The organism is Ferdinandcohnia salidurans, from assembly GCF_042680725.1.
GTDB lineage: Bacteria > Bacillota > Bacilli > Bacillales > Bacillaceae_L > Ferdinandcohnia > Ferdinandcohnia salidurans.
The window spans coordinates 1-57,671 of the sequence record NZ_JBHUEK010000021.1 but is presented as its reverse complement, the minus strand read 5'-3'; the positions used below and the strand labels follow the sequence as shown (position 1 = coordinate 57,671).

The following is a 57,671-nucleotide window of genomic DNA, read 5'->3' as shown; positions in this document are numbered from 1 at the left end:
CAAGAATCTTCATGCTTTTCCTCTTCATCCAACTTATGAAGAGGATTTCGTCCAAGAATCTTCATGCTTTTCCTCTTCATCCGGCTTATGAAGAGGAATTCGCCCAAGAATCTGAATGCTATTCCCCTTCATCCAGCTTATGAAGAGATTTCCGACCAAGAACCTGAATGATTTTTCCTCTTCATCCGGCTTATGAAGAGGATTTCGACGATGAATCTAAATGCCAATCCCCTTCATCCATGCTAATTAAGCGTGTTTCAAACTTTGCCCCTTTTCTCACGTATGAAACCCCAAGACCCCACACTTCTAAACCCACCCCACAAAAAAAACGGTACCTAATACCCACAAAATCACCATACCCACATAGAGCGAGAAACCAATTTTAAAACCCGACTAAACACAAAGGCTTACTTACCAATATATAAATGCAAATAATTGCAATTGTGGGAGATAAAAGATATGATTTACACTGTACATATAAATTTAAGGAGGATTTTGGTAAAATGGCAAATATCACATTTAAAAACAATCCAGTCACTTTATTGGGGAATGAAGTAAAAGTTGGGGACAAGGCTCCTGATTTTACTGTATTAGCAAATGATTTATCACCAGTCTCACTTGCAGACTCAAAAGGATCTGTTCGTTTAATTAGTGTTGTACCATCACTTGATACAGGTGTATGTGATGCGCAAACTCGTCGTTTTAACGAAGAGGCAGCCGGTCTAGATAATGTTAAAATCTTAACAGTTAGTGTTGATTTGCCATTTGCACAAAAACGTTGGTGTGGTGCAAACGGTATTGAAAATGTTCAAACTCTATCCGACCACCGTGATCTTTCTTTCGGAGAAGCTTATGGTGTAGGCATTAAAGAACTACGCTTATTGGCTCGTGCCGTATTTGTTGTAGACAGCAACGATACTGTAACTTATGTAGAATACGTTAGTGAAGCAACAAACCATCCAAACTACGAAGCAGCCCTAGAAGCAGCAAAAGCAGCTAACTAATAGATTGAAAAAAAGAGAATCCCAATCATCATTGGGATTCTTTTAGCTTTGTTGAACTACAACACGATTTCTTTTAAAATAAAGGGATATGTCAAGAGTTCGAAAAGGAGAAAAACAATGGCACAAATATCTTCAGTTGAAAAACTATTTACAGTTATCGATAACACAGCAATGATCTTGATGGAAGAATTATCATGTACATACCTTGAGGCAGTTGCAGAAACAGGGGAAAACCTCTTCCAAAACACGATTCTCCAGGAGGAGCTTAGTGAAATATCAAAAAAGCGCATCGAGAAAGAATACAGCCAGATAAATCTAAAACAATATTCTGTTGAAGAAATTCGCAAAGCTTATCAGCTTGCCGCATTAAAAGGGATGAAAGAGGCGACCCAACCAAACCATGAAATGACTCCAGATGCCGTTTCTATTTTTGTGGGCTACCTTGTTTCAAAATTCACAGAAGGTTGGAAGGGATTCAGTATCTTTGATCCGGCAGTAGGTACAGGAAACCTACTTACAACCGTTCTCAATCAAAATCAATCAAAAGATATTGAAGCCTCAGCTATCGATGTTGATGATCTCTTGGTTAAAGTGGCATATATAAGTGCAAACCTGCAGCAGCACTCCATTCAATTTTACAATCAAGATAGTTTACAGCCATTATACATAGACCCAGTAGACGTGATTGTTTGTGATTTACCTGTCGGTTATTATCCGAATGATATTGGAGCTGCTAACTTTGAGCTTCATGCAAAAGAAGGTCATTCGTATGCCCATCATTTATTCATTGAGCAAAGTCTTAAATATACGAAGGAGGCTGGCTATTTATTTTTCTTAGTACCTAATCATTTGTTTACAAGTGAGTATGCTAAGGAATTAAATGCATTCCTCAAAGAGAAATCTGTCATCCTGGGAATGATTCAGTTACCTTTATCCTTATTTAAAAATGAAAAAGCAGCTAAAAGCATTTTTGTCATTCAGAAAAAGGGGCCAGAAGTAAAGGCACCAAAGCAGGCCCTCCTTGCCAATTTACCAAAGTTTTCAAATCAAACGGCAATGGCAGGTATCATTAAACAAATTGATGATTGGTTTAAACAAGAGAAGTACGAAATTAAATTATAAATGTTTAAGTATGGAGACCTCACTAATGGGGTCTCTTTTTTTGAATTGTAGCGTTTTCTATTATCTGAATTAAAGAACTTTATGACGAAAACGGTACCAATTCAGCACTCTTCTTGAAATGTTTTGGTACCGATGTTTAAATGAAAATGGCATCTATGAAACAGTGTCGTTTTGCATAGAATAATGTAGAGTGAAAAATTTACATACAAGTAAAGATTTTAATCAAAAGGAGCGGACATAATGTCGAAAATCATTGCCATAAATGCAGGAAGCTCGTCACTTAAATTTCAACTTTTTGAAATGCCGAGTGAAGAGGTAATTACAAAGGGGATCTTCGAACGGATCGGCCTTGAGAAGGGAATTTTCACAATCTCAGTTAACGATGAAAAACAAACAACTGAAACAGAAATTCCTGACCATGCTGTCGCTGTAAAAATACTCCTTGATAAACTGACAGAATTAGAGATTATTCAATCGTTGGATGAAATTGATGGAATCGGTCATCGGGTTGTACACGGAGGAGAAACCTTTGCAGATTCTGCTGTGATTACGAATGAAGTTATTGATGAAATAGACAAGCTATCAGAATTAGCTCCATTGCATAACCCAGCCAATCTAACCGGAATTAAAGCATTCCAAGAAGTATTACCTAATGTGCCAGCGGTAGCCGTGTTTGATACAGCATTCCATCAAACAATGCCTGAGAAATCATTTTTATATAGTCTTCCTTATGATTATTATAAAGACTACGGTATTCGAAAATATGGTTTCCACGGAACATCCCATAAATATGTTTCACAACGTGCAGCTGAAATTTTAGAAAGACCTGTAGAACAGCTTCGAATATTGTCATGCCACCTTGGTAATGGTGCAAGTATTGCTGCAATTGAAGGTGGAAAATCCATTGATACGTCTATGGGCTTTACACCGCTTGCTGGTGTAACTATGGGGACACGTTCTGGGAATATTGACCCGGCATTAATCCCATTTATCATGGAGAAAACAGGTAAAACTGCAGATGAAGTTTTAGATGTGTTAAATAAAGAAAGTGGAATGCTAGGCGTTTCTGGATTTTCAAGTGACCTACGTGATATTGAGCTAGAAGCAAATGAAGGAAATAACCGTGCCGAATTAGCACTTGAAGTATTTGCAAGCAGAATCCACAAATACATCGGTTCATATGCAGCACGTATGCATGGTGTTGATGCCATTATCTTTACAGCGGGTATTGGTGAAAACAGTGATACTATCCGTGCAAGGGTATTAACAGGACTAGAATTCATGGGTGTATATTGGGATCCAGTTTTAAATAAAGTAAGAGGTAAGGAGACTTTTATTAGCTACCCACACTCACCTGTAAAGGTTATCGTCATTCCTACGAATGAAGAAGTCATGATCGCACGTGATGTTATGCGTTTAACAAAATAACGGATTTGAAGGACAAACTCTTAGTGGGTTTGTCTTTTGTACTTTTTCTAAGGTTTGTTTTGTATCCTTGTGGTTTTCGGTTTTTTCTTTGTGGTGGTATAATACACATAGTGAATGCTGGAAACGGAGGATGATTATGGGTCTTACTGAACGAGAAATACAAATACTAACCGAAATTGAAAAATGGTCGGAACAAATGCAATATGAACAAACGGATTTTGAAATAACGTATGACAAATGGCTGGAAAACTCGTTAAGCCTTATCCCTGAGAATGTACGGACTGAGTTCTTTTCAAAGCTAGATAATTGGCTTTTCCATTTACATGCCATACTTCAAGGAACACAAATTCAAGTGGATGCAAGGGAACGTCTTATTCGTTCGGCACGTGTTTTTAATCAGGACATTGATGATATCTCTGATTTAAAAGAATTAACCATAGATCAGCTTATATATTTAACCGAAAACCAGATTGCGAAGCATCGGCTTTATTCTTTTGCACAAGGGGGATTATCTGGTACAGGAGGACTTCTCCTACTTGGAACGGATATACCTGGGATAACGGTCCTTAATCTTCGTATTGTCCAATTAATTGCCATGACATATGGGTATGAAGTAAATACACCATATGAAATGATGACATCTTTAAAAGTGTTTCATGCTGCTACACTGCCAAAGCGCATGCGTTTCCAGGGCTGGGAGGAACTGACTCAGGGTGCCGATGGGTATACCCAGAACCAATATTTTTATAATGGATCAGAGGATTTAACCGACGAAACTTGGCTTGAGCTCCCATTAAAACATATTGTAAAAGCGGTGGCCATTTCAGTTCTACGGAAGCGGATGATTCAAGGAATTCCACTTGTTAGCATGGCGATTGGGGCAGGAATGAATTATCAACTAACAAGACAGGTTAGTGATTATGCCCATAATTATTATCGTTTGCGTTTTTTGAAGGAAAAGGAGTATTAAGAAATGAGCGTTCAAGAGCATAAAAAAGCTTTACCCTCCACAGTCAGATGTAAAGTAATTACAATAAGTGATACAAGAACAAAAGAAACGGACAAAAGTGGAAAGCTTATGATTTCGCTACTAGAGGAAAATGATTTCAACGTTTTACAATATGAGGTTGTTAAGGATGAGGAATCTTTTATCGAAAAAGCGATACGTGAAGGCTGCGAACATGAAGAGATTGATGTTATATTAACAAATGGGGGCACTGGAATCGCTAAACGTGATGTCACAATCGAAACGGTCACAAAATTATTAGATAAAGAAATCGTCGGGTTTGGTGAACTGTTTCGGATGTTAAGTTATACGGAGGACATAGGCTCAGCGGCGATTCTTTCAAGAGCCATTGCAGGTGTTAGCAATGATACAGCAATTTTTTCAACACCAGGTTCTTCTGGAGCCGTAAAGCTTGCAATGAATAAATTGATCATACCAGAACTTGGCCATGTTGTCAGTGAAATAAAAAAGGATATCAAAAAGGTCTAATCATCAGGATTAGACCTTTTTTAATGGTGTATTTTGTTAGATATTCCTTGATTCATTCTATACCATATCCATAAATCATTAATGATGGACGCACATTCGGAGATTTCGTTGTTTAGTTCACATGAACGCACGAAATCAAGTTCATTGCCGAGTTGTTCTTGTTTATCGTTAATAATGGTTTCAATTTCTGCAATGCGATCAGGAATATGTCCTCTGATTTTTTCCCAATGGAACAAGATATGCTGCTGTGTTTCCACTGTATATTCTTCCCACTCTTTTTCTAAATACGGGAGAAGAATCCCAAGTCGGTCATTAAAATGAAAAAAATCCATTATTACCACCCCTCATAGATCTTGCTATCATTTTACAATACTACTAATTTATATTCTATCTTAAAAGAATTTTTTATTTTTCTCAGATTACTATTGAAAAAAGTAGAAAGAGTTGCTAAAGTAATACATTATAAATGTATAAATATAAAAACAGATGAATTAATATTCGAAGGGGAGATACAACATGAGCAAAAAGAAAGTTGTTTTAGCATATTCAGGTGGTCTAGATACAAGTGTTGCAGTTAAATGGTTACAGGAGCAAGGTTATGAAGTCGTTGCTTGCTGTTTAGATGTAGGAGAAGGAAAAGACCTTGCGTTTATTAAAGAGAAAGCTATTACAGTTGGAGCTGTATCTTCATACGTAATCGATGCGAAGGAAGAATTTGCAAATGAATTTGCACTTGCCGCATTACAAGCACATACCCTTTATGAAGGAAAATATCCATTAGTTTCTGCATTATCTCGTCCGCTAATCGCGAAAAAACTCGTTGAAGTAGCTGAACAAGAAAATGCTGTAGCCGTTGCACACGGTTGTACTGGAAAAGGTAATGACCAAGTTCGATTTGAAGTTTCAATTAAGGCATTAAATCCTGATCTTGAAGTATTAGCACCTGTTCGTGAGTGGAGCTGGTCTCGTGAAGAAGAAATCGAGTATGCGAAGAAGCATAATATTCCAATTCCAATTAATTTAGATAGCCCATTTTCTATTGACCAAAACCTATGGGGACGTAGTAATGAGTGTGGTATTTTAGAAGATCCATGGGCTGCTCCACCAGCGGATGCATATGAATTAACAGCAGCTCTTGAAGAAACACCAAATACACCTGACATCATCGAAATCGATTTTGAACAAGGTGTTCCAACGACGATTAATGGTCAGCAATACCCATTATCTGAATTAATTCTTGAATTAAACCAAATCGCTGGAAAACATGGTGTAGGTCGTATCGATCATGTGGAAAACCGTCTTGTAGGTATTAAATCTCGTGAAGTTTATGAGTGTCCGGGTGCGATGACTTTAATTACAGCACATAAGGAACTTGAAGACCTTACACTAGTAAAAGAAGTTGCACATTTCAAACCAGTTATCGAACAAAAGCTTACTGAATTAATTTACAATGGACTTTGGTTCTCACCACTGAAGGATGCATTACTTGGTTTCTTAAAAGAAACACAAAAGAATGTAAATGGAACTGTTCGTGTAAAACTATTCAAAGGTCATGCAATTGTTGAAGGACGTAAATCCGAAAATTCATTGTACGATGAGAAACTTGCAACTTATACTTCAGATGATGAGTTTGATCATAATGCAGCAGTTGGATTCATTTCATTATGGGGCCTACCAACAAAGGTTAATAGTATTGTAAATAACAGTAAGAAGGTTGAAGTATGAAAAAGCTCTGGGGAGGAAGATTCACCAAAAGCGCCGAAGCATGGGTAGATGAATTCGGTGCATCAATCTCCTTTGATCAGGAGCTGGTGAAGGAAGACATCGAAGGAAGTATTGCCCATGTGACAATGCTAGGTAAATGCGGAATCGTTTCTAGTGAAGAAGCAAATACCATTAAATCAGGGCTACTTACCTTATTAGAAAAAGCTAAAAATGATGAATTGGAATTCTCTGTTGCAAATGAAGATATTCATTTAAATATCGAAAAGATGCTAATTGATGAAATTGGACAGGTCGGTGGAAAGCTTCATACGGGACGAAGCAGAAATGACCAGGTTGCAACAGATATGCACTTATATTTGCGACAACAGGTAGATGAAATTATTAATCTTGTCGAGGAGCTTCAAGACGCAATCGTGGAACAAGCGGAGCAACATGTTGAAACAATTGCTCCTGGTTATACCCATTTACAAAGAGCACAGCCTATTTCATTTGCCCATCATCTATTGGCCTATTATTGGATGCTTGAGCGTGATAAGGAACGTTTAACCGACTCGCTAAAGCGAATCAATATATCGCCATTAGGGGCTGGTGCTCTAGCGGGTACCACGTTTCCCATTGACCGATACTACAGTGCAGAGCTTCTAGGATTTGAAAAAATCTATGAGAATAGTATTGATGCTGTAAGTGATCGTGATTTTATCATTGAATTTTTAAGCAATAGCTCAATGGTTATGATGCATCTATCACGTTTTTGTGAAGAGTTGATTTTATGGTCCTCACAGGAGTTTAACTTTATTGAGATGGATGATACTTTTGCTACGGGAAGTAGTATTATGCCACAGAAGAAAAATCCGGATATGGCTGAACTTATTCGTGGTAAAACAGGAAGAGTTTATGGAAATCTGTTTGGTTTATTAACGGTTCTTAAAGGAACACCACTTGCGTATAACAAAGATATGCAAGAGGACAAAGAGGGCATGTTTGATACTGTGAAGACGGTAAAAGGATCTTTGAAGATTTTTGCTGGAATGGTTTCCACAATGAAGGTGAAAAAGGAAGTAATGGCAACTGCTGTTAAAAAGGATTTCTCCAATGCGACAGAGTTAGCTGATTATTTAGCTTCAAAGGGACTACCATTTAGGGAAGCACATGAAGTGGTAGGAAAGCTTGTGTTAATTTGTATTGAACGTGGTGTTTTCTTAAGTGATTTACCGCTTGAAGTGCTGAAAGAGGCATCTTCATTATTTGAAGACGATATTTATGAAGTTTTGAAGCCTGAAACTGCTGTTGCTCGCCGCAAGAGTGCAGGCGGTACTGGCTTTGATGAAGTACGTAAGGTTTTAGCGAAAATTAAACAAACAAAAAAATCGTGATCAATTCACGGTTTTTTTGTTTTATATATTAAAGATCTTTCTCTGTTCGTACAACCATAACATCACATTTTGCATAACGTGTAATATTTTCAGACACACTGCCTAATAGGAAACGCTCGACAGCATTTAAACCAGTTGCACCACATATGATTAAATCAATATCATGTTTTGGTGCAATTTCTTTTGCGATTTTTATTTTAGGTGAACCGAATTCTAATATTGTTTCAATCTCATCAATACCAGCTTCACTTGCCACTTCCTTATATTGGTTAAGTAATTCTTTTCCGTATTGCTCTGATTGTTCTGTTAAATTGTACTGATAAGCTCCAATCGTTGCAAACTGCTTTAAGTCGATCACATGGGTAATACTAAGCGTTGCATGATATCGCTTACAAACATCGATTGCTTTCTTAAAAGCCCATTCCGCTTCCTTTGAACCATCAACAGCTACAAGAACTTTTTTATAGGTAACTAGCATTTTTTTAGCCCCCTAAAATATGAGATTGTCTTTCTACTATTATTATAGCACTGTCAAAACACTTGAATATGATACATAATTGTATAAAATTTGAACTTTTCCTTGATTATTAGGAAGAAAAATACTATTATGTAAGTGTTTTCATTGTTGTTAGAATCGTATTTTAAGTTCAAGTAAGTAATCTATTGAAAATGAGATGAGGAGTGTTTTTCATGCGAATTGGGGTACCTCGGGAGATAAAAAATAACGAAAACCGTGTTGCAATGACTCCGGCAGGTGTTGTGAATCTTGTAGGCTTCGGTCATGAAGTGTATATTGAGACCAATGCGGGGGACGGATCAGGTTTTACGGATGAACAATATGCTAGTGCAGGGGCTACCATTGTTAGTACTGCAAGTGAGGCATGGCAGGTGGACATGGTTATGAAAGTAAAAGAGCCACTTCCAGAGGAATATCAATATTTCCGTGAAGGCTTACTCTTATTTACATATTTACATTTAGCTGCAGAGCCTGAATTAACGAAAGCTTTAGTTGAGAACAAAGTGATTGGGCTGGCATATGAAACTGTACAGCTCCAAAACCGTTCACTACCATTGCTAACCCCAATGAGTGAAGTTGCAGGAAGAATGGCGACTCAGATTGGCGCGCAATTTTTAGAAAAGCCACATGGTGGAAAAGGGATTTTACTAGCTGGTGTGCCAGGCGTTCATCGTGGTAAAGTAACGGTTATTGGTGGAGGAGTTGCAGGGACGAATGCAGCTAAAATGGCAATTGGTCTAGGTGCTCAAGTAACAATGATTGATTTAAATCCGGAGCGACTTCGCCAGCTTGATGATATTTTCGGAGCGGATGTAACTACACTAATGTCAAATCCGCTTAATATAGCGGAAGCGGTGGAGGAATCAGATCTTGTAATCGGTGCAGTCCTCATTCCTGGGGCAAGAGCGCCAAAACTTGTAACGGAAGAAATGATTAGAACAATGGCACCAGGTTCTGTAGTCGTAGATATCGCGATTGACCAAGGAGGAATTTTTGAAACGACTGACCGAATTACAACCCATGATAATCCAACCTATGTCAAACATGGGGTCGTTCATTATGCTGTTGCGAACATGCCTGGAGCTGTACCACGTACATCAACTTTTGCACTGACAAATGTAACTGTTCCATATGCATTGTTAATTGCTAATAAGGGATTTAAACAAGCTTGCATCGAGAATGATGCGTTGTTTAAAGGGATTAATACTTTAGATGGATATGTTACCTACAAGGCAGTTGCAGAAGCACACGGAATTTCCTATTCAGATGCCAAAACACTCTTAGAAAACAGATGAATTTTTGGGGATACCTTTCCTTAGGTATCCCTTTTATGTCCTCGAATCATTGTCACCATTTTTTATGCATAAAAATAAGATAAAGAAAGTCTGAATGAAGACAAACGTCTAACTAACTCGTAAGGGAGTGCTGAAAAATGGGTTCATCAGTTTTTTATAATGAATCGTTAGGCCGATTTGTTCATCGACCAGCTACTTCTTCGCCAGATAATCCAAATCAACAAACTTATTATTCTAATTTTGTTTCTGAACATATTAAACAGCAGGAGAAATATAATGAGCTCGTTAAAGAGTACATCAAAAGCAATGAAGGGCTAATCAAGCAATTAGCAGAAGAACAAAAAGGACTGCAACGCCAGTTTTTTAAATCTGAACAAAATCAAATGGAGAAGAATGAAAAGTTCTCTAAAAAAATGACGGAACAGAAAAACTTATTGGAGGTATTTGTGAGCTTTATGAAGAAACAAGAAAAATATAATGAGACAGCGGCGAAGCAACAAGTAGAACATAAAGAACAGCTTGAAATTCTCCAAAAAATTGTTCAAAATCAAGAAATCTTTAACAATAAAGTTTCTGAAAATATGAACCTAGTGAAAAAGCAATTTGACCAAATTATAGCTTCTCTAAAAAATCATGAATTGAAAAATGAGACCATTGCGAAACACTTTGAGGATAATGACGAAAAAGACCAAGAAATTGCTGCCACCATCATGGAGCAAAAGGAATTATTTTTCAAGGTACTAAATGGTTTACAGGATAATAAAGAGCAATACGATATTTTATTTGATTATGTACGTAATCAGGATAATTTTAACCATAAGCTGTTTGAATACCTCTGCTCAAAATTTGAAGAGGAAAAAAATGCAGTGAATTAAGAAATGTGAAGGCTTCTAAAGTTCAAAAAGGACCGCTCAGGGTCCTTTTTGCATTTATTTTATGAGTAGTTCCTTAGGGAATTTTGTAAGTGTTTGGGCTCCATCAGCGGTGATAATCATATCATCTTCAATTCGAACTCCGCCAATTTCTGGAGCATAGATTCCTGGTTCAATTGTAAATACCATACCCTTTTGTAGGAGCATATCATTTGTTTCATTCATAGAAGGAAATTCATGAACATCAATTCCAAGTCCATGTCCAATTCGGTGGGTAAAATATTCACCATAGCCAGCATTGGATATAATGGTACGTGCTGCACGGTCGATATCGCCAATTCTTGTTCCTGGCTTACAAGTATCAACAGCTGCTAATTGGGCCTTTAACACAGTGTCATAAACCTCACGTTGTTGGTCTGAAACCTCTCCAAATGCGACTGTTCTAGTAATATCAGAGCAATAACCGTCAAGAACAACACCTAAATCGAAAAGTACAAAATCTCCTTTTTGAATGGTTTCAAGTCCTGGTTTTCCATGTGGAGCAGCAGTTTTTAAACCTGTTAATACCATTGTATCAAAGGACATTTGGCGAATTCCTTTTTTCTTTAATTCAAATTCAATTGTGGCAAGTACATCTAATTCTGACTTTCCTTGGGCAATTGCATGTACACCCACTTCTACTCCATAATCGGCAAGCTTTGCTGCGTCTTCAAGAATAGAAATCTCTTTCTCTTCTTTAATCATCCGTAAAGTATGTAATTTTTCCTCAGCTGAAACGAAAGATGTGGATGGGAATAATTTTTGAATTTGTTCAAAACGATCAACAGTTAAATGTTCTTTTTCAAGAGCTAATGATGAGATCGTAATGTTTCGTTTTGAGAGTGAATGTTGGATGAGTTCCCAAGGATTATCGGTATCACTATATCCAATGATTTCGTACTCCCAGCCAGCATTACGTGCCTGGGCAAGCTCCATGTTTGGACAAATCAAGATGGGCTCTTCCTGTTGAAAAACGAATAAACCAAGAAGTCTTTCGTGTGGTTCGGTATAAAAGTTTGTTAAATAAAATACGTTTGGAGTAGACGTAATAAAACTACATGTAATGTCCTTTTCTGTTAACCAACTAGAAAGTTGTTGTAATCGTTGATTCATTCATAACACTTCCTTTTTAATAATAAGGGACACTGTTTATTTTAGCACTTTGTGGTTTGAAGCGGAAGGTGTGAGCCTTTTTGTGATTATAGTATTCATTTATGGAGTAGGGTTTGATTTACGTAGGAAAAGGGTATAAAAAAGAAGGAAAGTAAGCATTTAAAAAGAAGTACTATATTAAGGTTTCTATATACAATTATTGAAGGGGAGATACATATGAAAGTATCCTATCATGGTCATTCTGTTGTAAAAATTGAAACAGGTGGAAAAACGATCATCATTGACCCATTTATCACTGGAAATCCTACTACAGATTTAAAAGCATCTGAAGAAAAAGTGGATGTCATTTTACTTACACATGGTCACGGAGATCATGTTGGAGACACTGTAGACCTTGCTAAGCGCAACTCAAGTCTTGTGGTAGCTCCAAATGAACTTGCGGTCTATTTAGGCTGGCAAGGCTTGAATGTACATCCGATGCATATTGGTGGTGCCCATCAGTTTGATTTTGGGAAGGTAAAGTTTACCCTAGCTTTCCATGGTTCAAGTGTCGAAATTCCTGAAAAACAGGAATTTGTTTACACAGGTATGCCAGGTGGCATCTTATTTAGTGCTGAAGGAAAAACAATCTACCATGCAGGAGATACCGCATTATTTTACGATATGAAATTGATTGGTGAACTTAATGAGATCGATGTTGCCTTTCTGCCAATTGGGGATAATTTCACGATGGGACCAGATGATGCACTCATTGCAGCAGAGTGGTTAAAAGCCAAAACTGTCGTGCCGATTCACTATAATACGTTCCCAGTGATTAAGCAGGATGCGGCCGATTTTGTCTCAAGACTTACATCGGCTGAGGGCAAGGTATTAACAGCAGGTGACGCAATTGAATTGTAAAACGAACAAAGGCGTGAGGAATCACGTCTTTTTTTTATGCTTGCTTCATAGAATGATACAAGCATAGGTAAGGAGGTAAAAGGATGCATAATAGATTGTTACTATGTTTATTGCTTTGTGGTGTCTTACTTTATTACGGTGTTCCAAGACTATCAATCGGAGCGGAAGGATTAGAAGGAGTATTCGCTCTTTCATGGCTAGTTTTTGCCTTGATTGTAGTGAGTGGAAACCTTATTGGGTTATTATATAACCCGAAGTCTGCTCAGAAAACGACAAGTCCACAAGCAACCACTGCAAAACGTCGACAAAGAATGCGGAATTACTAGTATAGTCATAACTAATAAAATTGAATAAACCTTACTTCACCCGTATAATAAGATATAACTTTATTCATCAGAAATTCTCTACTTTTATTAGTGGGAATGAATGCAGTAAAAGTAACTAAATTCAGTATGGGAACAAACTTTGGCTGAATAAAGTTACTGCCTCCGGTGGATGCCACAGATTTTCAGAGGAAACTTTTCGAGCAAGCTCGAAAAAATCTGGGCGCAAATACGCCAAGGCGCATTTGATAGAATTTAACGGAACTAGACAAAGAATGATTATTAGAGGGTGAAGAGCTTGGCGACAAAGCATGAGCAAATTTTACAGTATATTGACACACTTCCGATTGGTGAGAAAATTTCAGTTCGACAAATTGCAAAGGATATGAAAGTGAGCGAAGGAACGGCTTATCGTGCCATAAAAGATGCGGAAAATAAAGGATATGTGAGTACTATTGAACGTGTCGGAACCATTCGTATTGAACGAAAAAAGAAAGAAAACTTCGAAAAGCTAACCTTTGCTGAGGTTGTCAATATAGTTGATGGACAAGTGCTTGGGGGAAAAGCGGGGCTGCATAAAACACTCAATAAATTTGTTATCGGTGCTATGAAGCTTGAGGCAATGATGCGTTATACAGGTGCTGGAAACCTATTAATTGTTGGTAACCGGACAAAGGCCCATGAGTATGCATTAAATGCAGGAGCTGCCGTTTTAATTACCGGTGGTTTTGACACAGAAGATGAAGTGAAAAAGCTCGCAGATGAGCTGCAACTTCCAATTATTTCGAGTAGTTACGATACTTTTACGGTTGCAACTATGATCAACCGTGCTATCTATGACCAACTCATAAAAAAAGAAATTGTCTTAGTTGAGGATATCTTAACGCCAAAAACCGAGACCGTAAGCCTTCATACCTCAGATAAAGTAGAGAAATGGTACGAACATAATACCGAAACAGGTCATGGTCGCTATCCTGTCGTTGATCATCAATCAAAAGTTGTTGGGATGGTAACAGCAAAGGACATTATGGGACAGGACCCAAATACGCTCATTGAAAAGGTGATGACCAAACAACCTATGACCGTTAATGGAAAAACATCGGTTGCATCTGTGTCACATATGATGGTGTGGGAAGGTATTGAAATGCTGCCGGTTGTGGATCAATCGAATCGTTTGCAAGGGATTATTAGTCGTCAGGACGTACTAAAGGCTATGCAAATGATTGGTCGTCAACCTCAAGTAGGAGAAACGATTGATGATATCGTGACAAATCAATTCGTGGATATTTCTGCTGATGGTGAAGCGATTTACCAATGTGAAGTAACCCCGCAAATGACAAACCACTTGGGCACTATTTCCTACGGAGTATTTACAACGATTGTCACGGAGGCAGCGAGTAGGGTGCTAAAATCCTTTAAAAAAGGAGATTTGGTTATCGAGAATATGACGGTTTACTTTATGAGACCTGTTCAAATTGATAGTCTAATGGAAATTCATCCAAGGGTTCTAGAGGTTGGAAGAAGGTTCGGTAAGGTTGATGTTGAAGTTTTCCATGGCGGAGTCGTTGTGGGAAAAGCAATGATGATGGCACAGCTAATTGAAAGATAAGGATAAGCACGAACAAAAAAAGACGCTATAACGCGTCTTTTTCTAGGTCTAATTAACTTTGTTGTTCAGCTTCTTTTAGTACATATGGAAGATAATGTTTATAAGCACGGAAGCCTGCCCAAATACTTCCACCACCAACTAGTATTAGGACTGTCCCAATTACATATGAGATCGTAGATGGATGAACGAAATACGTATTTAAACCAAATAGCGCAACAAAAAGTCCTAAGGCAATACTAGATTTCGCTGAGAGCCATTGTTTTTCAATTGGACGTCTTGTGCGGAAGTATTTTGTTTTATAATAAAAATAAAATACAAGTGCAAATATGATTAGAAAAACGAGAATTTGCATGAGAAGTTTCCTCCAGTTCTAGATTACTATACCTATTGTAACCAGAACCAATTCAAATTGCTAGTGAATAGAATGTGGAAACTTGGTGACGAAATGAACCGAAAAAGGAGAACTCTTATGATTCAATCTATTCTTAAAACAATAACTGACTTTGAGACGATCATCATTCATCGCCACGTACGACCAGACCCTGATGCCTATGGCTCACAGTGTGGTCTAGCAGAAATTCTAAAAGCATCCTACCCTACTAAAAAAGTATTTGTTGTAGGTGAGGATGAGCCCTCCTTACTTTTTCTAAAGGAAATGGACCAAATTCCGGATGAGATGTATGAAGAAGCATTAGTGATTGTCTGTGATACTGCAAACCAAGGTAGAATTTCAGACGTGCGTTATAATCGCGGGAAAAAATTAATTAAAATTGATCATCATCCGAATGAAGATCCATATGGAGACCTTTTATGGGTCGATACAAGTGCAAGCTCTTGCAGTGAATTGATCTACGAGCTTTACCTCCAAGGGAAGAATCAGGGATTAACTCTTTCAAAGGAAGCAGCGAGACTTCTTTTTGCTGGAATTGTAGGAGACACAGGTAGATTCTTGTTTCCTAGTACAAATCCAAAGACATTTACATATGTGGGAGAATTAATTGAATGTGGTTTTCAATTTCCAGATGTTTACGAGAATTTATATAAAACGAAGGAAAATGTAGCACGCCTTAGTGGTTATGTCCTTCAAAATTACAAAGTCACCGAAGATGGTGTAGGGTCTATGGTGATTTCAAATGAGATTCTGAAAGAATACAATGTATCGCCTACAGAAGCATCTCAATTGGTAAGTAACTTAGGAAATATTGAAAATATCAAAGCATGGGTGTTTTTCGTGGAGGAAAAAGATCAAATCCGTGTTCGCTTGCGTTCTAAGGGACCTGTGATAAACGGGGTAGCAAAAAAATATAACGGCGGTGGGCACCCACTTGCATCAGGGGCCACCATTTACTCGTGGCAAGAGGTCGAAAACGTTATCTCTGATTTAAGGAAGGTTTGCAATCAGGTTACCTAAAAAAAATAAAGTCGCTCCTTTTGCGTGCGACTTTATTAGCTATCTACCTTAACTGGGATGAACCATGAACCTAGATCGGTTACTTCTTCAAGAACATTGAGATCTAAGGCTTGAATTTCTTTTTTTAACGCATTTACAACTTCTGGGGATTCTGCATAAGCGGAGTACCCATTTTTGATTCTCGCCATTTTTTCATTTAATACTTTTCTCCGGTTAATATACATAAATTCCCTCCTTATGTGTTTTCTTTTATTTTATTGCAATTTCGCCTAAAAATGCTACATTATTTTTAAATTTTCTAAAAATTAATACAAATTTGTAACAAAATCTTCATTTTTCCAAAAAAAAAGCCTCCGGAAGGAAGCTATGTTAGTTGACTAGTTCTATATTTAATGAAATTTCAAGTGTTGTATCGACAAAGACTGTGTGTATTTTTAGCTTATATGTTTTGTCTCCCAATTCGTAATTCCTATTTTCAATCGTTCTAAACAGAAGGTCTTTGTTTTTCGATAAAGTTTGGATATCCTGTCCAATTAAAGTGTTAAGGTCTTCGATGACAGCGGTTTTCATATGATGGAGATCGAGTGAACTGAGTTCTACTTTTTTTCTGTTTGCAAACTCCACATTGAAATCTTGAATTTTTAGCTTGTTTTTATTTTCACTATTTAATTTTTTAATGTCATCAATTAGTATGTCTTTATCATCTTCTAAATTTTTTATTTTGCTTTCCTGCTTTGTGATTAATTGAATCTGGTCTTCCTGCAGTACCCCAAACTGAAATAAAAAGACAAACCAACTAATCAAGGCACCGATAACAACACCTGCGAAAAATCGTTGCCAGCCTGGTTTTTGATGATAAGGGGGGACTCTCATTATGAGATATGCTCCTGGGTGAACCATTCAATAATTCTCCATCCGAACTGTGCTCCACCCATTGCAGAAACAATCAGCAGAAATTGTTTAAAAACATCTTTCGTTTGACCTAAAAATATTCCTCTTTCAAAACTATAAAAAGCATCAAATGTTCCACCAATTGCAGCAACAAGTGCCCAAATCTTTAACTTGCTGGCAACCGAATAGATTTCAGATAAAGGCGCTTGACCCGAAATGAAGGCACCGAGACCTCCGATAAGGGAACCACCCAAAAGTACCCCAAGCGCAATAAAAAAACTATGAATAAATGCAGGCATAAACGCCTCTTTTACTTCCATGTGGACACCTTCTTTTAAATAATTGTAAGTTGCGGAAGCTTTTATTACATGTATATGGACAAACAACCCATTCTATGAGTTTTGTTTTGCTTGTTTCATAAATAGGTCTATAATTGAAGTATCAGATAGGTAAGGACGAAATTAATTAAATGAAAAAGGTGTGATTTGATTGCCTTTTGTTCATCTTCAGGTTCAAAGTGCTTATAGCCTCTTATCAAGTGCTGCAAAAGTTGAAGCCTTGGTTGAAAAAGCGAGCAGCTTAGGGTTTAAAGCATTGGCATTAACCGATGAAAACATAATGTATGGGGCGATAGCCTTTTATAAGCAATGCAGGAAACATGGGATTAAGCCGATTATTGGCATGACGGCTTCGGTGTTATCAGATGAGGGACAAGGTCATGACGTGGCTTATCCTGTAGTATTACTTGCAAAAAACAATAAAGGTTATCAAAATCTATTAAAAATTAGTAGCGCTATTCAAACGAGATCGAAGGTTGGAATTCCAAGAAGATGGCTATCGCAATATCGTGAGGGAATAATTGGGATTTCTCCTGGTCGTGAAGGAGACATTGAACGAAGTATTAAGGATGGGCATTATGAGGAAGCTATTCGACGAGCAAATTCTTATAAACAAATCTTTGAACAGGATAGTTTTTACTTAGCGGTTCAAAATCATAACTTACGAGAAAATGTAGAAGTCAATCATAAACTATTCCAAATTGGAGCAGAACTAAACGTCCCATTGGTTGCTACAAACCAGGTTCAATACATCGAGCAAGGTGATTCATTTGCTCATGAATGCTTACTGTCGATTAAAAACAATACAAAACTATCAGATGAAAATCGAGTTGTTTTTCCAAGTAAGGAATATTATTTAAAGAGTCCATCACAAATGAGTGAGCTTTTTTCAGATACACCAGAGGTTCTTGAAAATACATTACGAATTGCTAAGCAATGTAATGTGGAAATTGAATTAGGGAAATTTGCATTACCTAAATATCCAGTTCCAAATGAAGAATCTGCAGAGGATTATTTATCACGAATATGTTTAAAAGGATTGCATGAAAGGTATCAAACTCCTATCGATGAACAGTTTGAACGACTTCAATATGAGCTTCAAGTAATCAAAAAAATGAATTTTAGTGATTACTTCTTAATTGTTTGGGATTTTATGAAGTATGCTCATGAAAATGGAATAGTGACTGGTCCAGGAAGGGGTTCTGCTGCCGGTTCTTTGGTGGCCTATGTTTTACATATTACAGATGTTGACCCACTCGAACATCAATTATTATTTGAACGATTTTTAAACCCAGAACGAATTTCTATGCCTGATATTGATATTGATTTCCCTGATAACCGACGTGACGAAATGATTGAGTATGTTTCAAAAAAATACGGCAGACTCCACGTTGCCCAAATTATCACGTTTGGAACATTAGCTGCAAGAGCTGCATTACGTGATGTTGGCAGAGTAATGGGGATTTCTCCCAAGGAGGCCGATTTTCTTGCCAAACAGGTTCCTAGCAAACTCGGAATTACACTTCAGCAAGCATACGAGGAATCGCAAGGGTTAAGGGACTATATTCAAAATATCGAAATTGGACGGAAAATCTTCGAAACAGCCAAAAAAATTGAAGGTCTTCCTAGACATACTTCTACACATGCGGCTGGTGTTGTGATAAGTGAACAGCCACTAACCGATTTAATTGCCATTCAAGAAGGCCATAATGAAATCTATTTAACGCAATTTCCGATGGAAGTGCTCGAAGAAATTGGTCTTTTAAAAATGGACTTCCTTGGACTACGAAATTTGACGCTGATTGATAATATCCACTCCTTGATTCAACGGGGCACTGGAAAGAAATTGGATCTTTCTAGAATATCAATGAATGATCAAAAAACATTTGCATTGCTAGGTAAAGGAGATACAACGGGGGTATTCCAACTGGAGTCAAGTGGAATGCGAAGTGTTCTCGTAAGGCTTCAGCCGAGTGATTTAGAGGATATTGTTGCTGTAAACGCGCTATATAGGCCAGGCCCAATGGAAAATATTCCACTCTATATTGCTAGGAAACATAAAAAAGAACCGGTTCAATATCCGCATCCAGACCTTGAACCCATACTTGAGAAGACATATGGTGTGATTGTGTATCAAGAGCAAATTATGCAGATTGCTTCTAAAATGGCTGGTTTTAGCCTAGGAGAGGCTGATTTATTGAGAAGAGCCGTAAGTAAAAAGAAAAAAGAAGTACTAGATAAAGAAAGACAACATTTTGTGCAAGGTAGCTTAAAAAAAGGCTACACCGAACAAACAGCAAATGAAATTTATGATTTAATCGTCCGGTTTGCCAATTATGGGTTTAACCGAAGCCATGCTGTTGCTTACAGTATGATCGCGTATCAGCTTGCCTATTTAAAAGCTAACTATCCACTCTATTTTATGGCTTCATTACTGACAAGTGTAGTTGGCAATGACGACAAACTAAGTCAATATATACGAGAATCCAAACAAATAGGAATTTCCATTTTGCCCCCATCAATTAATAATAGCTACTATCCTTTTATTGTAGAGAAAAAGGCAATCCGCTTTAGTTTGGCGGGAATTAAGAGTGTAGGGGTTGCAGCCTTAAAGGAAATTATTGAGACGAGAAAAGTTAAGCCTTATTCAGACCTCTTTGATTTTTGTGTCCGAACATCGATGAGGAGTATTAATCGTCGTACAATAGAGGCGTTAATTTGTTCAGGAGCCTTTGATGAATTTGGGGAACACCGAGCGACTCTATTAGCCACTTTAGATGTTGCGATTGAACATGCCGAACTCGTCCGACCAAAAAATGATGAAAATCAAGTCGAGATGTTTTTTGAGGATGATTTTGGACTTAAACCAAAATATGTAGAGGTTGAACCATTTAAGGAAATGGAAAAACTTCGCTTTGAAAAGGATGCACTAGGCTTTTACTTATCAAGTCATCCAATTACTAGTTATTCGGCTTATCTAAAAAAGCACGGAGCAATCTCGATTTCGGAGGCTTCACATTATCTACATCAAAATGTCGTTGTAGGTGGATTCATCACAAAAGAAAGAACGATTCGTACAAAAAAAGGTGAGGTAATGGCCTTTTTGACAATTAGTGATGAAAGCGGGGAATTAGAAGGCGTTGCATTTCCAAGAACCTATACACAGTCGGCAAAGCTTTTAAAAAATGATGCTTTAGTTTTACTAAAGGGTAAGCTTGAAAGTCGAAATAATCAACTACAGCTTATCATTAACCAAGCTGAGGCCTTACCCGATAAAGTGGAGATGCCGGAAGATGAGAAGAAACTTTTTGTCAGAATGGAAAGAAAGGATCAAGCAGCTCAAGTGCTTGTGAACTTAAAAGAATTATTAAAGCAATATCCTGGGGATACCCCGGTGGTCCTGTATTATGAGGAAACACAAAAAACAATGCAGCTCCAACAAGAACTGTGGGTTAGTCCTAATCAAGAATTTTTATCCGAAATAAGAGAATTGATAGGACCTCAAAATGTGGTGATTCACTAATAAACCACTTTACATGAACAGCAATTATGTTATATTGTAATAGAAAAGCGAAGTGGCCATACCACTTATTTTTGATTAATTAGAAAATTCTATTTTGCTAGCTTTATTCATAATATGTTGGACAAGTTTTTAACTACCTAATTAGAATGACAAACAACTGGTGGGAAAATTGCTGCTACCAAGTTGTCTTTATAACAAGGAGTGAAATAGGGAAATGACTCTAAGAGAAGAAGCTCTACATATTCATCAAATTCATAAGGGTAAGCTTGAATCAAAGTCAAAAGTTCCAGTTAGAAATGCAAAGGATTTAAGTTTAGCATACTCACCGGGAGTAGCTGAACCGTGTAAAGCTATTTACGACGATAAGTCTAAAGTGTATGAATACACAATGAAGGGGAATATGGTAGCAGTTGTATCTGATGGGACTGCCGTACTTGGATTAGGAAACATAGGTCCAGAAGCTTCTCTTCCTGTCATGGAAGGAAAGGCTGTGCTATTTAAGAGCTTTGCAGGAGTAGATGCATTTCCAATTTGCTTAAACACAACAGATGTTGACAAGATTGTGGAAACGGTCAAACTATTAGAGCCTACTTTTGGTGGAGTCAACCTAGAGGATATTGCAGCTCCGAATTGCTTTGTGATAGAAGAGCGTCTTAAGAAAGAAGCGAATATACCAGTTTTTCATGATGATCAACACGGTACCGCAATTGTTACAGTAGCAGGATTAGTGAATGCATTAAAGCTAGTAGGCAAAAAAATGTCAGAAATAAAAGTTGTTGCAAATGGAGCGGGTGCTGCAGGTATTGCAATTATTAAGCTTTTATATCGCTATGGAGTCCGCGATATCATCATGTGTGACTCTAGAGGTGCTATTTATGAAGGGCGCACCTTTGGAATGAATGATGTAAAAGCAGAAGTTGCAAAATATACAAATCGTAACCGTCTAGAAGGATCTCTTGCAGATGTCCTTCAGGATGCTGATGTCTTTATTGGAGTGTCTGTTGCAGGAGCTCTAACAGCTGACATGGTAAAAACGATGAATCAGGACCCAATAATATTTGCTATGGCAAATCCTAATCCTGAAATTATGCCGGACGAAGCATTAGAAGCGGGTGCTAAAGTTGTTGGTACTGGAAGATCAGATTTTCCAAACCAAGTAAACAATGTTCTGGCATTTCCAGGAATTTTTAGAGGAGCTTTAGATGCTAGAGCGACTCATATAAATGAACAAATGAAGGTTGCGGCAGTAGAAGCAATTGCATCATTGGTAAGCACTGAAGAACTACGTTCAGATTATGTAATCCCTGCACCATTTGACCCACGTGTTGCTCCTGCTGTTGCAGCAAGTGTGGCAAAGGCGGCTATGGAGACAGGTGTAGCTAGAATCACTGTAAATCCAGAGGAAGTTGCTGAGAAGACACGTCGTTTAGCAATCATTGAATAATGGATTGGAAGAGGTTAATGTGACATCTCCTAACTCTAAGGTTTACATTGAAATTGTTAAGCAAATTAGGTCCATCATTCAAGATGATGGACTTTCCGCTGGTGATAAAATTCCGTCTGAGCGGGAACTTTCCGAGCGTCTAAATGTAGGTCGTTCCTCTGTTCGGGAAGCACTAAGATCATTGGAATTATTAGGCCTCATTGAGACAAGAAGAGGGGAAGGTACGTTTTTAAAAGATTTCGGTGATCATCAACTGATTCATTTATTAGGTACCTTCATTATTCAAGGAGATAAAACAAAGGGTGATCTCCTTGAAACAAAACACACTCTCGAAAAATCATGTATCGAAATAGCTTGTCCTATGATGAACGAAGAGATGCTTACAGAGTTGGAAGAAAAGCTTTGGGATACTGAGGACCCTGAAGAATTCCTTTTTAAATCAATTGTGGAAGCGACGGATAATCGATTATTACTACGAATATGGGTCGTCATATATGAATATGTCAAATTTGTTTATGAGGAACAGACTCATGTAATAAACAAAGAAGGCTTTGAAGAGTTAGTAGCCGGACTACGTGAAAAAGATGTGGCAAGAGCCTTATCTGCCTATGAAAAAATAACATTGTAGAGGATGTTCAAAAAGTCCGGTGAAAATGACACGTCGAATTTCTGTGTTGGCTTGCTTTTCCGTTCCTCGCGTATTAAATGCATACGCTCCGGTACTCAAAGCTGCGCCGCCTTGAAATTCTTGGTCCTTTTCATCCTCCTTTTTGAACACTCATTTGTAGGAATTTGTCGTGTTTTTGTTGACATATTCCTACAAAAAATAAGGAAGACATTCAGTAAAGTATAAGTACATGCTTTTTTGGCAACGAAGGAAGATATAAGATTTTCCTTTTTTTCGTTACACAACTTTTTGTCTTAATACAAGCAGATAAACTAAGTCGAAAAAGCTATTCCATTGAAAGTGTGAGGAGGTTCCTTTTTGTTAAAAGACTTTTTTGTAAAAAAGAAAAAATATGCTTCAATCCCTTCGGAACAAGCTAGACAAGATGTTCCAGAGGGCATTATGAGCAAATGTCCAAATTGTAAAAAAATAATGTACACAAAAGAATTAATGAAAAACGATAAAATTTGTATGAACTGTGACTATCACTATCAAATGACTGCATATGAAAGAATCGATAGCTTACTTGATGAAGGCTCTTTTATCGAGCTTGATAAAGAAATGGTCTCTGAAAATCCACTAGGCTTTCCTGATTATCTTGGAAAACTGAAGAAGGACCAAGATAAAACAGGTATTAATGAAGCTGTGGTAACCGGTGAAGGTACAATTGAAGGAAATCGTATCGTCTTGGCGATTATGGATTCTAGCTTCCGTATGGGAAGTATGGGTTCTGTTGTCGGTGAGAAGATTACTAGGGCAATTGAAAAGGCGATGGAATTAAAGGTTCCATTTCTTATCTTTACAGCTTCTGGTGGAGCAAGAATGCAAGAAGGTGTTCTAAGCCTAATGCAAATGGCCAAAACAAGTTCTGCATTAAAACTATTTAGTGATCAAGGTGGCCTCATTATTTCGATAATGACACACCCAACAACGGGTGGAGTATCTGCAAGCTTTGCATCATTAGGTGATTTTAATTTCGCAGAACCAGGTGCATTAATTGGATTTGCAGGTAGAAGAATCATTGAACAAACGATTCGCGAAGATCTCCCAGAAGACTTCCAAACAGCCGAGTTTTTACTAAAACATGGTCAACTGGATGCTGTTATTCATCGTCAGGATTTAAAAGATACATTAGCAAATATAGTTGATATTCATACGAACGGGGGTGCGGTTAATTGGTAGGTGAACTAGAGTTTGAGAAACCAGTCGTAGAATTAAAGAAAAAAATTACCGAGTTAAAAGAGTTTACAAGTGATTCAAATATGGATTTATCAGATGAAATTTCAAAGCTTGAATCAAGACTTCAAAAACTGGAGAATGAAATTTATAGTCATTTAAAACCATGGGACCGTGTGCAAATTGCCCGTCATCCCGAAAGACCGACTACCCTTGATTATATTGAACGTATCTTTACTAATTTTTTCGAGTGTCATGGTGACCGTTACTATGGGGATGATGCTGCCATAGTTGGTGGTATTGCTAAGTACCACGATTTACCTGTAACTGTAATTGGACACCAACGAGGTAAAGATACAAAGGAAAATATCAGAAGAAATTTTGGAATGCCACATCCAGAAGGATACCGCAAGGCACTTCGTTTAATGAAGCAGGCTGAAAAATTTAGCCGTCCAATCATATGTTTCATTGATACGAAGGGCGCATATCCAGGTAAAGCAGCCGAGGAACGTGGTCAAAGTGAAGCTATTGCAAAAAACCTTTTTGAAATGGCAGGCTTGACTGTTCCTGTTATATGTATTGTAATTGGTGAAGGTGGAAGTGGGGGAGCACTTGCTTTAGGTGTAGGAAATCAAATTCATATGCTCGAAAACTCAACCTATTCTGTTATTTCTCCCGAAGGTGCTGCTGCATTACTTTGGAAAGATGCAGGACTTGCCAAAAAAGCTGCAGAGTCTATGAAAATAACAGCGCCAGACTTAAAAGAATTAGGGGTTGTAGATGAAATCATCCCAGAAGTAAGAGGTGGAGCTCATAAGGATGTTGCAGAACAAGCAGCTTCCATCGATACCGTTCTCTTGCAGTCATTAAAAGAATTACGTAAATTAAACAAAGATGAGTTAGTTCAACAACGCTATCAAAAATATAAAAAGATAGGCCAATTTACAATAGCTGAAGAAGAGTTTATCGGAGTTCAGTAACAAAAAGTGGACGTGCATCTAACAAAATGTTTAGGGCACGTTTTACTTTGTTTCCACATAATCAGAAGACTGTTGAATAAATCGAAATTCTCCGAAATTAGAATGTGATATTCAACGGATTATAAATATGTATGTAATATTCGAAATCCCCTCGCATAGTATTCTTTTTAATTCTCGATTTTTCTACACAATTTCACAATTTTTTCTGTTTTTATTACGCTATCTTAGTTGTTTTACTTATATATTAGTGTTATTTTATACATATTGCACAAAATAGTAAAAGCGAATAATCACAATTCGTGATTCATGATTATTTTTAGATTATTTTTACATAGAGGTGGAAAAATGAAAAGAATAGGTGTTTTAACTAGCGGTGGGGATTCACCAGGGATGAACGCTGCGATTCGTGCTGTTGTACGAAAAGCAATCTTTCACGATGTAGAAGTATATGGAGTTTATCAAGGATATGCTGGACTAATAAGTGGACAGATAAAACAATTAGAGATTGGATCTGTTGGTGATATAATTCATCGCGGTGGTACAATGCTTTATACTGCTCGATGTGAAGAATTCAAAACAGAAGAAGGTCGTAAAAAAGGTCTTGAGCAATTAAAAAAGCTTGGAATAGAAGGCTTAGTTGTTATCGGTGGTGACGGCTCTTACCGTGGTGCCCAAAAACTAACTGAACTTGGCTTCCCGTGCGTTGGTGTTCCAGGTACTATCGACAATGATATCCCGGGTACTGATTTTACGATTGGTTTTGATACTGCACTAAATACAGTTATTGATGCTATTGATAAAATAAGAGATACAGCAACTTCACATGAGCGTACATATGTAATTGAAGTTATGGGTAGACATGCTGGTGACCTTGCATTATGGGCTGGGCTAGCTGGTGGTGCTGAAACAATTATTATTCCGGAAGCAGAACACGACATGGATGAAGTTATTGGTAAGCTTAACCGTGGCCATGACCGCGGGAAGAAGCATAGTATTATTGTCGTAGCCGAGGGTGTAGGTAGTGGTGTTGAAATCGGTAATAAGATTCAAGAAGCTACAAATTTTGAAACAAGAGTGAGTGTCCTTGGACATATTCAACGTGGTGGTTCACCAACTGCATCAGACAGAGTATTGGCAAGTCGTCTAGGTGCAAAGGCTGTTGAATTGTTATTAGAAGGAAAAGGTGGACGTGCTGTTGGTATTCAACAAAACAATTTAGTTGACCATGATATTATGGAAATTCTAGATCGTAAACATACAGTTGATAAGAAGATGTATGACCTATCCCAAGAGCTATCCATTTAAAATACATGTGAGTAAAATTCTTTTAGAAGTGTTGCTAATCGCTGATTTAAAGCGATTATAGAGGAGGAAAATGTAATGAGAAAAACAAAAATAGTTTGTACGATAGGACCTGCTAGTGAGAGTATTGAAAAACTGGTTGCTTTAGCAAACGCAGGAATGAATGTAGCTAGACTTAATTTTTCGCATGGTGACTTTGAGGAGCATGGTGCACGTATTAAAAACATTCGTGAGGCTGCTAAAATCACTGGCAAAAACATTGCGATCCTACTAGATACTAAAGGACCAGAAATTCGCACAAATACAATGGAAAATGGTGCTATTGAATTAGTTGAAGGTTCTACAGTCACTCTTTCAATGGAAGAAGTTATTGGTACACCGGAAAAATTCTCAATTACATATCCGGGCTTAATTGAAGATGTTCATCCAGGTTCCAGAATTCTATTAGATGATGGATTAATCGGATTAGAAGTAGTAGAAATTAATCAACAAAAGCGTGAAATCCTGACAAAAGTATTAAATAGTGGAACATTAAAAAATAAAAAAGGTGTTAACGTACCTGGGGTTCGAGTGAATTTACCTGGTATCACTGAAAAAGATGCAAAAGATATCATATTCGGTATCCAGCAAGATGTCGATTATATCGCAGCTTCCTTCGTTCGTCGTGCTTCAGACGTACTAGAAATCAGAGAATTGCTCGAAGAAAATAATGGGGAAGCTATTCAAATTATCCCTAAAATTGAAAACCAAGAGGGTGTAGATAACATCGATGAGATACTTGAAGTATCTGATGGATTAATGGTTGCTCGTGGTGACTTAGGTGTTGAAATTCCTGCTGAAGAAGTACCACTCGTGCAAAAAGATTTAATTAAGAAATGTAATGCCCTTGGTAAACCAGTTATTACAGCGACACAAATGTTAGATTCTATGCAACGAAATCCAAGACCAACTCGTGCGGAAGCAAGTGACGTTGCGAACGCCATTTTTGATGGTACAGATGCGATTATGCTTTCAGGTGAAACTGCTGCTGGTACATACCCAGTTGAAGCAGTACAAACCATGCATAATATTGCGTCTCGTGCAGAAAGTGCTTTAGTACATCGTGAAATTTTATCTCAACGCAGTAAAATCTCAGGTATCACAATTACAGATGCAATCGGACAATCAGTTGCCCATACTGCGCTTAATTTAGATGTATCTGCAATCGTAACACCTACTGAAAGTGGTCATACTGCAAGAATGATTTCAAAATATCGTCCTAAGGCTCCAATCATTGCCGTTACTGCGAACGAATCAACAACAAGAAAGCTTTCTCTTGTTTGGGGTGTGTATCCGCAAACAGGTAATGTAGCCAAATCAACAGATGAAATGCTTGACAACTCAGTTGAAGTTGCACTAAATACTGGAATTATTAAACCAGGCGATTTAGTTGTGATTACTGCAGGTGTACCAGTTGGCGAGTGTGGAACTACAAACATTATGAAGATTCATGTTGTTGGTAATACCCTTGCAAATGGACAAGGTATTGGGAGAAAATCGGCTTTTGGTAAAGTAGTAGTAGCAAACACTACTGAGGAAGCAGAAGCAAAAATGTATGACGGTGCAATTCTAGTAACAACTGCTACTGATCGTGATATGGTAAAATACGTGGAGCAGGCATCTGCTTTAATCACGGAAGAAGGCGGTCTTACTAGCCATGCAGCTGTAGTAGGATTAAGTATCGGAATTCCTGTGATTGTTGGTGTAGAAAATGCAACAACAATTTTAAAAGATGGACAAGATATTACGGTTGATTCATCTCGTGGAGTGATATACGAAGGACATGCAAATGTTCTATAAAAAGGAGAAGGGAAACCTTCTCTTTTTTCTTTGAGTTTTACTACTCATATTTGTAAAGGAAACGTATAATATAAGAAAAGCCTTCATCTAAGGAGGACAATATGAGAATTTTACTAGCATTGATTATTATCGTACCGGCATTAGAAATTAGTGTCCTTATTTTCTCAGGTAAGACACTTGGAATTCCAATCACTTTGCTGTTGATTATTCTTACTGGTGTAATTGGGGCGTGGTTAGCGAAAAAACAAGGGCTTGATACGCTTCACCGCGCTCAACAACAAATGAATTATGGACAGGTCCCTGGTGAAGCCATTATGGATGGAATTTGCATCCTGATCGGTGGGGTATTGCTTTTAAGCCCTGGTTACATTACAGATCTAACTGGTTTTTTCTTACTCATTCCAGCAACTAGAAATCTGATTAAACCGATTATTGCCAACTGGATTAGACGAAGAATGGATAGAGGTAATTTCACAGTTATTCGTCGTTGGTAAAAAAAGAAAGCCATTGCGGTCGCAATGGCCTTCTTTATGTTTCTTTTCCACTAATAAATCCCCATATATCCCGAAATACACCTGTTGTATATAGAGTTCTAATAATTACTAACGTAACGGGGCCAATAATTAACCCAATGAATCCAAATAATTGAAACCCAACGAACAGTGATATCAATGTTGCCAATGGATCTAATCCAATACTAGAAGAGATAATCTTAGGCTCCATGACTTGGCGTTGTACAATGACAACAAGGTATAGTATACCAAGCCCTATTGCAAATGCTAGATTTCCACTAAAAGCCGAATAAATGATCCATGGTACGAACACAAGTCCAGTTCCCAAATACGGAAGTAGATCAACGATTCCAATTAATAACGCAATAGTGATTGCATAATCGACTCGTAAAATTAACAGGCCAACTAATACAATCCCCGCTGTAATTGAAATTAGAGTTGCTTGAGCTTTAACAAATCCAAATAACGCTTTTTTTAATTCCACAAATACGGACTTTCCACTTGTTCGAGCTTTTATTGGAATAAATTTTCGTCCCATAATCACAAACTTATTCCAATCTTTGCTAATAAAAAATGTGGCTAACAGTGAGAATACAATCACAGTCGCTGCATTTGGTAGCCAGCCCAGGAACTTTGGAATATTTTCTAAAAATGCTTTAATAAATTCTCCAACATTTGTAGCAATAGTTGTACCAACATTGCTGACATTATCCATAATTGTTTGCTGTTGGCCTTGATCCAAATTATCAAACATACTCGTTATTCTTTCGTAAAAAGGAATAATCTGGCCAACTATTAAATTTTCCAAATAAACTACTAGGGTTTCAAAATGCTGTGGTACTTCTTTTGCTAAATAGTTAGCACCTGAGATAATCTCAGCTATTAATAATGTAAGTAAACCTGTTACAATGCCAAATACAAGCAAAATACCTATAAATACCGATAAGCCACGTGGTATCCTGACTTTACGCTCCAAAAAATTGACAAGAGGATTAATAAGGAATGCAATTAATAAAGCAAAAATAAACGGATATGTAAGTCTAAAAAGAAAATAAAACAAGATGAAACCTATGACAATTAATGCAATAACCAATAAAAACCGAAGAAAACCATACACATAGTTAATGTTCAAACTTTTTCCTCCCTAGGAATTTCTTGCATATTTTTATTTTACAATCTCTTTGATTACTTTAAAAGTATTACGAAGAAATGAAATATAAAGTTTCCAATTATGGAGAAAAAGTTTTATTTATGATATCATACGTTATGAGCAAGTGAAAAAAATTTAAGAGCAAAATACAACATATGCCATATTTAATTGGTTTTAAGTCTAGTAAACGGTTCTGTTAACTAGAAAAATGAAAACCTATTCGTAAAAATGTTTTTGTGTAATAATAATTTATTAGGGGAAATTTGTCTCTTTTGATTCACAAAAGTCAGATTATTTATTATAATAGAGTCAGGGTTATTTATTTCCTACATATTTATTTATTCGCTTTCACTTGCATAAATAACTTTTATTGTCACAATATTATACTGATATTTGTGACCATGAGCGTTTTTTCAAAAATGAAAGCATTTACTTCACTAGATTACAATGTTTAAAGCATAAATAACGATGTGATAATGTGTTTTGTTTTTGAGCGTGCGCTCAATTTACCTCTATAAAATGAGGTAGGGGAATATGAAAAAAGGAGAGGGTCATATGACAGCAACAAAGGGGCTTGAAGGAATTGTAGCTACAACATCTTCTGTCAGTTCAATTATTGATGACACTTTAACGTATGCAGGATTCAATATTGACGATTTAGCGGAAAATGCTAGTTTTGAAGAAGTTATCTACCTATTATGGCATCGCAAACTTCCAAATAAAGAGGAGTTAGCTGAATTAAAACAGCAACTTGCTGATAATGCAAGTTTACCTCAAGAATTATTAAATCATTTCAAAACTTACCCAATTGACAAGGTTCATCCGATGGGGGCACTTCGCTCAGCTGTTTCACTATTAGGACTATATGATGATGAAGCAGATGTAATGGATCCAGAAGCTAATTATCAAAAGGCAATCCGCCTACAAGCAAAATTACCTACAATTGTTACCGCTTTTTCTCGTGTTCGTAAAGGTTTAGAGCCAGTTGCTCCTCGCACTGATCTTAGCTTCGCAGCAAACTTCTTATATATGCTTAGCGGGCAAGAACCTAGCGAAATTGCAGAAGAAGCATTCAATAAAGCGTTAGTACTTCATGCTGACCATGAACTTAATGCATCTACATTTACAGCACGTGTTTGTGTTGCAACTCTATCTGATGTTTATTCAGGTATTACTGCTGCAATTGGAGCTTTAAAGGGCCCGCTTCACGGTGGAGCTAATGAAGCTGTTATGAAGATGCTTACTGAAATTGGTGAAGTTGAAAACGTTGAGAATTATATAAATACAAAATTAGCTAATAAAGAAAAAATCATGGGGTTTGGTCATAGAGTTTACCGTAAAGGTGACCCACGTGCAAAACACTTAAAGGCAATGTCTCAAAAGTTAACAGCGATTACTGGCGAACCAAAATGGTATGAGATGTCAACCAAAATTGAAGAAATTGTTACGAGTTCAAAACCATTACCACCAAATGTTGACTTCTATTCAGCATCTGTATACCATAGCTTAGGTATTGATCATGATTTATTTACCCCAATCTTTGCAGTAAGCCGTGTTTCTGGATGGTTAGCTCATATTCTAGAGCAATATGATAACAACCGCTTAATCCGTCCACGTGCTGAATATACTGGTCCAGGAATGCAGACATACGTTCCGATGGAACAAAGAGGTTAATAAATCTAACAATATATATATTAATAGGTTGAAGTATTTCGGGAAAAAATTTTCTTGAAATACTTCTTAAGAACTTTAGGAGGTAATACTAGTGGCAGGAGAAAAAATTACAGTATCAAATGGTGTACTAAACGTACCAAACAATCCAATTATTCCTTTTATTGAAGGTGATGGAACTGGTCCAGATATTTGGGCAGCAGCGTCACGCGTATTAGAAGCAGCTGTTGAAAAAGCGTACAACGGCGAAAAATCAATTGTTTGGAAAGAAGTATTAGCAGGGGAAAAAGCTTTTAACCAAACTGGTGAATGGTTACCAGAAGAAACATTAGATGTTATTCGAGAGTACATAATTGCGATCAAAGGACCTCTTACTACACCAGTTGGTGGTGGTATTCGTTCATTAAACGTTGCATTACGTCAAGAACTAGACCTATTCACTTGTCTTCGCCCAGTACGTTATTTTACAGGTGTACCTTCACCAGTTAAGCGTCCAGAAGATACAGATATGGTTATCTTCCGTGAAAACACTGAAGACATTTACGCTGGTATCGAATATGCACAAGGTTCTGAAGGCGTTCAAAAGCTTATCAACTTCCTACAAAATGAACTAGGTGTAAATAAAATCCGCTTCCCAGAAACTTCTGGTATCGGAATCAAGCCAGTTTCTGAAGAAGGAACAAAGCGTCTAGTACGTGCTGCTATCAACTACGCTATTGAACAAGGCCGTAAATCTTTAACACTTGTTCATAAGGGTAATATCATGAAGTTTACAGAAGGAGCTTTCAAAAATTGGGGCTATGAGCTTGCTGAACAAGAGTTTGGCGATAAAGTATTCACTTGGGCTCAATATGACCGCATCGTTGAAGAAGAAGGTAAGGATGCTGCAAATAAAGCACAAGCTGATGCTGAAGCAGCAGGTAAGATCATTGTAAAAGATTCAATCGCTGATATCTTCTTACAACAAATCTTAACTCGTCCGCGTGAGTTCGACGTTGTTGCTACAATGAATTTAAATGGTGACTACATTTCTGATGCTCTAGCTGCACAAGTTGGTGGTATCGGAATCGCACCAGGAGCGAATATTAACTATGAAACTGGCCATGCAATTTTCGAAGCAACACACGGAACTGCACCTAAATATGCTGGTTTAGATAAAGTAAACCCTTCTTCTGTACTATTATCAGGTGTATTAATGCTTGAACACCTTGGTTGGAATGAAGCAGCAACTCTAATTATGAATTCAATGGAAAAAACGATTGAATCTAAGGTTGTAACATATGACTTCGCACGTCTAATGGAAGGCGCTACAGAAGTAAAATGTTCTGAGTTTGCTAATGAACTAATCAAAAACTTAGGCTAATCATAGAACAAGTAACTACCCTAATAGGGTAGTTACTTTCATATGTGAATAGGGAGGATATAAAATGAGTCAATTTAAACGAAAAAAAGTCTCTGTAATTGGTAGTGGTTTTACTGGTGCAACAACCGCTTTCTTACTTGCGCAAAAGGAATTAGGAGATGTCGTTTTAGTTGATATCCCACAAATGGAAAATCCAACAAAAGGGAAAGCTCTTGATATGTTGGAAGCTAGCCCTGTCCAAGGGTTTGATGCAAATATTACTGGGACTTCAAATTACGAGGATACAGCAGATTCAGATATCGTTGTGATTACAGCTGGAATTGCCCGGAAACCTGGTATGAGCCGTGATGACCTAGTTCAAACAAATCAAAAAATCATGAAAAGTGTCGCTCAGGAAATTGCAAAACATTCTCCAAATAGCTATATCATTGTCTTAACAAACCCAGTTGACGCTATGACTTATACTGTGTTTAAGGAATCAGGATTTCCGAAAAATCGTGTCATTGGGCAATCAGGCGTACTTGACACTGCACGATTCCGTACATTCATTGCCCAAGAACTAAATTTATCGGTGAAAGATATCACTGGTTTTGTCCTTGGTGGTCATGGTGACGACATGGTTCCACTTGTTCGTTACTCCTATGCTGGAGGAATCCCTCTAGAAACTTTAATTTCAAAAGATCGTTTAGATGCTATCGTTGAACGTACACGTAAAGGTGGCGGTGAAATTGTCAATCTCCTTGGAAACGGAAGTGCTTATTATGCACCAGCGGCATCCTTGGTGGAAATGGTTGAAGCCATCTTAAAAGATCAACGACGTGTCCTTCCAGCCATTGCATATCTAGAAGGTGAATATGGATTCAGCGGAATTTACCTAGGAGTCCCTACCATCTTAGGTGCAAATGGCATTGAGAAAATCATTGAGCTAGACCTTACAGAACAAGAAAAAGCAGAACTTGCTCAATCTGCTGATTCTGTTAAAAATGTAATGAATATCCTAGTCTAATCATAAGTTAACGAAAAAATTCGGGGTTATCCCCCGAATTTTTTGTACATAAACTGTTTTAATTCTATGGAGGTGCAACCTTTTTCATGCTATTAGGGAAAAAGCGAAAACTAGGTAGAAAGATTGAAGAAATGACGGTTGGTGAAAAGCTATCACTAACTGAAAAAATTGAAGATAAAGATCTGCTTTTATACTTAGGTTTGACGAATGATGCAAATCCACTTTATATTCAACATGATTATGCATCTCAAACTCCATTTAAGAAACCTATAGTTCCAACTGTAATGCTTACTGGAATTATCACAGCGGCGATTTCGAAGTATTTACCAGGTCCAGGAAGTCATATCCTCAAACAGGAAATTGAATTTTTTCAGCCACTTTATCACTATGCTACTATTCAATTTCTATTTGAAGTATCCAAAATTAATATTCACGACCATACTGTTGAAATAGCAGTAACGGCATTTGATGAAGATGAATCATTAGCGATCGAAGGAAGACTTTTAGTCTGCCCTCCACACCGAATCACGCCAATGGAAGGTAAAATATTGGAGAACTTTTAGAGAGCTTAGCCTCTCTTTTTTTTGTTTTCATGGTAAGTAACGAAATGTTAATCTATAATAATCTTATATAGAGATAGAAAAATGATGGGGTTTAACTTTTTTGATGGAGGAAGACAATGAAGAATAAAGTATTGGTTGTGGAAGATGAACAGTCAATCATTACATTACTTCAGTATAACCTACAACAGGCAGGCTACGAGGTTATTACTGCAATGGACGGAGAAGAAGGATTAGAAAAAGCTTTAGCAGAAAAACCGCAAATTATCGTCCTTGACTTAATGTTGCCTAAGTTAGATGGGATCGAAGTATGCAAGCAGCTTCGTTTAAATAAAGTAGATATCCCAATCTTAATGTTAACTGCAAAGGATGACGAATTTGATAAGGTATTAGGTTTAGAGCTTGGAGCAGATGACTATATGACAAAGCCATTTAGCCCAAGAGAAGTTGTGGCACGTGTCAAAGCAATACTAAGAAGAACAAGTAAAAATATTGTCAACACCGAAGATGATACATCAGCGCCGCAAATCACAATAGGACCACTACGAATTTTACCAGAAAATTTTGAGGCCTATTTTAACGAAGAAGCGCTCGATTTAACACCTAAGGAATTTGAACTTCTTGCCTATTTGGCAAAGAATAAGGGGAGAGTATTAACACGAGACCAACTCCTGAGTGCGGTTTGGAACTATGATTTTGCTGGTGACACCAGAATTGTGGATGTGCATATTAGTCATTTGCGTGAAAAAATTGAAAAAGAATCAAAAAAGCCAAATATTATTAAAACAGTTAGGGGATTAGGCTATAAGCTCGAGGAGCCTAAAATTTATGAATAAGTTTCACTCGAGACTACTATCTGCGATTATCTTTTTAATCATTATTGTTTTTCTTTGTATGGGTTTTATGTTGGGGCAATTTATTAGTAGTCTTATCACGAATAGTGCAATGCATGGAACCTCAATCGAAGAAACAGTCCAGCAGGTCTGGATTGCTCTGACGATATGCCTGGGTATCGCATTAATTATTATTCTCTCACTCATTGTAAGAATCACGACTACTTATACAAAACCGATTGATTCAGCAACAAAAGCGGTTAAAGAACTCGCTAAGGGAGATTATCGTGCAAGAACTTATGAAGACGATGTAAGTACAGCTGGGTTATTAGGCCAGTCCATCAATATCGTTGCTAGAAATATTGAAGAAATGACCAAATCTTATGAAATGCAGCATGACCGATTACATACCCTGATTGAAAATATGGGGAGCGGACTATTATTTATCGATAGTAAAGGATATATTAGCATTGTTAATCGTTCAACCAATGAGATCTTCAAAGTTGATCAAGCTGATTTATTAGGTCAACTTTATTATGAAGCTTTTACACAAAAGGAAATTGTAAAGCTAGTCGAAGAGATTTTTATGACCGAACAAAAACTACGAAGACAAATCAATTTGATGATTGGAAATGAACAGAAGGACTTTGAAGTGTACGCTGCACCTGTATTAGGGGCGAAGGTAGAATGGAAGGGAGTTGTTCTTGTCTTTCACGATATTTCAACCCTGAAAAGGCTTGAACAGATGCGGAAGGATTTTGTTGCAAATGTTTCCCATGAGCTTCGCACACCGATTACATCTATTAAAGGGTTTTCGGAAACTTTATTAGACGGCGCTATGAATGATAGGGACGTCTTAAAACAATTCTTAACCATTATCCTAGATGAAAGTCATCGTCTCCAATTGCTCATTCAAGATTTATTGGATTTATCGAAAATGGAGAACAAAGGTTTTTCACTTAATCCTTCACAGGTTAATGTGAAAGAGCTCTTAGAAAATAGTATACAGATGCTTAAATCCAAAGCAGTCGAACGAGAGATTCAATTAGAGCTTACTGTAGATGATGAAACAACTGTAATCGATGGAGATATGGATAGGTTGAAGCAGGTCTTTATCAATGTAATTAATAATGGTATATCCTACTCTCCAGATGGAGCTAAGGTTGAGGTAAAAGCATCAAACTATGATGATTATGTTCAAATTCAAATTATTGATACAGGGATTGGAATAGAAGAAAAAGAACTTCCCCGTATCTTTGAAAGGTTTTATCGCGTAGATAAAGCAAGGAGCCGCAATTCAGGCGGTACAGGTTTGGGTCTTGCCATTGTAAAGCATATCATTGAGGCACATGAAGGGGCTGTTGAAGTAAACAGCAGAGTGGGGGAAGGAACGACTTTTACGTTTCGTTTAAAAAAGAGAATATAATCCATAGGTAGTCCTAATTTACAAAATGTTTACATTGGAAAAATATTCTCTTAATATAGAAACCGTATGATGTATATGAGAACCCCTTCATTCAGAAGGCCAAACTTTTTTGACAAGGACGTAATATCCTTGTCATTTTTTTTATGAAACTGAAACCTTTTTACAAGATAATCGTATAAAACAATGTAGCAATAAATTGAGGGGGGAAAGCATGGTTAGTTTAAAACGAATATATACAATTGTTGGACTAAGTGTGCTCGTTTTGATTTTAGGTGTCGTTGGTTTTACATCATGGTACACTGTTGATGAATCAGAGCAAGCCATTATATTAACCTTTGGGAAAGCGGATGAAGGAATTACAGAGCCAGGCCTACATTTTAAAATGCCATGGCCAATCCAAGATGTAGAGAAACTGCCTAAAACAACATTTAGTTTACAGTTTGGCTATGATCAAAAGAATGGTGAAATTACCGACGTGCCAAAGGATACAAAAATGATTACCGGTGATGAAAATATTGTTTTAGCAGATATGGTTGTTCAATGGCAAATTACTGATCCATCAAAATTCTTATTTAATTCTGAGGATCCTGAGCAAATCCTATATAATTCTACTTCTGCTTCTTTAAGAAGTATTATCGGAAGTTCAAAAATTGATGATGCGTTAACATCGGGTAAGGCGGAAATCGAAGCTGAGGTAAGAGATTTATTAGCCGATCTTTTAGTGAAATATGATATTGGTATTTCAGTAACAGCTGTTAAATTACAAGATGTTGAATTACCAAATGATGAAGTGCGTAAGGCATTTACGAATGTAACAGATGCTCGTGAAACAATGAATACCAAAATAAATGAAGCGAATAAATATCGCAATCAAAAAATGAATGAGGCAAAAGGGGAAAAAGATGCACTAATTTCACGTGCCGAAGGGGATAAAGCTGCCCGAATCGAAATTTCCCGTGGGGATGTAGCGACATTTAATGCTTTATATAACGAATATGTGAAGAATCCAGAGATTACTAGAAAACGTTTAGTTCTAGAAACATTAGATCAAGTATTACCACATACAGAAATTTATATTATGAAGGATGATGGCAATACAATGAAGTACTTGCCAATACGTCCTCCTGGAAGCCAAGCGCAGGTTCCTCCTGTAGAAACAGAAGGGAGTGGTAACCAATGAGTGAAAATGTGGTGGATTTAAACGAAAAAAAGGGTTCCAATAATTTTAGCAAATATACTAAGGGTGGAATCGGCATCCTAATAGCTATCATCTTAATTGGGATTGTTATCGTAAATATATTTATTGTAAGAGAAGGAGAATACAAAGTGGTTCGCCAATTCGGTGAGGTTGTAAGAATTGTAGAAACACCAGGTCTTTCCTATAAAATTCCATTTATCCAGTCTGTTGAAACATTACCAAAATATCAAATGATTTATGATGTTGAAGAGGCTGAAATCAATACGAAAGATAAAAAGCGAATGATGATTGATAATTATGCGGTTTGGCGCATAGAAGATCCAAAACAAATGATTTCGACAACAAGAACGGTAGTAAATGCAGAAGCAAAACTCGATGAATTTGTTTATTCTGCCATCCGAACAGAGTTAGGTCAATTAAATTATGATGAAATTATTAATGATGAGAAATCTGAACGTGGTAGCCTCAATGACCGCATTACAGAAATTGTAAATAAAAACCTTGAGGAAGATAAATATGGTATTGTCGTAACAGATATTCGGATGAAGCGTACCGATCTACCTGCAGAAAACGAACAATCTGTTTTTACGAGAATGATTTCTGAACGTCAATCAACAGCTCAAGATTATCTTTCAAGAGGGGATGCTCAGAAAAATATAATCGAAGCACAAACGGATAAGGAAGTAAAAGAAATTATCGCAAAAGCACAAGCTGATGCGGAAGTTATTCGAAGCCAAGGGGAAGGAGAAGCGGCTCGTATATACAACGAGGCTTTCTCAAAGGACCCAGAATTCTATAACCTATTCCGTACACTAGAATCCTATAAGACTACTATTGATGGAGAAACAGTAATCATTTTACCAGCTGACTCTCCATATGCAAGATTGTTAATGGGGTATACCGAATAACAATCAATTAGGTAGCCGTTATTTTTCATTCTGTTCATGACATGATAAAATGAACAGTAGGAAATAACGGCTATTTTTTTTGATGATTTAAGGGATGTGTAGCATGGAAGGTCCGAATGCCGTAATAGAAGGGAAGGATTTTTCTTGGATAAAAAGATTGTCTTAGTGGATGGAAATAGTATCGCATACCGTGCATTTTTTGCCCTACCACTTCTTAATAATGATAAAGGTGTACATACCAATGCCATTTATGGCTTTACCATGATTTTAAACCGAATTCTTGAACAGGAAAAACCGACACATATATTAGTAGCCTTTGATGCAGGCAAAACAACTTTTAGACATAGTACTTTTAGTGAATATAAAGGCGGCAGACAAAAAACACCACCTGAGCTTTCGGAGCAGTTTCCATTTTTACGCGAATTGCTTGATGCATACAAGATTGCCAGATATGAGTTAGAAAACTATGAAGCCGATGACATCATCGGAACTTTATCTCTTCAAGCTGAAAAAGAAGGCTTTGAGGTTAAAGTTATCACAGGTGATAAAGACTTAACACAGCTAGCCTCAGAACAGATAACAGTAGATATAACGAAAAAAGGGATCACAGATGTAGATTCTTACACTCCTGAGTTTATTAAAGAGAAGTATGGGATTACACCTGAACGAATAATTGACATGAAAGGGCTAATGGGAGATAACTCTGATAACATTCCAGGTGTCCCTGGTGTCGGGGAAAAAACAGCACTGAAATTATTGCAGGAGTTCAATACATTAGAAGAACTATTAGACTCAATCGATAAGGTGAGTGGGAAAAAGCTAAAAGAAAAACTTGAGGAAAATAAAGACCAAGCGATCATGAGTAAGCAGCTTGCGACTATCCATCGTGAAGCCCCAATTGAAATTGGAATTTCTGAGCTGGAATATAACGGCTATGATGGTGATAAAGTCACAAAACTATTCAAAGAGCTCGGATTTAATTCCTTACTCGATAAGGTTGAAGGTAGCGACTCGAATGAGGACAAGCCTTTAGAAAAGATTTCCTATAAAATCGTGAATGATATTACTGAAGATGTCTTAACAACTGAATCGTCTTTAATTGTGGAGGTGCTTGATGAAAGTTATCATAAGGCAGACATCCAAGGGTTTTCAATTTCAAACGAGAATGGAAATTATTATATACCAACAAAGTTAGCTCTCGAATCGAAGGCTTTTCAACAGTGGGCAAACGACAAAGAGAAAAAGAAAATCGTTTTTGATGCAAAGAAATCGATTGTGGCTTTGAGATGGAAGGGTATCAATCTACAAGGAATTGACTTTGATTGTTTAATTGCATCATATATTTTAAATCCGTCTGACTCGACTGAAGATGTTGCCGCAGTGGCAAAATTAAAGGGAATAACAGATGTACATTCTGATGAAGCAGTGTACGGAAAAGGAGCCAAACAAAGCATTCCTAACGAAGAAATTCTTTCCGAACACTTAGTGAGAAAAGCAGTTAGCTTAGCAAAATTAAAAGATTTGTTCTTGCATGAACTTCAAGAAAATGAACAGTATGAGCTTTTTACTGATTTGGAAATGCCGTTATCCCTAATCCTTGCAGACATGGAATCGATAGGGGTAAAGGTCGATGTAGAACGTTTAAAAGGAATGGGAGAAGAGTTAAAGGAACACCTTCAGGAGCTTGAACAAAAAATTTATGAACTGGCTGGAGAGGAGTTTAATATTAATTCACCTAAGCAGCTAGGTGTCATTCTTTTTGAAAAGCTTCAACTAACTGTGTACAAGAAAACAAAAACAGGGTATTCCACTTCGGCTGATATCCTTGAGAAACTGGCTAAAGAACATGAAATTATTGAATATATCTTGCACTATCGTCAAATTGGTAAGCTTCAATCAACCTATATTGAAGGCTTATTAAAGGTTGTGCATGAAGATACTTGTAAAGTTCATACTCGATTCCAGCAAGCTTTGACGCAAACTGGAAGACTAAGTTCGACAGACCCGAACCTGCAAAACATTCCAATTCGCTTGGAAGAAGGAAGAAAGATTAGACAAGCTTTCGTCCCTTCACAAAAGGATTGGTTTATATTTGCGGCGGACTATTCCCAGATTGAACTAAGGGTGTTAGCCCATATTGCCAATGATGAAAATCTGATTAGTGCCTTTACGAATGATCTGGACATTCATACAAAGACTGCCATGGATGTGTTCCATGTAACTGAAGAGGAAGTAACCTCCAATATGCGTCGTCAGGCAAAGGCTGTAAACTTTGGGATTGTGTACGGAATTAGTGATTTCGGATTGTCTCAGAATCTTGGAATTACCCGGAAGGAAGCAGGCCACTTTATTGAACGTTATTTTGCAAGTTTTCCAGGTGTTAAGGAATATATGGAAGAAATTGTTGAGGACGTAAGACAGAAAGGATATGTATCTACGCTTCTTCATAGAAGAAGATACATTCCTGAAATTACTGCTCGTAACTTTAATGTTCGTAGCTTTGCTGAAAGAACAGCAATGAATACTCCAATTCAAGGAAGTGCAGCTGATATCATCAAGAAAGCAATGATTGATATGGCGGACAGATTAAAAGCAGAAAAGCTTCAAGCGAAGTTACTATTACAGGTACATGATGAATTGATCTTCGAAGCGCCAGAAGAAGAAATTGAAATCTTAAAGAAGATCGTGCCTGATGTAATGGAAAATGCCATTTCCTTGAAAGTACCTTTAAAGGTTGACTATGAATACGGTAAGACTTGGTATGATGCCAAGTAAGTCGAAAAAGGATGTGATCATATGCCAGAGTTACCAGAGGTCGAGACCGTTCGGCGCACGTTAAACCAGCTTGTAAATGGCAAAACAATAGAAAAGGTAACGGTTTTATGGTCAAAAATCATAAAAAAACCGGAAGAGCCAGAGCAGTTTTGTGATGCACTTCGTGGACAGACAATCCATGATGTGGACAGAAGAGGTAAATTTTTAAAGTTTATTTTAGATGATTATGTTATGGTTTCTCATTTACGTATGGAAGGCAGGTACGGCCTTTACGATAAAGAAGAACTTTATGACAAACACACACATGTATTGTTCACATTTACTGATGGAACCGAGCTGCGCTATCGAGACGTTCGGAAATTTGGAACGATGCATTTATTTAAAAAAGGCGAAGAAGAGAATAGCCTACCTTTATCTCAATTAGGACCAGAGCCATTTTCAAAAGAATTTTCATTAAAATATTTAGAAGAAAAGCTATCTAAGACCAACCGTAAAATTAAGGTCGCGCTGCTTGATCAAACAAAGGTCGTAGGGCTTGGGAATATATATGTTGATGAGGCACTGTTTAGAGCGGGCATTTACCCAGAACGTGCAGCCAATTCCCTAACCAAAAAGGAATTGAAAATACTCCACCATGAGATTATTCAAACACTGAATGAAGCTGTCGAAAAAGGTGGAAGTACAATACGCTCTTACGTTAATACGCAAGGTGAAATTGGGATGTTCCAATTGCAACTCTTTGTATATGGTCAAAACGGTAAAGCATGTCAAACATGTGGAACAGAAATTGAAAAAACAGTTGTTGGCGGCAGAGGCACCCATTTCTGTCCAAAATGCCAGAAGAACAAAATGAAAACAAAATAATGTATAGAAGCCTTCATTGAAATTCGATGGATCGTTTTCTTTCGACTTTTGACTACCACGGGACATTTCACATGTAATGGGCTCCCTCCATATACTATCTTAGCAATCGATAGGAAGGAGACTCTGTGAGATGTCCCAATTGGCATCACTTGTTTTATTAGCATTTGCAGTAAGCTTGGATAGTTTTAGTGTTGGATTCACATATGGTATGAGGAAAATGAAAATACCTTTTAAATCAATCATTACAATCGCATGTTGTTCAGCAGTAACGATGGCAGCCGCCATGGGATTAGGAAAGACTATTGCGTTATTGCTATCGCCTGCAATCGCTGATCGACTGGGTGGTATTGTACTCATGTTAATTGGTGTCTGGGTATTGTTTCAGTTTTTTCGACCAACCTCCCAAGCATCTGAACAAAATGAAGAAAAACTATTAGTGAAAGTTGAAATAAAATCACTTGGACTTGTTATCAATATTTTGAAGAAGCCAATGGTTGCCGACCTTGATAAATCAGGAACGATTACCGGATTTGAAGCATTTTTGTTAGGGCTTGCCCTTTCTTTAGATGCTTTCGGGGCCGGAATCGGTGCAGCTTTATTAGGCTTTTCTCCATTGGTTATGGCTTTATTGGTTGCCGTGATGAGCTCGCTTTTTGTTTATACGGGTATAAAAAGCGGTGCTGTTTTTTCAATGAAAAGCTGGGTTCAAAAATTTTCATTTTTACCTGGAATCTTACTGATTTTAATTGGTATATGGAAATTCTAAAATAAAACGCAATAGGGAGATTGGATACGTGGCATTAACAATCGGATTAACAGGTGGAATTGCAAGTGGAAAAAGTACAGTATCACAGATGTTCAAAGAAGCAGGAATTGTTGTCGTAGATGCAGACGTTATTGCACGTAAAGTGGTTGAGCCTGGAGAAGAAGCATATGAACAAATTGTTCAATCTTTTGGCAAGGACATTCTATTACCTGACGAGACGATTGACAGGCAAAAATTAGGATCGGTCGTCTTTTTCAATGAAGAGAAACGATTGTTACTAAACTCAATTGTTCATCCTGCTGTTCGAAAACAAATGCTGAAAGAAAAAGAAGAACACCTTAACAATGGAGAAGAAACCGTGATATTGGATATTCCGTTGTTATTTGAAAGCAAGTTAACTGCATTAGTTGATCGCACCCTACTTGTTTATGTTGATTATGAGATACAATTAGCACGCCTAATGAATCGTAATAATCTCAGCAAGGGGGAAGCAGAAGCTAGGATCCAATCACAAATGCCGCTCAAGGATAAAATTCAACTTGCAGATGCTGTGATAGAAAACAATGGTACAATTGAGGCCACAAAGGATCAGCTATTCGAAATTTGTACACAGTGGGGTATAAAACGATAAGATAAAGCAAAGGTATCTCTAATACGAGATACCTTTTTTATATGTTAAGTAGGTCAAATAATGATTGTAAAATAACCAAAAAGACGTATAAATGACCATTTTTATAAAAAAGTGAATTAAAGTGTTACATATCTATTCTAATGTGTTATACTAATCGTAGAAATTAACAATAAAAAGTATAACATATATCGTGGAGGGGTTTTGATGAAGCCAAGAATCGCAATCAATGGATTTGGCCGTATTGGAAGAATGGTATTTAGAAAAGCAATTATGGATGAATCATTAGAAATAATCGCTATCAATGCAAGCTACCCTGCGGACACACTAGCACATCTAATAAAATATGATACAAACCATGGTAAGTTCGATGCGGAAATCATCCCACAGGACGACTCATTATTGGTGAATGGTAAGCGTATTCAGCTTCTTAGCTCCCGTGATCCTTTAGAGCTTCCTTGGAAAAGATTGAATATAGATATTGTGATTGAGGCAACAGGAAAATTTAATTCAAAGGAAAAAGCAAGCCTACATTTACAGGCTGGTGCCAAAAAAGTCATCTTAACTGCACCTGGTAAGGATGAGGATATTACCATTGTAATGGGTGTAAATGAAGACAAATATGACCATGAAAATCATGCCATCATTTCAAACGCTTCTTGTACAACAAATTGCTTAGCACCAGTAGCGAAAGTTTTAAATGAGCAGTTTGGAATTGTGAACGGTTTAATGACAACGGTCCATGCTTATACAAATGACCAAAAAAATATCGATAATCCACATAAAGATTTAAGAAGAGCAAGAGCCTGCGCACAATCCATTATTCCTACATCGACTGGAGCTGCCAAAGCATTATCACTTGTACTGCCAGAGCTAAAAGGAAAATTACATGGAATGGCACTACGTGTTCCAACACCTAATGTTTCTTTAGTTGATTTAGTTGTAGATGTTGAACGAGATGTAACGATTGAAGAAATTAATGAAGCTTTTATAACAGCATCTGTTGGGGCTTTAAAAGGGATTTTAGATTTTACAATTGAACCATTAGTTTCCATTGACTTTAATACCAATCCACATTCGTCTATAGTCGATGGGTTATCAACAATGGTCATAGGAGATCGTAAGGTAAAAGTATTAGCTTGGTACGATAATGAATGGGGATATTCTTGTAGAGTAGTAGATTTAGTCAAATATGTTGGCGAAAAAATCATCCAAAAAACTGAAGCAAAAGTAGGCTAATTCAGAAACCTTCCCAATTGCGGGAAGGTTTTATTATTTAGTTTAATAAAACGTATTGCTAAATGTATATAAACTTAGTATACTAGTTTTCGTGAACTTCTTAAAAGCTTATGCTTTTGTAGCTACTTAAAGGGTTAGGACCTCTCTGGACTAACTTTCCCCCGTGGTAGTTATGCTCATGCTTTACGCGAAGAACTCATCGAAATTATGGTAAGAGGGGGAACAATTAAACAATGGAAACTATGGGACGTCATGTAATCTCTGAATTATGGGGTTGCGATTTCGAAAAATTAAACGATATGCAAGGTATTGAAGAAACTTTTGTTCAAGCAGCATTAAAGTCAGGTGCAGAAATTCGTGAGGTAGCTTTTCACAAATTTGCTCCACAGGGAGTTAGTGGTGTTGTTATCATCTCTGAATCACATTTAACGATTCACAGTTTTCCTGAACATGGATACGCAAGTATTGATGTTTACACATGTGGAGATTTAGATCCGAATATTGCTGCAGACTATATTGCTGAGGCACTTGGTGCACAAACACGAGAGAACATTGAGCTTCCACGTGGTATGGGACCAGTACAAGTAAAGCCAGCACAAGTAAAAGTACTTTAAAAATAAATAAGAATCAACTAAAATAGAAAGAGGTGTATAAATTACACCTCTTTTTTTACATTTAGAACAATAATTTTAATATAGAATAGATAAAAATAGGGAGTGGAACTAATGGGATTGCAAACGTTTTTTTCGAATCACAGTGAAACGAGAGACAAACATTCGGACGAGCAGTTAAGAAGTCATTATTATAAAACAACAAATAAAAAGGCAATCGATGCTGTAACGAAAGTCATAAATAATTTAGATGGATACCATATTAACTCTATATCAGAAGAACGCGGCGAAATGAGCATTTCAATAAAAAAAGGAAGAAAAGCCTTTGTTGTTGCCACTATCGTCTCTGTAAGACCGTTTGAAACAGCGATTGACTTCGCGGTTACAACAGAAACACTTTTATTACCAATTGACTTTGGCTACAGTAAAAAAGTCATTATGAATTTATATCAGCGCTTAGATAAAGAACTTCCTCTCATCGGTAAAAAAGAATCTTAAGTCGGATTTTATGATGAGAAACCCTTGTCCAAAGAAAATCTTTCTTATAATATGAATACATAGAGTGTGTGTTCAAAAAAGAGGGTGAAAAGGACCAAGAATTTCAAGGCGGTGCAGCTTTGAGTACCGGAGCGTATGCAGTTAATACGTGAGGAACGCAGAAGCAAGCCAACGCAGAAATTCGATGTGTCATTTTTGACCGAATTTTTGAACATCCTATAGAGATCTCCTAAGAAGGGAGTTGTTACGAATGAGATGCCCTACTTGTCAACATAATGGAACGAGAGTCTTGGATTCACGCCCAGTTGATGATAGTCGTTCAATCCGTAGAAGACGAGAATGTGAAAAATGCCAATATCGGTTTACCACATTTGAAAAAGTGGAAGAAATTCCTTTGATTGTGGTTAAAAAAGAAGGTACTCGCGAGGAGTTCAGCAGGGAAAAGATGCTGCGCGGGCTAATTAAAGCTTGTGAAAAACGTCCAGTTTCTTTGAAGCAATTAGAGGATATCACCCATGACGTTGAAAAGGAACTACGAAGTCAAGGGATTGCAGAGGTCAAAAGTGATATTATTGGTGAGTATGTAATGAACCATTTGGCAAAAGTAGATGAAGTTGCATATGTGCGCTTTGCATCAGTTTACCGCCAATTTAAAGATATAAATGTTTTTATCGACGAATTAAAGGAATTAATAAAAAGAGAACGGTAAAGGGCTTAAGATACGTGTTAAGCTCTTTTTTTAACTACTAGAAATGGAAGGCTTTGATGAAATGGAGCATTGGAAAGAACTAGTACCAGTCGATCGTTATATTGTGCATGCAGCAGACCTTTTGCATGATTATGACCGGAAAATTGTATCATTGCTTTACCAACCTCTTATTGGAATGAAAGCCTTCAGTCTATATATGACTTTGTGGAGTGAGTTGGAGCAAAACCGACTATGGGGTGAAGAAAGTACCCATTATACGTTAATGGCACTGCTACAAACGAATCTACAGGATATTTATCAAGAACGATTAAAGCTTGAAGGAATCGGCTTATTAAAAACATTTGTAAAATCTGATGAGCATTCTAGAAGTTTTATCTATGAGTTGCAGGCACCACTCTCACCTAGAGCTTTTTTTACGGATGGTGTTCTTAATGTTTATTTGTATAACAGATTAGGAAAAGGTAAATTTTTTAAACTCAAGCAGTTCTTTTCCGACCATGCACCTGATTTAGATTCTTATAAACCGGTTACGAAAGCATTTAATGAAGTATTTGCATCTGCTCAAGTCTCGAAAATGATTTCCACGATTAGTGATGAAATGAAAAGCAATCTTGAACGTGATGAAAATACAGAATACATGGATCGAAGTCAAGAGAAAAAGCTTGTAATAGAGAACGACAGCTTTAATTTCGATTTGTTTTTTGCTGGTCTTTCAGATGTAATGATCCCAAGAAAAGCAATTACACCTAGAGTAAAAGAAGCAATCACTAAGCTTTCCTTCCTTTACGGAATTGATCCGGTTGAGATGCAGGGTATTGTTATGAGCGCTCTAGATCCAAACGAAAAAATAGATATCGAAAAGTTACGAAAGGCTTCAAGAGATTGGTATCAATTTGAAACAGGTAATGAATTACCTAATCTAACAGAGAGGGTACAACCATTACCAAATCAAACAATGGTGAACAAAGTTCCACAGACAAAGGAAGAAGAATTAATTCAGAAACTGGAAAGAATCTCCCCAAAAGAGTTTCTAATCGATGTATCTGGAGGATCACAGCCTTCTGTTTCTGAATTGAAAATTATAGAAGATGTGATGTTCCGTCAAAACTTACTTCCAGGTGTTGTGAATGTACTGTTATATTATGTCATGTTAAAATCGGATATGAGATTAACAAAGTCTTATATTGAAACCATTGCCAGTAACTGGGCAAGACTAGATATAAAGACAGTAAAGGATGCAATGGAGACAGCCAAAAAGCATAATTGGACCGCAGATAAAAAGACAAATAAATATAAACGACAACCGATACGTAAAGAGTTATTACCTGACTGGTTAAAGCAAGAAGATGAAGGTACAAAAGAAGAAACTCCAAAAAAGGAAAAAGCAAAGGAAAAAGCTTCTAGTCCTTCCAGTCCTTCCTTTGAAGAGAAGAAACGTTTATTTGAAGAACGATTAAAAAGGAATAACCAATAAGATGGGGGTGAGGATATGAAACCGATTCAGGATTCTTTAAAAAAACTATCTAATCATGCTGGCTTTCAGCAGCGATATGAACAAATCAAACATGAGGTATTAAACCATTCTGAGGTAAGAGAGTTTATTAACGCACATCAGGATCAAATTACGAATGATACGATTAATAGGAGTCTTGTAAAGCTGTACGAATATATTAATCAGAGCAAGGAATGTAATAAATGTGAAAGCCTTAATACGTGTAAAAATATGCTACAGGGCTTTCATCCTCATCTTGAACTTAAAGGTAACGCAATTGATTTAAGCTATGAAAGATGTCCGAAAAAGGTAATGCATGATGAACAGTTAAAATATAAATCTTTAATCAAGAGTATGTATGTGCCAAAAGATATTCTTGATGCATCCCTCGAATCCCTTGAATTTGATGAAGGACGTTCAGATGCAATTCTTTTAATTCAGGAATTTCTCAATCAGTATGAGCCTGGCAAACGGATGCAGGGATTATATTTATACGGTTCGTTTGGAATTGGGAAAACTTACTTTTTAGGTGCCCTTGCAAATGGACTAGCTCAGAAAAAGGTCTCATCGATGCTTGTGTATGTACCTGAATTCATGAGGGAGTTGAAGGGTTCCTTACAGGACCAATCAATCAATTCAAAAATTGATGCTGTTAAAAAAGTACCGGTTTTAATGCTAGATGACATTGGCGCTGAATCGATGTCCAGCTGGATGCGTGACGATATACTTGGTAGTATTCTGCAATACCGTATGCTTGAAAATTTACCAACCCTCTTCACATCTAATTTCGATTTTAAAGGACTGGAACACCATTTATCGTATACCCAACGTGGTGAAGAGGAAAAGGTTAAAGCTGCTCGAATCATGGAACGAATCAAATATCTAGCAAAACCAGTTGAACTTAAAGGGAAGAACAGACGTTACTAACCGAATTGGCTATCTCGAAATAGAGATAGCCAATTTTTTTCTATTCTAAAGTTGTCCCATTCTCCATATACATGTAACAGGGTAATGGTATTGGTGAAATGGGGGGACTAGCTTGATTGAAATGCATTTCCAAGAAACAACAGATGCACAAAAAATGTTTAAGGGCTTAGTTGCAAAGGCAAAAGCTCTTTCTATAGATTACATAGAGGTTGTCAATGATGAGGAGAATGTGGTGTCTGTTTTCATTTCAGAAAAAGTACAATATGCAGTACAAGTTGTGGTCATTCCAGTAATGGCCGAGTTTATCATTCATAACAAAGAGGACAATTGGATTCTCGATTATATCGAAAATTTATTTTACTTTACCGATTACGAAGAGAAGAAACAAATCTTAGAAATTGCCAAAGGATTGATGGATGGGAATAACCCTGATATCCCAGGGGTTCAAGATGTCGTGCCGAGAGAACAACTGATAGTGGAAGCGCTTCATGATTTTATGGAAATTCCAATTTCTTTCTCGTTTGAATCATTTTTAAAGTTTCGTATGCGGTCTTACAATGAGGCATTATTGCAAATCATCGAGTCTGCAATTGATGAATACAAGCTTGAGCAGGAGTATCAAACATTTATTCAAGGACTGAGAGAATTTAGAGAAAAGCGGGAACCGAAGCTTGAGCAATTACATATTTTACATGATGAGCAATTTTATTTTTATAATCATGAGTTTACTGAAATAAAGCGTGATGAATTGTTTAAATATATTGACCGAAAACTAATCCTACACCAGCCTTTGTATATTGACTCTGCTGTTTTGGCACCTTTAGTGTCAATTGCGCCGAAGTCGATCTCTATTTATACGGACCAGATTGATAATGGGATGGTTCAGACCATTCATAATATTTTTTTGGAGAATGTCACAATTTACACGAAGAAATCCTTTGAAAACACACGTTTGAAAGAAAAAAAAATATAAAATGACGAACTGCCCTTGATTTAACTTTTAAATAAGACTATAATACCTACATATTACAAATACTCATGACATGAGTACTCTATAATTTAAAAGTTATGATGAGGACACGATCGTATAATTACGGTTTTCAGAGAGGGAAGACAAGGCTGGAAGCTTCCTAACACGAATGATACTTTTACCACCTCTAAACTTCAGTAGTGAACCTTTGCTAATCAAAGTTGTAATTACTGACGGGATTACCGTTATTTATTTCTTGAGCCATTCGATATTTCTTGAGTGGAAACAAGGGTGGAACCACGATACATATACTCGTCCCTTTTTTTAGGGACGGGTATTTTTTATTTTATTTTTTACCAAGAAAAAGGAGTTGAAAACTGATGTCAGATGTAGTAAAAATTACATTCCCAGACGGAGCAGTAAAGGAGTTTCCTAAAGGAACAACAACAGAAGATATTGCAGGATCAATCAGCCCAGGACTAAAGAAAAAGTCAATCGCTGGTAAGTTTAATGGAAAAGAGATTGATTTACGAACTGAAATCCATGAAGATGGTGAAATAGCAATCATTACCCAAGATACTGATGCAGCATTAGAAATCATGCGACACAGTACAGCACACCTTATGGCACAAGCAATTAAACGCCTATATAAGGATGTTAAGCTTGGTGTAGGGCCAGTTATTGAAAACGGCTTTTACTATGACATTGATATGGAAAAACCATTAACACCTGAAGATCTACCTGAAATCGAAAAAGAAATGAAAAAGATTATAAATGAGAATCTTGAAATCCATCGTATTGAGGTATCACGTGATGAGGCATTAAGAAGATATGAGGAAATCGGTGATGAGCTTAAGCTTGAATTGATTCAAGATATTCCGGAGGGAGAACCTTTATCAATTTACGAACAAGGTGAATTTTTTGACCTTTGCCGTGGTGTCCATGTTCCTTCCACAGGAAAAATTAAAGAATTTAAGCTATTAAGCATTGCTGGTGCGTACTGGCGTGGAGATAGCGACAATAAAATGCTACAACGTATTTATGGAACTGCATTCTTTAAAAAAGCAGACCTTGACGAATACCTTCGTTTACTAGAAGAGGCTAAAGAACGTGACCATCGTAAATTAGGTAAGGAACTAAGCCTGTTTACAAATTCACAAAAAGTAGGTCAAGGATTGCCATTATGGCTTCCAAAAGGTGCGACTATACGCCGCGTCATCGAACGCTATATTGTAGATAAAGAAGTAAGATTAGGTTATGACCATGTGTATACACCAGTACTTGCAAATGTTGATTTATATAAAACTTCTGGTCACTGGGATCATTATCAAGAAGACATGTTCCCAGTAATGGAAATGGATAATGAAGAGCTTGTGTTACGGCCAATGAACTGTCCGCATCACATGATGATTTATAAAAATGGTATTCATAGCTATCGCAAACTTCCAATTCGTATTGCTGAATTAGGAACAATGCACCGCTACGAAATGAGTGGAGCACTATCTGGCCTTCAACGTGTTAGAGGAATGACTCTTAATGATGCACATATCTTTGTTCGACCTGACCAAATTCAGGAAGAGTTCAAACGTGTTGTTAATCTTATTTTAGAAGTTTATAAAGACTTTGATATTCAAGATTTTAGTTTCCGACTTTCTTACCGCGATCCTGCAGACACTGAAAAATATTTCGATGATGATGCAATGTGGGAAAAAGCTCAATCTATGTTAAAGGCAGCGATGGATGACCTTGGGTTGGATTACTTCGAGGCAGAAGGAGAAGCAGCATTCTATGGTCCTAAACTTGATGTTCAGGTCCGTACAGCACTTGGAAAAGACGAAACTCTTTCAACTGTTCAGCTTGACTTCTTATTACCAGAACGTTTTGATTTAACTTATATCGGTGAAGATGGAAAACAACACCGTCCAGTCGTTATTCACCGTGGTGTTGTATCAACAATGGAACGCTTTGTTGCTTACTTGATTGAAGAATACAAAGGGGCATTTCCAACTTGGTTAGCACCTGTTCAAGTTCAAGTCATTCCAGTTTCTCCTGATGTACATCTTGATTATGCGAAGAGTGTTCAAGAGAAACTTCAGGCAGAAGGATTACGTGTAGAAATTGACGACCGTGATGAAAAGATTGGCTATAAAATCCGTGAAGCGCAAATGCAAAAAATTCCATTTATGCTCGTTGTAGGAGACAATGAAATGGGAGAAAATGCGGTAAATGTCCGTAAATACGGAGAGCAGAAATCAGAGACTCTGTCATTTGATACATTCCTTTCAGCGATCCTACAGGAAGTAAAAAAATAAAAAAGGCTTGTCAAACATTAAGGTGCATGCTAGAATGAATTTCGTTGCACTATTCTAGTTGCACCGTTTGACAGTTATCATCATAGATGTTATACTTTTGTAGGTAATTGAATACTTGTTTGAGAAAGTAGAAGCACCCGCTTCTCACCTGATTGACGCAAATTGCAGTTGGTAGGTCTTACGTTCATTAATCATTAATGTGTAAATGAATTGTAATAGTGTGGGTGTGTATACATTCACACTTTTTTGTTTGTCTCAAATCTGTAAAATGCGCAAGATTTCAAACGAGGCATTCTTTAAAAAACCTTGGAGGTGGCTAATTATTAGCAAAGACATGATGGTAAACGAAGGCATTCGTGCCCGCGAAGTTCGTTTGATTGGTCAAAACGGTGATCAACTTGGAATTAAATCCAAAACTGAAGCATTAGAAATTGCTGCAAGAGCAAATCTTGATCTTGTATTGGTTGCACCTAACGCGAAACCACCTGTATGTCGTATTATGGACTACGGTAAATTCCGTTTTGAGCAACAGAAGAAAGACAAAGAAGCTCGTAAAAACCAAAAGGTTATCAATATTAAGGAAGTTAGACTTAGTCCGACAATTGATGAGCATGATTTTAATACAAAGCTTCGTAACGCAATTAAATTCCTTGAAAAGGGCGACAAAGTTAAAGCGTCAATTCGCTTTAAAGGTCGTGCGATTACACATAAAGAAATCGGTCAACGTGTTTTAGATCGTTTTTCTAAAGCTTGTGCTGAAGTAGCTACTATTGAATCCCATCCAAAAATGGATGGAAGAAGCATGTTTTTAGTACTAGCACCTAAAATCGAAAAGTAATGAATTGAGGAGGAACTCCCTATGCCAAAAATGAAAACACACCGTGGTACTGCAAAGCGTTTTAAGAAAACAGGATCTGGTAAACTTAAACGTTCACATGCATACACAAGCCACTTATTCGGAAATAAATCTCAAAAGCAAAAGCGTAAGCTTCGTAAAGCTACATTAGTAAGCAAAGGCGATTTCAAACGTATTCGCCACATGTTAGACAACATTAAATAATCGGTTATTGATCTTAGGAGGGAAACAAAATGCCAAGAGTAAAAGGCGGAACTGTTACACGCAAACGTCGTAAAAAGGTATTAAAATTAGCTAAAGGTTATTTCGGTTCAAAACACACTTTATATAAAGTTGCAAACCAACAAGTAATGAAATCATTAATGTATGCTTACCGTGACCGTCGTCAAAAGAAACGCGACTTCCGTAAGCTATGGATTACTCGTATCAACGCAGCTGCTCGTATGAACGGTCTTTCTTATAGCCGTTTAATGCACGGATTAAAAGTAGCTGGTATCGAAGTAAACCGCAAAATGCTTGCTGACCTAGCTGTTAGCGATGAAAAAGCATTCGCAGAATTAGCAACTGTAGCTAAAAACAACCTAAAATAATAAAGCGGAAGCGACTTGATCAGAAATGAGGAAACTGGCCGACTAAAATCGCCACGTCCTGTGGCAACGTCGGCACTAGCACATCCTGTGCGTCGAAGACTTCGACAAAGAGGCGTACTTTGCCTCTGCCGGAGGAGTTGAAGTTTCACGAATTTCTAGTCGCTGAAGCTAGACTACAAATAAGTCTAGGTAAAAGGTTACTCCCATTGTAAAATGAGAGTAACCTTTTTTGTTTTAATCAATATGGGAGGAATCAAAATGAGCTATATCCTTTTCATCTATGTAATTCTAAATATCTATGGATTCTTACTTATGTATAATGATAAAAATAGGGCAAGAAACAACAAATGGCGCATTTCTGAAAAGCATATTTGGATTGTTGCCATTGTAGGCGGTGCACTTGGGGCAACCTTAGGGATGAAACAATTTCGCCATAAAACAAAGCATAAGCAATTTGTCATCCTGCTTCCTGTTCTTACAGTCGTTACGATAGCCCTTTATGCATATATTTTAGTTAACCTGTCATAACAACTTGTACGTTTGTATATGCTTAAATAGCACCGAAGTAGCCTAACGAAAGAGAGGTGAGTTGTGTATTTGGATGAAACAATGACACTTCTGTTTGTTTTTATTGAATCCACTGGACTGCTTGCGCCCATCATATTTATTGGGATGCATCTGATTCGTCCCTTCTTTTTCATTCCAGTACCTGTTATATGTATTGTCGGGGGGATATTATTTGGGTCCGTATTTGGAACACTCTACTCCATTCTAGGCTTAACTTTGCTTAGTATTCTATTCTATTTTTTATATAGTCAAGTTCCTAAATTGGCTAAAAAAATTAATAATCTCAAGCAAAAATGGCTTGGCGAACGAGTGAATTTTACGATTGGGCAAATTGCAATCTTACGTCTTATTCCTTTTATTAATTTTCATCTTTTATCATTGTGCATCAAAGATGTGACTAGAAATTTCCGAGAATATGCCAAAGGCTCCTTTTACACAAATATCCCAGTAGCTCTTCTTTACACGGTTTTCGGTCAATTTATCCGTGAATTCTCCACGACAGTTATTCTAGCTATTCTCCTTGCACTAACTCTATTGTTCTATTTACTTAGAGAAAAACAAGTTATAATCAAATGGCATGAATTTTTTAAACCTAAAGCAGGTAGATCCTATCAATAAAAAAACAGTCGTGAGTTAACGCTCACGACTGTTTTCTTTAATAAGTTCTTTTATCGGACTTTTCCAATCAATTTTAGCATGTGGGTATACTTCACTAATCCTACGTTCAACGTATTGAAAATCTGTATAGGTTAATCCCTTTAGATTGTCGTCTTTGGCCCAAACAAAAATCGAGACAACTTCAAACGATTTCTTCGTAGTTCCTAGATATTTTTCTCCTTCAAATAAAACTCCCTTATATGTTAATAAAAAGTTTTTATGAACATTTGCAAGATCGTCAAGCCAGTAGAATTCTCGTTTTTCTTGAGCAAGTTCGAGCTTCCTCTTTGGGTTAAGGACATACTTAAAAATCCGATATAATAAGAAAATAATTAGAAGTAATAGTACAAAACGAATAAGTAGGACAAACATAAGAGGACTCCCTCCATTCTCAATCTGCCAACATATACGATTGAAACGGATAAAAGGTTTCAAGTTTTGATAAATTTGCTATAATTTTTTTAGTTTGTTTTTTATTGAGGAGGACTTACAATGACATATAACGTAAAAGTAATGCTGTTAAACGAAGATGCAAAGCTCCCGTTACAAGCAAACCCAGGTGATGCAGGATTGGATTTATTTTCTGCAGAAGAAAAAGTAATTAAACCAGGTGAGGCTGAATTAATCAAAACGGGAATCAAATTAGAGCTTCCGCCGGGAACCGAAGCACAAGTAAGACCAAGAAGTGGATTAGCACTCAAACATTCGGTTACTGTCTTAAATAGTCCAGGAACAATTGATGAAGGGTACCGTGGGGAAGTTGCTGTTATTCTAATTAATCATGGCAAGAAGGACTTTGTGGTTGAAAAGCAAATGCGAATTGCGCAGATGGTCATTGCTCAAGTCGCACGGGTAAATTTACAACAGGTTGAAGAAGTAGCGACATCTGAAAGAGGTGAAGGTGGATTTGGGTCTAGTGGGACGAAATAAAAAAGTCCCTGATTGCTCAATTACCACCATTTTCTGTATAATGAAATGGTCGATTAATCTTAGGAAAGTTAGGTGATTTATTAATGACAAAGCTTGATGAAACATTAACAATGCTTAAAGATCTTACTGATGCAAAAGGAATTCCTGGTAATGAACGTGAGCCGCGTGAAATCATGAAAAAATACATAACACCATATTCTGATGAAATATCGTACGATGGGATTGGAAGCATAATCGCAAAAAAAGCGGGTCATGCAGAAGGTCCAAAAGTGATGATTGCAGGACATTTAGATGAAGTAGGTTTTATGGTTACACAAATTGATGATAAAGGATTTTTACGTTTCCAAACTGTTGGAGGCTGGTGGTCACAGGTTATGCTTGCGCAACGTGTAACCGTTGTCACGAGTAAAGGTGATATTACGGGCGTTATTGGCTCAAAACCACCACATATCTTATCTGCTGAAGCACGTAAAAAGCCTGTTGAAATTAAAGATATGTTTATTGATATTGGTGCATCAAGTCGGGAGCAAGCACTTGAATTTGGTGTGAAACCTGGTGATCAAGTAGTGCCATATTTTGAATTCACAGTTATGAATAATGAAAAAATGCTACTTGCAAAAGCTTGGGATAACCGAATCGGTTGTGCAATTGCAATTGACGTTTTAAAATATTTGAAGAATGAAGAACATCCAAACGTTGTTTATGGAGTTGGTTGTGTACAAGAGGAAGTGGGTCTTCGTGGAGCAAAAACGGCTGCAACGATGATCAAACCTGATATTGCAATTGCTGTTGATGTAGGTATTGCAGGTGATACTCCTGGTATTTCCGAAAAAGAAGCAATGAGTAAAATGGGAGAAGGTCCACAAATCATTTTATATGATGCTTCTATGGTTTCTCACAAAGGATTGCGTGATTTTGTTGTTGGAGTGGCTGATGAGCTAAGTATCCCATACCAATTTGATGCGATTGCAGGTGGTGGAACAGATGCTGGAGCAATCCACATTACATTAGAAGGCGTTCCATCATTAGCCATTACAATTGCAACTCGTTACATTCATTCACATGCGGGAATTCTTCACCGTGATGATTATGAAAATGCTGTTAAGTTAATTGCAGAAGTAATCAAACGTCTTGATCAAGAGGCAATCCACAAAATTAAATACGAATAAGAATAAGAAAAGCCGATGAGTTATCATCGGCTTCAGAGTGTAGACAAAAGGCATTTGGGAATCCTCTTATTCCCAAATGCCTTTTATTTTTTTCTATT

The 57,671-nt window shown here is 37.2% G+C and carries 57 protein-coding genes and 2 other annotated features; of the genes, 48 read left to right on the top strand and 9 right to left on the bottom strand.

The genetic code is table 11. The features are described from left to right. Positions 1-503 precede the first annotated feature (503 nt). The 5 genes from tpx to ACFSFW_RS13765 all read left to right on the top strand — a co-directional run bounded on the left by tpx (position 504) and on the right by ACFSFW_RS13765 (position 5,049). Positions 504-1,004 (top strand): thiol peroxidase, encoded by a 501-nt coding sequence (gene tpx / locus ACFSFW_RS13785; RefSeq protein WP_099362178.1) that lies wholly within the window; start codon positions 504-506, stop codon positions 1,002-1,004. A 117-nt stretch (positions 1,005-1,121) separates the two neighbouring features. Then, complete coding sequence (locus ACFSFW_RS13780) at positions 1,122-2,126, top strand: class I SAM-dependent methyltransferase (RefSeq protein WP_304219185.1); 1,005 nt, start codon at positions 1,122-1,124, stop codon at positions 2,124-2,126. Between the two features lie 240 nt (positions 2,127-2,366). Then, complete coding sequence (locus ACFSFW_RS13775) at positions 2,367-3,554, top strand: acetate kinase (protein WP_304219183.1); 1,188 nt, start codon at positions 2,367-2,369, stop codon at positions 3,552-3,554. Positions 3,555-3,690: 136 nt separating this feature from the next. Then, on the top strand, positions 3,691-4,524 hold the full coding sequence (locus ACFSFW_RS13770; protein ID WP_304219181.1) for an EcsC family protein: 834 nt from the start codon (positions 3,691-3,693) through the stop codon (positions 4,522-4,524). Positions 4,525-4,527: 3 nt separating this feature from the next. Next, positions 4,528-5,049, top strand: a complete 522-nt coding sequence (locus ACFSFW_RS13765; RefSeq protein ID WP_304219179.1) for a MogA/MoaB family molybdenum cofactor biosynthesis protein — start codon at positions 4,528-4,530, stop codon at positions 5,047-5,049. 20 nt (positions 5,050-5,069) lie between these two features. Here ACFSFW_RS13765 and ACFSFW_RS13760 read toward each other — a convergent pair whose 3' ends face one another. After that, entirely contained in the window at positions 5,070-5,381 is a 312-nt protein-coding gene (locus tag ACFSFW_RS13760) for a hypothetical protein (RefSeq protein WP_388039102.1), read from the bottom strand. Positions 5,382-5,565: 184 nt separating this feature from the next. Here ACFSFW_RS13760 and ACFSFW_RS13755 point away from each other — a divergent pair, with 184 nt between their 5' ends. Both ACFSFW_RS13755 and argH read left to right on the top strand, forming a co-directional pair. Further along, on the top strand, positions 5,566-6,774 hold the full coding sequence (locus ACFSFW_RS13755; RefSeq protein ID WP_099362173.1) for an argininosuccinate synthase: 1,209 nt from the start codon (positions 5,566-5,568) through the stop codon (positions 6,772-6,774). Then, the gene (argH, locus tag ACFSFW_RS13750; protein WP_388039100.1) at positions 6,771-8,147 is read left to right on the top strand and encodes an argininosuccinate lyase; all 1,377 of its coding nucleotides are present in this window, start codon (positions 6,771-6,773) and stop codon (positions 8,145-8,147) included. The genes ACFSFW_RS13755 and argH overlap by 4 nt, the downstream gene beginning before the upstream one ends. Before the next feature lie 28 nt (positions 8,148-8,175). Here argH and ACFSFW_RS13745 read toward each other — a convergent pair whose 3' ends face one another. Then, positions 8,176-8,625, bottom strand: a complete 450-nt coding sequence (locus tag ACFSFW_RS13745) for a universal stress protein (RefSeq protein WP_099362171.1) — start codon at positions 8,623-8,625, stop codon at positions 8,176-8,178. 212 nt (positions 8,626-8,837) lie between these two features. Here ACFSFW_RS13745 and ald point away from each other — a divergent pair, with 212 nt between their 5' ends. Together ald and ACFSFW_RS13735 are read left to right on the top strand one after the other, a co-directional pair. Next, positions 8,838-9,959 (top strand): alanine dehydrogenase, encoded by a 1,122-nt coding sequence (gene ald, locus ACFSFW_RS13740; protein WP_304219175.1) that lies wholly within the window; start codon positions 8,838-8,840, stop codon positions 9,957-9,959. 137 nt (positions 9,960-10,096) lie between these two features. After that, the gene (locus ACFSFW_RS13735) at positions 10,097-10,834 is read left to right on the top strand and encodes a hypothetical protein (RefSeq protein WP_388039097.1); all 738 of its coding nucleotides are present in this window, start codon (positions 10,097-10,099) and stop codon (positions 10,832-10,834) included. 54 nt (positions 10,835-10,888) lie between these two features. Here the strand turns inward: ACFSFW_RS13735 and ACFSFW_RS13730 are convergent, their stop codons facing one another. Beyond that, complete coding sequence (locus ACFSFW_RS13730) at positions 10,889-11,983, bottom strand: M24 family metallopeptidase (RefSeq protein ID WP_304219171.1); 1,095 nt, start codon at positions 11,981-11,983, stop codon at positions 10,889-10,891. 216 nt (positions 11,984-12,199) lie between these two features. On the opposite strand from ACFSFW_RS13730, the gene ACFSFW_RS13725 reads away from it, so the two are divergent. From ACFSFW_RS13725 to ACFSFW_RS13715, 3 genes are all read left to right on the top strand, one after another. Beyond that, entirely contained in the window at positions 12,200-12,883 is a 684-nt protein-coding gene (locus tag ACFSFW_RS13725; protein ID WP_304219169.1) for a metal-dependent hydrolase, read from the top strand. An 83-nt stretch (positions 12,884-12,966) separates the two neighbouring features. Then, positions 12,967-13,209 (top strand): hypothetical protein, encoded by a 243-nt coding sequence (locus ACFSFW_RS13720; protein ID WP_388039095.1) that lies wholly within the window; start codon positions 12,967-12,969, stop codon positions 13,207-13,209. Positions 13,210-13,504: 295 nt separating this feature from the next. Beyond that, positions 13,505-14,815 carry a CBS domain-containing protein gene (locus ACFSFW_RS13715; RefSeq protein ID WP_304219167.1) on the top strand — a complete coding sequence of 437 codons (1,311 nt, stop codon included), beginning with the start codon at positions 13,505-13,507 and terminating at the stop codon, positions 14,813-14,815. Between the two features lie 52 nt (positions 14,816-14,867). Here the strand turns inward: ACFSFW_RS13715 and ACFSFW_RS13710 are convergent, their stop codons facing one another. Continuing rightward, on the bottom strand, positions 14,868-15,167 hold the full coding sequence (locus ACFSFW_RS13710; RefSeq protein ID WP_099352003.1) for a YtpI family protein: 300 nt from the start codon (positions 15,165-15,167) through the stop codon (positions 14,868-14,870). Between the two features lie 117 nt (positions 15,168-15,284). Here ACFSFW_RS13710 and ACFSFW_RS13705 point away from each other — a divergent pair, with 117 nt between their 5' ends. Further along, positions 15,285-16,226 (top strand): DHH family phosphoesterase, encoded by a 942-nt coding sequence (locus ACFSFW_RS13705; protein WP_388039093.1) that lies wholly within the window; start codon positions 15,285-15,287, stop codon positions 16,224-16,226. A gap of 35 nt (positions 16,227-16,261) precedes the next feature. Here ACFSFW_RS13705 and ACFSFW_RS13700 read toward each other — a convergent pair whose 3' ends face one another. From ACFSFW_RS13700 to ytrH, 3 genes are all read right to left on the bottom strand, one after another. After that, entirely contained in the window at positions 16,262-16,450 is a 189-nt protein-coding gene (locus ACFSFW_RS13700) for a YtzJ family protein (protein ID WP_099352005.1), read from the bottom strand. Between the two features lie 145 nt (positions 16,451-16,595). Continuing rightward, positions 16,596-17,126: a sporulation membrane protein YtrI gene (gene ytrI, locus ACFSFW_RS13695; protein ID WP_388039091.1), complete on the bottom strand. Its 531-nt coding sequence runs from the start codon at positions 17,124-17,126 to the stop codon at positions 16,596-16,598. Then, positions 17,099-17,437 (bottom strand): sporulation membrane protein YtrH, encoded by a 339-nt coding sequence (gene ytrH / locus ACFSFW_RS13690; RefSeq protein WP_099362160.1) that lies wholly within the window; start codon positions 17,435-17,437, stop codon positions 17,099-17,101. Before ytrH ends, ytrI begins: the two co-directional genes overlap by 28 nt. Before the next feature lie 169 nt (positions 17,438-17,606). Here ytrH and dnaE point away from each other — a divergent pair, with 169 nt between their 5' ends. From dnaE to ACFSFW_RS13650, 8 genes are all read left to right on the top strand, one after another. After that, complete coding sequence (gene dnaE / locus ACFSFW_RS13685) at positions 17,607-20,978, top strand: DNA polymerase III subunit alpha (protein WP_388039089.1); 3,372 nt, start codon at positions 17,607-17,609, stop codon at positions 20,976-20,978. A gap of 214 nt (positions 20,979-21,192) precedes the next feature. Beyond that, complete coding sequence (gene ystJ, locus ACFSFW_RS13680) at positions 21,193-22,422, top strand: NADP-dependent malic enzyme (protein WP_309099684.1); 1,230 nt, start codon at positions 21,193-21,195, stop codon at positions 22,420-22,422. A gap of 19 nt (positions 22,423-22,441) precedes the next feature. Continuing rightward, entirely contained in the window at positions 22,442-23,050 is a 609-nt protein-coding gene (locus ACFSFW_RS13675) for a FadR/GntR family transcriptional regulator (RefSeq protein ID WP_388039087.1), read from the top strand. 357 nt (positions 23,051-23,407) lie between these two features. Beyond that, complete coding sequence (accD, locus tag ACFSFW_RS13670; RefSeq protein WP_099362157.1) at positions 23,408-24,271, top strand: acetyl-CoA carboxylase, carboxyltransferase subunit beta; 864 nt, start codon at positions 23,408-23,410, stop codon at positions 24,269-24,271. Then, complete coding sequence (gene accA / locus ACFSFW_RS13665; RefSeq protein WP_304219151.1) at positions 24,265-25,245, top strand: acetyl-CoA carboxylase carboxyl transferase subunit alpha; 981 nt, start codon at positions 24,265-24,267, stop codon at positions 25,243-25,245. The genes accD and accA overlap by 7 nt, the downstream gene beginning before the upstream one ends. Positions 25,246-25,590: 345 nt before the next feature. Continuing rightward, a complete protein-coding gene (gene pfkA, locus ACFSFW_RS13660; RefSeq protein WP_388039084.1) occupies positions 25,591-26,550 on the top strand; it encodes a 6-phosphofructokinase in 960 nt (319 codons plus the stop codon). Between the two features lie 75 nt (positions 26,551-26,625). Continuing rightward, positions 26,626-28,386, top strand: a complete 1,761-nt coding sequence (pyk, locus tag ACFSFW_RS13655; RefSeq protein ID WP_388039082.1) for a pyruvate kinase — start codon at positions 26,626-26,628, stop codon at positions 28,384-28,386. Positions 28,387-28,487: 101 nt separating this feature from the next. Further along, positions 28,488-28,880: an FxsA family protein gene (locus ACFSFW_RS13650; protein ID WP_304219145.1), complete on the top strand. Its 393-nt coding sequence runs from the start codon at positions 28,488-28,490 to the stop codon at positions 28,878-28,880. Between the two features lie 34 nt (positions 28,881-28,914). On the opposite strand, the gene ytvI is transcribed toward ACFSFW_RS13650, so the two are convergent. Then, the gene (gene ytvI / locus ACFSFW_RS13645) at positions 28,915-30,030 is read right to left on the bottom strand and encodes a sporulation integral membrane protein YtvI (RefSeq protein WP_388039080.1); all 1,116 of its coding nucleotides are present in this window, start codon (positions 30,028-30,030) and stop codon (positions 28,915-28,917) included. Between the two features lie 573 nt (positions 30,031-30,603). Here ytvI and citZ point away from each other — a divergent pair. From citZ to ACFSFW_RS13520, 25 genes are all read left to right on the top strand, one after another. Then, entirely contained in the window at positions 30,604-31,722 is a 1,119-nt protein-coding gene (gene citZ / locus ACFSFW_RS13640; RefSeq protein ID WP_304219141.1) for a citrate synthase, read from the top strand. An 85-nt stretch (positions 31,723-31,807) separates the two neighbouring features. Continuing rightward, the gene (icd, locus tag ACFSFW_RS13635) at positions 31,808-33,082 is read left to right on the top strand and encodes an NADP-dependent isocitrate dehydrogenase (RefSeq protein ID WP_180271206.1); all 1,275 of its coding nucleotides are present in this window, start codon (positions 31,808-31,810) and stop codon (positions 33,080-33,082) included. Positions 33,083-33,146: 64 nt separating this feature from the next. Further along, on the top strand, positions 33,147-34,088 hold the full coding sequence (gene mdh, locus ACFSFW_RS13630; protein WP_304219138.1) for a malate dehydrogenase: 942 nt from the start codon (positions 33,147-33,149) through the stop codon (positions 34,086-34,088). Positions 34,089-34,174: 86 nt separating this feature from the next. Continuing rightward, on the top strand, positions 34,175-34,651 hold the full coding sequence (locus ACFSFW_RS13625) for a MaoC family dehydratase (protein WP_099362150.1): 477 nt from the start codon (positions 34,175-34,177) through the stop codon (positions 34,649-34,651). 116 nt (positions 34,652-34,767) lie between these two features. Beyond that, a complete protein-coding gene (locus ACFSFW_RS13620) occupies positions 34,768-35,484 on the top strand; it encodes a response regulator transcription factor (protein WP_304219135.1) in 717 nt (238 codons plus the stop codon). Next, a complete protein-coding gene (gene pnpS, locus ACFSFW_RS13615) occupies positions 35,477-36,907 on the top strand; it encodes a two-component system histidine kinase PnpS (RefSeq protein ID WP_388039077.1) in 1,431 nt (476 codons plus the stop codon). Before ACFSFW_RS13620 ends, pnpS begins: the two co-directional genes overlap by 8 nt. Positions 36,908-37,118: 211 nt before the next feature. Then, positions 37,119-38,087 carry an FtsH protease activity modulator HflK gene (gene hflK / locus ACFSFW_RS13610; protein ID WP_388039075.1) on the top strand — a complete coding sequence of 323 codons (969 nt, stop codon included), beginning with the start codon at positions 37,119-37,121 and terminating at the stop codon, positions 38,085-38,087. After that, the gene (hflC, locus tag ACFSFW_RS13605) at positions 38,084-39,013 is read left to right on the top strand and encodes a protease modulator HflC (RefSeq protein ID WP_388039074.1); all 930 of its coding nucleotides are present in this window, start codon (positions 38,084-38,086) and stop codon (positions 39,011-39,013) included. Before hflK ends, hflC begins: the two co-directional genes overlap by 4 nt. A 144-nt stretch (positions 39,014-39,157) precedes the next feature. After that, the gene (polA, locus tag ACFSFW_RS13600; RefSeq protein ID WP_388039072.1) at positions 39,158-41,788 is read left to right on the top strand and encodes a DNA polymerase I; all 2,631 of its coding nucleotides are present in this window, start codon (positions 39,158-39,160) and stop codon (positions 41,786-41,788) included. A 21-nt stretch (positions 41,789-41,809) separates the two neighbouring features. Continuing rightward, a complete protein-coding gene (gene mutM, locus ACFSFW_RS13595) occupies positions 41,810-42,652 on the top strand; it encodes a DNA-formamidopyrimidine glycosylase (protein WP_388039070.1) in 843 nt (280 codons plus the stop codon). A 130-nt stretch (positions 42,653-42,782) separates the two neighbouring features. Further along, complete coding sequence (gene ytaF, locus ACFSFW_RS13590; protein WP_388039068.1) at positions 42,783-43,418, top strand: sporulation membrane protein YtaF; 636 nt, start codon at positions 42,783-42,785, stop codon at positions 43,416-43,418. A 28-nt stretch (positions 43,419-43,446) separates the two neighbouring features. Then, positions 43,447-44,049 carry a dephospho-CoA kinase gene (coaE, locus tag ACFSFW_RS13585; protein WP_388039066.1) on the top strand — a complete coding sequence of 201 codons (603 nt, stop codon included), beginning with the start codon at positions 43,447-43,449 and terminating at the stop codon, positions 44,047-44,049. 204 nt (positions 44,050-44,253) lie between these two features. Beyond that, positions 44,254-45,285 (top strand): glyceraldehyde-3-phosphate dehydrogenase, encoded by a 1,032-nt coding sequence (locus ACFSFW_RS13580; RefSeq protein WP_388039064.1) that lies wholly within the window; start codon positions 44,254-44,256, stop codon positions 45,283-45,285. A gap of 233 nt (positions 45,286-45,518) precedes the next feature. Then, entirely contained in the window at positions 45,519-45,899 is a 381-nt protein-coding gene (gene speD / locus ACFSFW_RS13575; protein WP_010678381.1) for an adenosylmethionine decarboxylase, read from the top strand. A gap of 111 nt (positions 45,900-46,010) precedes the next feature. Beyond that, positions 46,011-46,394 (top strand): cytosolic protein, encoded by a 384-nt coding sequence (locus ACFSFW_RS13570; protein ID WP_099352029.1) that lies wholly within the window; start codon positions 46,011-46,013, stop codon positions 46,392-46,394. A gap of 250 nt (positions 46,395-46,644) precedes the next feature. Beyond that, the gene (gene nrdR, locus ACFSFW_RS13565) at positions 46,645-47,103 is read left to right on the top strand and encodes a transcriptional regulator NrdR (RefSeq protein ID WP_099352030.1); all 459 of its coding nucleotides are present in this window, start codon (positions 46,645-46,647) and stop codon (positions 47,101-47,103) included. 61 nt (positions 47,104-47,164) lie between these two features. Continuing rightward, complete coding sequence (locus tag ACFSFW_RS13560; RefSeq protein WP_388039062.1) at positions 47,165-48,577, top strand: replication initiation and membrane attachment family protein; 1,413 nt, start codon at positions 47,165-47,167, stop codon at positions 48,575-48,577. Between the two features lie 15 nt (positions 48,578-48,592). After that, positions 48,593-49,522, top strand: coding sequence for a primosomal protein DnaI (gene dnaI / locus ACFSFW_RS13555; protein ID WP_388039060.1), 930 nt, complete (start codon positions 48,593-48,595; stop codon positions 49,520-49,522). Between the two features lie 121 nt (positions 49,523-49,643). Then, on the top strand, positions 49,644-50,495 hold the full coding sequence (gene ytxC, locus ACFSFW_RS13550) for a putative sporulation protein YtxC (protein ID WP_388039127.1): 852 nt from the start codon (positions 49,644-49,646) through the stop codon (positions 50,493-50,495). Positions 50,496-50,581: 86 nt separating this feature from the next. Then, positions 50,582-50,815, top strand: a binding site (T-box leader). Between the two features lie 57 nt (positions 50,816-50,872). Continuing rightward, a complete protein-coding gene (gene thrS, locus ACFSFW_RS13545) occupies positions 50,873-52,804 on the top strand; it encodes a threonine--tRNA ligase (RefSeq protein ID WP_388039058.1) in 1,932 nt (643 codons plus the stop codon). Positions 52,805-52,923: 119 nt separating this feature from the next. Further along, positions 52,924-53,058 (top strand) — a sequence feature (ribosomal protein L20 leader region). A 65-nt stretch (positions 53,059-53,123) separates the two neighbouring features. After that, positions 53,124-53,642: a translation initiation factor IF-3 gene (gene infC, locus ACFSFW_RS13540; RefSeq protein ID WP_142354013.1), complete on the top strand. Its 519-nt coding sequence runs from the start codon at positions 53,124-53,126 to the stop codon at positions 53,640-53,642. 21 nt (positions 53,643-53,663) lie between these two features. Further along, entirely contained in the window at positions 53,664-53,864 is a 201-nt protein-coding gene (rpmI, locus tag ACFSFW_RS13535; RefSeq protein ID WP_057999468.1) for a 50S ribosomal protein L35, read from the top strand. A 29-nt stretch (positions 53,865-53,893) separates the two neighbouring features. Beyond that, the gene (rplT, locus tag ACFSFW_RS13530) at positions 53,894-54,250 is read left to right on the top strand and encodes a 50S ribosomal protein L20 (protein WP_010678372.1); all 357 of its coding nucleotides are present in this window, start codon (positions 53,894-53,896) and stop codon (positions 54,248-54,250) included. Positions 54,251-54,508: 258 nt separating this feature from the next. Further along, on the top strand, positions 54,509-54,778 hold the full coding sequence (locus ACFSFW_RS13525; RefSeq protein ID WP_388039056.1) for a DUF1294 domain-containing protein: 270 nt from the start codon (positions 54,509-54,511) through the stop codon (positions 54,776-54,778). Positions 54,779-54,847: 69 nt separating this feature from the next. Further along, positions 54,848-55,435, top strand: a complete 588-nt coding sequence (locus ACFSFW_RS13520) for a TVP38/TMEM64 family protein (RefSeq protein WP_388039054.1) — start codon at positions 54,848-54,850, stop codon at positions 55,433-55,435. A gap of 15 nt (positions 55,436-55,450) precedes the next feature. Here ACFSFW_RS13520 and ACFSFW_RS13515 read toward each other — a convergent pair whose 3' ends face one another. Beyond that, positions 55,451-55,846: a sigma-w pathway protein ysdB gene (locus ACFSFW_RS13515; protein WP_388039053.1), complete on the bottom strand. Its 396-nt coding sequence runs from the start codon at positions 55,844-55,846 to the stop codon at positions 55,451-55,453. Positions 55,847-55,966: 120 nt separating this feature from the next. On the opposite strand from ACFSFW_RS13515, the gene dut reads away from it, so the two are divergent. Both dut and ACFSFW_RS13505 read left to right on the top strand, forming a co-directional pair. Further along, entirely contained in the window at positions 55,967-56,404 is a 438-nt protein-coding gene (dut, locus tag ACFSFW_RS13510) for a dUTP diphosphatase (RefSeq protein ID WP_388039051.1), read from the top strand. Positions 56,405-56,487: 83 nt separating this feature from the next. Continuing rightward, positions 56,488-57,573: a M42 family metallopeptidase gene (locus ACFSFW_RS13505; RefSeq protein WP_388039049.1), complete on the top strand. Its 1,086-nt coding sequence runs from the start codon at positions 56,488-56,490 to the stop codon at positions 57,571-57,573. Positions 57,574-57,671: the final 98 nt, after the last annotated feature.

What these genes read in the sequence shown, in the direction of transcription:
- pyk (WP_388039082.1), top strand. Translation starts at nt 26,626, where the DNA reads ATGAGAAAAACAAAAATAGTTTGTACGATAGGACCTGCTAGTGAGAGT.
- ACFSFW_RS13725 (WP_304219169.1), top strand. Translation starts at nt 12,200, where the DNA reads ATGAAAGTATCCTATCATGGTCATTCTGTTGTAAAAATTGAAACAGGT.
- ACFSFW_RS13705 (WP_388039093.1), top strand. Translation starts at nt 15,285, where the DNA reads ATGATTCAATCTATTCTTAAAACAATAACTGACTTTGAGACGATCATC.
- ACFSFW_RS13745 (WP_099362171.1), bottom strand. Translation starts at nt 8,625, where the DNA reads ATGCTAGTTACCTATAAAAAAGTTCTTGTAGCTGTTGATGGTTCAAAG.
- rplT (WP_010678372.1), top strand. Translation starts at nt 53,894, where the DNA reads ATGCCAAGAGTAAAAGGCGGAACTGTTACACGCAAACGTCGTAAAAAG.
- dut (WP_388039051.1), top strand. Translation starts at nt 55,967, where the DNA reads ATGACATATAACGTAAAAGTAATGCTGTTAAACGAAGATGCAAAGCTC.
- ACFSFW_RS13700 (WP_099352005.1), bottom strand. Translation starts at nt 16,450, where the DNA reads ATGTATATTAACCGGAGAAAAGTATTAAATGAAAAAATGGCGAGAATC.
- ACFSFW_RS13775 (WP_304219183.1), top strand. Translation starts at nt 2,367, where the DNA reads ATGTCGAAAATCATTGCCATAAATGCAGGAAGCTCGTCACTTAAATTT.
- ystJ (WP_309099684.1), top strand. Translation starts at nt 21,193, where the DNA reads ATGACTCTAAGAGAAGAAGCTCTACATATTCATCAAATTCATAAGGGT.
- ACFSFW_RS13515 (WP_388039053.1), bottom strand. Translation starts at nt 55,846, where the DNA reads ATGTTTGTCCTACTTATTCGTTTTGTACTATTACTTCTAATTATTTTC.
- ACFSFW_RS13625 (WP_099362150.1), top strand. Translation starts at nt 34,175, where the DNA reads ATGCTATTAGGGAAAAAGCGAAAACTAGGTAGAAAGATTGAAGAAATG.
- rpmI (WP_057999468.1), top strand. Translation starts at nt 53,664, where the DNA reads ATGCCAAAAATGAAAACACACCGTGGTACTGCAAAGCGTTTTAAGAAA.
- ald (WP_304219175.1), top strand. Translation starts at nt 8,838, where the DNA reads ATGCGAATTGGGGTACCTCGGGAGATAAAAAATAACGAAAACCGTGTT.
- thrS (WP_388039058.1), top strand. Translation starts at nt 50,873, where the DNA reads ATGTCAGATGTAGTAAAAATTACATTCCCAGACGGAGCAGTAAAGGAG.
- ACFSFW_RS13720 (WP_388039095.1), top strand. Translation starts at nt 12,967, where the DNA reads ATGCATAATAGATTGTTACTATGTTTATTGCTTTGTGGTGTCTTACTT.
- ACFSFW_RS13770 (WP_304219181.1), top strand. Translation starts at nt 3,691, where the DNA reads ATGGGTCTTACTGAACGAGAAATACAAATACTAACCGAAATTGAAAAA.
- ACFSFW_RS13525 (WP_388039056.1), top strand. Translation starts at nt 54,509, where the DNA reads ATGAGCTATATCCTTTTCATCTATGTAATTCTAAATATCTATGGATTC.
- ACFSFW_RS13765 (WP_304219179.1), top strand. Translation starts at nt 4,528, where the DNA reads ATGAGCGTTCAAGAGCATAAAAAAGCTTTACCCTCCACAGTCAGATGT.
- pnpS (WP_388039077.1), top strand. Translation starts at nt 35,477, where the DNA reads ATGAATAAGTTTCACTCGAGACTACTATCTGCGATTATCTTTTTAATC.
- nrdR (WP_099352030.1), top strand. Translation starts at nt 46,645, where the DNA reads ATGAGATGCCCTACTTGTCAACATAATGGAACGAGAGTCTTGGATTCA.
- ACFSFW_RS13580 (WP_388039064.1), top strand. Translation starts at nt 44,254, where the DNA reads ATGAAGCCAAGAATCGCAATCAATGGATTTGGCCGTATTGGAAGAATG.
- ACFSFW_RS13560 (WP_388039062.1), top strand. Translation starts at nt 47,165, where the DNA reads ATGGAGCATTGGAAAGAACTAGTACCAGTCGATCGTTATATTGTGCAT.
- ytxC (WP_388039127.1), top strand. Translation starts at nt 49,644, where the DNA reads ATGCATTTCCAAGAAACAACAGATGCACAAAAAATGTTTAAGGGCTTA.
- tpx (WP_099362178.1), top strand. Translation starts at nt 504, where the DNA reads ATGGCAAATATCACATTTAAAAACAATCCAGTCACTTTATTGGGGAAT.
- mdh (WP_304219138.1), top strand. Translation starts at nt 33,147, where the DNA reads ATGAGTCAATTTAAACGAAAAAAAGTCTCTGTAATTGGTAGTGGTTTT.
- ACFSFW_RS13570 (WP_099352029.1), top strand. Translation starts at nt 46,011, where the DNA reads ATGGGATTGCAAACGTTTTTTTCGAATCACAGTGAAACGAGAGACAAA.
- ACFSFW_RS13735 (WP_388039097.1), top strand. Translation starts at nt 10,097, where the DNA reads ATGGGTTCATCAGTTTTTTATAATGAATCGTTAGGCCGATTTGTTCAT.
- citZ (WP_304219141.1), top strand. Translation starts at nt 30,604, where the DNA reads ATGACAGCAACAAAGGGGCTTGAAGGAATTGTAGCTACAACATCTTCT.
- argH (WP_388039100.1), top strand. Translation starts at nt 6,771, where the DNA reads ATGAAAAAGCTCTGGGGAGGAAGATTCACCAAAAGCGCCGAAGCATGG.
- speD (WP_010678381.1), top strand. Translation starts at nt 45,519, where the DNA reads ATGGAAACTATGGGACGTCATGTAATCTCTGAATTATGGGGTTGCGAT.
- ytrH (WP_099362160.1), bottom strand. Translation starts at nt 17,437, where the DNA reads ATGGAAGTAAAAGAGGCGTTTATGCCTGCATTTATTCATAGTTTTTTT.
- pfkA (WP_388039084.1), top strand. Translation starts at nt 25,591, where the DNA reads ATGAAAAGAATAGGTGTTTTAACTAGCGGTGGGGATTCACCAGGGATG.
- hflK (WP_388039075.1), top strand. Translation starts at nt 37,119, where the DNA reads ATGGTTAGTTTAAAACGAATATATACAATTGTTGGACTAAGTGTGCTC.
- ACFSFW_RS13620 (WP_304219135.1), top strand. Translation starts at nt 34,768, where the DNA reads ATGAAGAATAAAGTATTGGTTGTGGAAGATGAACAGTCAATCATTACA.
- dnaI (WP_388039060.1), top strand. Translation starts at nt 48,593, where the DNA reads ATGAAACCGATTCAGGATTCTTTAAAAAAACTATCTAATCATGCTGGC.
- ytaF (WP_388039068.1), top strand. Translation starts at nt 42,783, where the DNA reads ATGTCCCAATTGGCATCACTTGTTTTATTAGCATTTGCAGTAAGCTTG.
- hflC (WP_388039074.1), top strand. Translation starts at nt 38,084, where the DNA reads ATGAGTGAAAATGTGGTGGATTTAAACGAAAAAAAGGGTTCCAATAAT.
- ACFSFW_RS13730 (WP_304219171.1), bottom strand. Translation starts at nt 11,983, where the DNA reads ATGAATCAACGATTACAACAACTTTCTAGTTGGTTAACAGAAAAGGAC.
- ACFSFW_RS13755 (WP_099362173.1), top strand. Translation starts at nt 5,566, where the DNA reads ATGAGCAAAAAGAAAGTTGTTTTAGCATATTCAGGTGGTCTAGATACA.
- ACFSFW_RS13505 (WP_388039049.1), top strand. Translation starts at nt 56,488, where the DNA reads ATGACAAAGCTTGATGAAACATTAACAATGCTTAAAGATCTTACTGAT.
- ACFSFW_RS13650 (WP_304219145.1), top strand. Translation starts at nt 28,488, where the DNA reads ATGAGAATTTTACTAGCATTGATTATTATCGTACCGGCATTAGAAATT.
- mutM (WP_388039070.1), top strand. Translation starts at nt 41,810, where the DNA reads ATGCCAGAGTTACCAGAGGTCGAGACCGTTCGGCGCACGTTAAACCAG.
- ytrI (WP_388039091.1), bottom strand. Translation starts at nt 17,126, where the DNA reads ATGGTTCACCCAGGAGCATATCTCATAATGAGAGTCCCCCCTTATCAT.
- ACFSFW_RS13760 (WP_388039102.1), bottom strand. Translation starts at nt 5,381, where the DNA reads ATGGATTTTTTTCATTTTAATGACCGACTTGGGATTCTTCTCCCGTAT.
- ACFSFW_RS13710 (WP_099352003.1), bottom strand. Translation starts at nt 15,167, where the DNA reads ATGCAAATTCTCGTTTTTCTAATCATATTTGCACTTGTATTTTATTTT.
- ACFSFW_RS13780 (WP_304219185.1), top strand. Translation starts at nt 1,122, where the DNA reads ATGGCACAAATATCTTCAGTTGAAAAACTATTTACAGTTATCGATAAC.